The 57,434-nt window shown below is 53.7% G+C and carries 55 protein-coding genes, 3 tRNA genes and 1 other RNA gene (2 of these 59 only partly in view); 34 read left to right on the top strand and 25 right to left on the bottom strand.

Features of this window, described 5'->3' with window-relative positions; translation table 11 throughout:
- The 7 genes in view from rsxB to JK231_RS01755 are tightly spaced (at most 4 nt apart) and all read left to right on the top strand, a layout consistent with a single transcriptional unit that may run on beyond the window.
- Window positions 1–160 carry the 3' portion of an electron transport complex subunit RsxB gene (gene rsxB, locus JK231_RS01785; protein WP_034827415.1) on the top strand. Its footprint begins 419 nt before the window's first position, so only the last 160 of its 579 coding nucleotides appear in the window; its start codon lies off the left edge, out of view; it ends in the stop codon at window positions 158–160.
- Window positions 153–2,864 carry an electron transport complex subunit RsxC gene (gene rsxC, locus JK231_RS01780; protein ID WP_211727854.1) on the top strand — a complete coding sequence of 904 codons (2,712 nt, stop codon included), beginning with the start codon at window positions 153–155 and terminating at the stop codon, window positions 2,862–2,864. Before rsxB ends, rsxC begins: the two co-directional genes overlap by 8 nt.
- On the top strand, window positions 2,865–3,923 hold the full coding sequence (gene rsxD, locus JK231_RS01775) for an electron transport complex subunit RsxD (protein WP_097119806.1): 1,059 nt from the start codon (window positions 2,865–2,867) through the stop codon (window positions 3,921–3,923).
- Window positions 3,924–3,925: 2 nt separating this feature from the next.
- Window positions 3,926–4,558, top strand: a complete 633-nt coding sequence (gene rsxG / locus JK231_RS01770) for an electron transport complex subunit RsxG (protein ID WP_166931562.1) — start codon at window positions 3,926–3,928, stop codon at window positions 4,556–4,558.
- A complete protein-coding gene (locus JK231_RS01765) occupies window positions 4,555–5,256 on the top strand; it encodes an electron transport complex subunit E (RefSeq protein WP_097119808.1) in 702 nt (233 codons plus the stop codon). The genes rsxG and JK231_RS01765 overlap by 4 nt, the downstream gene beginning before the upstream one ends.
- Window positions 5,253–5,888, top strand: coding sequence for an endonuclease III (gene nth, locus JK231_RS01760; protein ID WP_211727853.1), 636 nt, complete (start codon window positions 5,253–5,255; stop codon window positions 5,886–5,888). Before JK231_RS01765 ends, nth begins: the two co-directional genes overlap by 4 nt.
- Before the next feature lie 4 nt (window positions 5,889–5,892).
- Window positions 5,893–6,852 (top strand): zinc-dependent alcohol dehydrogenase family protein, encoded by a 960-nt coding sequence (locus JK231_RS01755; protein WP_211727852.1) that lies wholly within the window; start codon window positions 5,893–5,895, stop codon window positions 6,850–6,852.
- A gap of 32 nt (window positions 6,853–6,884) precedes the next feature.
- Here the strand turns inward: JK231_RS01755 and JK231_RS01750 are convergent, their stop codons facing one another.
- Window positions 6,885–7,574: a CTP synthase gene (locus tag JK231_RS01750; protein WP_097119289.1), complete on the bottom strand. Its 690-nt coding sequence runs from the start codon at window positions 7,572–7,574 to the stop codon at window positions 6,885–6,887.
- A 652-nt stretch (window positions 7,575–8,226) separates the two neighbouring features.
- Between JK231_RS01750 and dtpA the strand changes: the two genes are divergently transcribed.
- The 3 genes from dtpA (at window position 8,227) to gstA (ending at window position 11,480) form a co-directional block, all read left to right on the top strand.
- The gene (gene dtpA, locus JK231_RS01745) at window positions 8,227–9,735 is read left to right on the top strand and encodes a dipeptide/tripeptide permease DtpA (RefSeq protein WP_211727851.1); all 1,509 of its coding nucleotides are present in this window, start codon (window positions 8,227–8,229) and stop codon (window positions 9,733–9,735) included.
- A gap of 156 nt (window positions 9,736–9,891) precedes the next feature.
- Window positions 9,892–10,800: a LysR family transcriptional regulator gene (locus tag JK231_RS01740; protein WP_097119287.1), complete on the top strand. Its 909-nt coding sequence runs from the start codon at window positions 9,892–9,894 to the stop codon at window positions 10,798–10,800.
- 74 nt (window positions 10,801–10,874) lie between these two features.
- Window positions 10,875–11,480: a glutathione transferase GstA gene (gene gstA, locus JK231_RS01735; protein WP_202403713.1), complete on the top strand. Its 606-nt coding sequence runs from the start codon at window positions 10,875–10,877 to the stop codon at window positions 11,478–11,480.
- Window positions 11,481–11,561: 81 nt separating this feature from the next.
- Here the strand turns inward: gstA and pdxY are convergent, their stop codons facing one another.
- The 5 genes from pdxY to anmK form a co-directional block, all read right to left on the bottom strand.
- A complete protein-coding gene (pdxY, locus tag JK231_RS01730; RefSeq protein ID WP_211727976.1) occupies window positions 11,562–12,425 on the bottom strand; it encodes a pyridoxal kinase PdxY in 864 nt (287 codons plus the stop codon).
- A gap of 51 nt (window positions 12,426–12,476) precedes the next feature.
- Window positions 12,477–13,751, bottom strand: a complete 1,275-nt coding sequence (gene tyrS, locus JK231_RS01725) for a tyrosine--tRNA ligase (RefSeq protein WP_034821575.1) — start codon at window positions 13,749–13,751, stop codon at window positions 12,477–12,479.
- Window positions 13,752–13,890: 139 nt separating this feature from the next.
- The gene (gene pdxH, locus JK231_RS01720) at window positions 13,891–14,547 is read right to left on the bottom strand and encodes a pyridoxamine 5'-phosphate oxidase (protein WP_045834198.1); all 657 of its coding nucleotides are present in this window, start codon (window positions 14,545–14,547) and stop codon (window positions 13,891–13,893) included.
- Between the two features lie 14 nt (window positions 14,548–14,561).
- Complete coding sequence (locus JK231_RS01715) at window positions 14,562–14,891, bottom strand: MliC family protein (protein WP_160869826.1); 330 nt, start codon at window positions 14,889–14,891, stop codon at window positions 14,562–14,564.
- Between the two features lie 10 nt (window positions 14,892–14,901).
- A complete protein-coding gene (anmK, locus tag JK231_RS01710; protein WP_211727850.1) occupies window positions 14,902–16,023 on the bottom strand; it encodes an anhydro-N-acetylmuramic acid kinase in 1,122 nt (373 codons plus the stop codon).
- A 285-nt stretch (window positions 16,024–16,308) separates the two neighbouring features.
- Between anmK and slyB the strand changes: the two genes are divergently transcribed.
- The gene (slyB, locus tag JK231_RS01705) at window positions 16,309–16,776 is read left to right on the top strand and encodes an outer membrane lipoprotein SlyB (protein WP_034821586.1); all 468 of its coding nucleotides are present in this window, start codon (window positions 16,309–16,311) and stop codon (window positions 16,774–16,776) included.
- 40 nt (window positions 16,777–16,816) lie between these two features.
- On the opposite strand, the gene slyA is transcribed toward slyB, so the two are convergent.
- On the bottom strand, window positions 16,817–17,254 hold the full coding sequence (gene slyA, locus JK231_RS01700; protein ID WP_034821588.1) for a transcriptional regulator SlyA: 438 nt from the start codon (window positions 17,252–17,254) through the stop codon (window positions 16,817–16,819).
- 152 nt (window positions 17,255–17,406) lie between these two features.
- Between slyA and JK231_RS01695 the strand changes: the two genes are divergently transcribed.
- Genes JK231_RS01695 through JK231_RS01685 form a run of 3 tightly spaced genes read left to right on the top strand, consistent with a single transcriptional unit; the run spans window position 17,407 to window position 20,515 of the window.
- Window positions 17,407–17,643 (top strand): DUF1656 domain-containing protein, encoded by a 237-nt coding sequence (locus JK231_RS01695; protein WP_038647264.1) that lies wholly within the window; start codon window positions 17,407–17,409, stop codon window positions 17,641–17,643.
- A gap of 6 nt (window positions 17,644–17,649) precedes the next feature.
- Window positions 17,650–18,507, top strand: coding sequence for an HlyD family secretion protein (locus tag JK231_RS01690; RefSeq protein ID WP_058959762.1), 858 nt, complete (start codon window positions 17,650–17,652; stop codon window positions 18,505–18,507).
- 7 nt (window positions 18,508–18,514) lie between these two features.
- Window positions 18,515–20,515, top strand: a complete 2,001-nt coding sequence (locus JK231_RS01685) for an FUSC family protein (protein WP_211727849.1) — start codon at window positions 18,515–18,517, stop codon at window positions 20,513–20,515.
- Here the strand turns inward: JK231_RS01685 and JK231_RS01680 are convergent, their stop codons facing one another.
- The 4 genes from JK231_RS01680 to JK231_RS01665 form a co-directional block, all read right to left on the bottom strand.
- On the bottom strand, window positions 20,516–20,983 hold the full coding sequence (locus JK231_RS01680; RefSeq protein ID WP_034821596.1) for a hypothetical protein: 468 nt from the start codon (window positions 20,981–20,983) through the stop codon (window positions 20,516–20,518).
- A 134-nt stretch (window positions 20,984–21,117) separates the two neighbouring features.
- Window positions 21,118–21,636, bottom strand: coding sequence for a superoxide dismutase family protein (gene sodC, locus JK231_RS01675; protein WP_058959760.1), 519 nt, complete (start codon window positions 21,634–21,636; stop codon window positions 21,118–21,120).
- 81 nt (window positions 21,637–21,717) lie between these two features.
- Window positions 21,718–22,614: an aldo/keto reductase family oxidoreductase gene (locus tag JK231_RS01670; protein WP_200578605.1), complete on the bottom strand. Its 897-nt coding sequence runs from the start codon at window positions 22,612–22,614 to the stop codon at window positions 21,718–21,720.
- Between the two features lie 72 nt (window positions 22,615–22,686).
- On the bottom strand, window positions 22,687–22,926 hold the full coding sequence (locus JK231_RS01665; RefSeq protein ID WP_034821614.1) for a DUF1289 domain-containing protein: 240 nt from the start codon (window positions 22,924–22,926) through the stop codon (window positions 22,687–22,689).
- Window positions 22,927–23,153: 227 nt separating this feature from the next.
- Between JK231_RS01665 and eptA the strand changes: the two genes are divergently transcribed.
- From eptA to rnt, 5 genes are all read left to right on the top strand, one after another.
- A complete protein-coding gene (gene eptA / locus JK231_RS01660; protein WP_211727848.1) occupies window positions 23,154–24,791 on the top strand; it encodes a phosphoethanolamine transferase EptA in 1,638 nt (545 codons plus the stop codon).
- A gap of 39 nt (window positions 24,792–24,830) precedes the next feature.
- A complete protein-coding gene (locus JK231_RS01655; protein WP_211727847.1) occupies window positions 24,831–25,427 on the top strand; it encodes a TetR/AcrR family transcriptional regulator in 597 nt (198 codons plus the stop codon).
- 50 nt (window positions 25,428–25,477) lie between these two features.
- The gene (locus JK231_RS01650) at window positions 25,478–26,575 is read left to right on the top strand and encodes an alkene reductase (protein WP_200578601.1); all 1,098 of its coding nucleotides are present in this window, start codon (window positions 25,478–25,480) and stop codon (window positions 26,573–26,575) included.
- A gap of 109 nt (window positions 26,576–26,684) precedes the next feature.
- Entirely contained in the window at window positions 26,685–27,092 is a 408-nt protein-coding gene (gene gloA / locus JK231_RS01645) for a lactoylglutathione lyase (protein ID WP_034821634.1), read from the top strand.
- A 108-nt stretch (window positions 27,093–27,200) separates the two neighbouring features.
- The gene (gene rnt / locus JK231_RS01640) at window positions 27,201–27,869 is read left to right on the top strand and encodes a ribonuclease T (RefSeq protein ID WP_045813980.1); all 669 of its coding nucleotides are present in this window, start codon (window positions 27,201–27,203) and stop codon (window positions 27,867–27,869) included.
- Between the two features lie 74 nt (window positions 27,870–27,943).
- Here the strand turns inward: rnt and JK231_RS01635 are convergent, their stop codons facing one another.
- Window positions 27,944–28,279 carry a Grx4 family monothiol glutaredoxin gene (locus tag JK231_RS01635; protein ID WP_211727975.1) on the bottom strand — a complete coding sequence of 112 codons (336 nt, stop codon included), beginning with the start codon at window positions 28,277–28,279 and terminating at the stop codon, window positions 27,944–27,946.
- Window positions 28,280–28,643: 364 nt separating this feature from the next.
- Between JK231_RS01635 and JK231_RS01630 the strand changes: the two genes are divergently transcribed.
- Complete coding sequence (locus tag JK231_RS01630; protein WP_045834204.1) at window positions 28,644–29,429, top strand: C40 family peptidase; 786 nt, start codon at window positions 28,644–28,646, stop codon at window positions 29,427–29,429.
- An 85-nt stretch (window positions 29,430–29,514) separates the two neighbouring features.
- Here the strand turns inward: JK231_RS01630 and JK231_RS01625 are convergent, their stop codons facing one another.
- A complete protein-coding gene (locus tag JK231_RS01625; protein ID WP_097119278.1) occupies window positions 29,515–29,604 on the bottom strand; it encodes a YnhF family membrane protein in 90 nt (29 codons plus the stop codon).
- 274 nt (window positions 29,605–29,878) lie between these two features.
- On the opposite strand from JK231_RS01625, the gene purR reads away from it, so the two are divergent.
- Entirely contained in the window at window positions 29,879–30,904 is a 1,026-nt protein-coding gene (gene purR, locus JK231_RS01620) for an HTH-type transcriptional repressor PurR (RefSeq protein ID WP_211727846.1), read from the top strand.
- Here purR and punR read toward each other — a convergent pair.
- The gene (punR, locus tag JK231_RS01615) at window positions 30,901–31,812 is read right to left on the bottom strand and encodes a DNA-binding transcriptional activator PunR (protein WP_211727845.1); all 912 of its coding nucleotides are present in this window, start codon (window positions 31,810–31,812) and stop codon (window positions 30,901–30,903) included. The two genes, purR and punR, sit on opposite strands and share 4 nt — an antisense overlap.
- Before the next feature lie 108 nt (window positions 31,813–31,920).
- Here punR and punC point away from each other — a divergent pair, with 108 nt between their 5' ends.
- Together punC and cfa are read left to right on the top strand one after the other, a co-directional pair.
- Window positions 31,921–33,123, top strand: a complete 1,203-nt coding sequence (gene punC, locus JK231_RS01610) for a purine nucleoside transporter PunC (protein ID WP_097119275.1) — start codon at window positions 31,921–31,923, stop codon at window positions 33,121–33,123.
- Window positions 33,124–33,431: 308 nt separating this feature from the next.
- Window positions 33,432–34,580, top strand: a complete 1,149-nt coding sequence (gene cfa, locus JK231_RS01605; protein WP_211727844.1) for a cyclopropane fatty acyl phospholipid synthase — start codon at window positions 33,432–33,434, stop codon at window positions 34,578–34,580.
- Between the two features lie 48 nt (window positions 34,581–34,628).
- Here cfa and JK231_RS01600 read toward each other — a convergent pair whose 3' ends face one another.
- A complete protein-coding gene (locus JK231_RS01600; protein ID WP_034821656.1) occupies window positions 34,629–35,279 on the bottom strand; it encodes a riboflavin synthase in 651 nt (216 codons plus the stop codon).
- A gap of 198 nt (window positions 35,280–35,477) precedes the next feature.
- Between JK231_RS01600 and JK231_RS01595 the strand changes: the two genes are divergently transcribed.
- The 6 genes from JK231_RS01595 (at window position 35,478) to JK231_RS01570 (ending at window position 39,552) form a co-directional block, all read left to right on the top strand.
- Complete coding sequence (locus JK231_RS01595; protein ID WP_211727843.1) at window positions 35,478–36,851, top strand: MATE family efflux transporter; 1,374 nt, start codon at window positions 35,478–35,480, stop codon at window positions 36,849–36,851.
- Between the two features lie 154 nt (window positions 36,852–37,005).
- Window positions 37,006–37,082 (top strand) — tRNA-Val (locus JK231_RS01590).
- A gap of 3 nt (window positions 37,083–37,085) precedes the next feature.
- A tRNA-Val gene (locus tag JK231_RS01585) sits at window positions 37,086–37,162 on the top strand.
- 12 nt (window positions 37,163–37,174) lie between these two features.
- Window positions 37,175–37,251 (top strand) — tRNA-Val (locus JK231_RS01580).
- Window positions 37,252–37,597: 346 nt separating this feature from the next.
- The gene (gene pykF, locus JK231_RS01575) at window positions 37,598–39,010 is read left to right on the top strand and encodes a pyruvate kinase PykF (protein ID WP_034821670.1); all 1,413 of its coding nucleotides are present in this window, start codon (window positions 37,598–37,600) and stop codon (window positions 39,008–39,010) included.
- Window positions 39,011–39,315: 305 nt separating this feature from the next.
- Window positions 39,316–39,552 carry a major outer membrane lipoprotein gene (locus JK231_RS01570; protein ID WP_007374746.1) on the top strand — a complete coding sequence of 79 codons (237 nt, stop codon included), beginning with the start codon at window positions 39,316–39,318 and terminating at the stop codon, window positions 39,550–39,552.
- Window positions 39,553–39,621: 69 nt separating this feature from the next.
- On the opposite strand, the gene JK231_RS01565 is transcribed toward JK231_RS01570, so the two are convergent.
- From JK231_RS01565 to sufA, 7 genes are all read right to left on the bottom strand, one after another.
- The gene (locus JK231_RS01565; protein ID WP_097119273.1) at window positions 39,622–40,653 is read right to left on the bottom strand and encodes a L,D-transpeptidase family protein; all 1,032 of its coding nucleotides are present in this window, start codon (window positions 40,651–40,653) and stop codon (window positions 39,622–39,624) included.
- A 61-nt stretch (window positions 40,654–40,714) separates the two neighbouring features.
- Window positions 40,715–41,131, bottom strand: a complete 417-nt coding sequence (gene sufE / locus JK231_RS01560; protein ID WP_038647304.1) for a cysteine desulfuration protein SufE — start codon at window positions 41,129–41,131, stop codon at window positions 40,715–40,717.
- A 20-nt stretch (window positions 41,132–41,151) separates the two neighbouring features.
- Window positions 41,152–42,375, bottom strand: a complete 1,224-nt coding sequence (sufS, locus tag JK231_RS01555; RefSeq protein WP_058959749.1) for a cysteine desulfurase SufS — start codon at window positions 42,373–42,375, stop codon at window positions 41,152–41,154.
- A complete protein-coding gene (gene sufD, locus JK231_RS01550; RefSeq protein WP_038647308.1) occupies window positions 42,372–43,649 on the bottom strand; it encodes a Fe-S cluster assembly protein SufD in 1,278 nt (425 codons plus the stop codon). Before sufD ends, sufS begins: the two co-directional genes overlap by 4 nt.
- Window positions 43,624–44,370 (bottom strand): Fe-S cluster assembly ATPase SufC, encoded by a 747-nt coding sequence (gene sufC, locus JK231_RS01545; protein WP_034821684.1) that lies wholly within the window; start codon window positions 44,368–44,370, stop codon window positions 43,624–43,626. Before sufC ends, sufD begins: the two co-directional genes overlap by 26 nt.
- A gap of 39 nt (window positions 44,371–44,409) precedes the next feature.
- Window positions 44,410–45,903, bottom strand: coding sequence for a Fe-S cluster assembly protein SufB (sufB, locus tag JK231_RS01540; RefSeq protein ID WP_211727842.1), 1,494 nt, complete (start codon window positions 45,901–45,903; stop codon window positions 44,410–44,412).
- A 5-nt stretch (window positions 45,904–45,908) separates the two neighbouring features.
- Window positions 45,909–46,283, bottom strand: a complete 375-nt coding sequence (sufA, locus tag JK231_RS01535) for a Fe-S cluster assembly scaffold SufA (RefSeq protein WP_038647312.1) — start codon at window positions 46,281–46,283, stop codon at window positions 45,909–45,911.
- A 390-nt stretch (window positions 46,284–46,673) separates the two neighbouring features.
- Between sufA and JK231_RS01530 the strand changes: the two genes are divergently transcribed.
- Window positions 46,674–47,078, top strand: a complete 405-nt coding sequence (locus tag JK231_RS01530; protein ID WP_045813973.1) for a hypothetical protein — start codon at window positions 46,674–46,676, stop codon at window positions 47,076–47,078.
- 30 nt (window positions 47,079–47,108) lie between these two features.
- Here the strand turns inward: JK231_RS01530 and JK231_RS01525 are convergent, their stop codons facing one another.
- The gene (locus JK231_RS01525) at window positions 47,109–50,162 is read right to left on the bottom strand and encodes an FAD-binding and (Fe-S)-binding domain-containing protein (RefSeq protein WP_211727841.1); all 3,054 of its coding nucleotides are present in this window, start codon (window positions 50,160–50,162) and stop codon (window positions 47,109–47,111) included.
- Window positions 50,163–50,368: 206 nt separating this feature from the next.
- Here JK231_RS01525 and ydiK point away from each other — a divergent pair, with 206 nt between their 5' ends.
- Together ydiK and rprA are read left to right on the top strand one after the other, a co-directional pair.
- A complete protein-coding gene (gene ydiK / locus JK231_RS01520; protein ID WP_211727840.1) occupies window positions 50,369–51,481 on the top strand; it encodes an AI-2E family transporter YdiK in 1,113 nt (370 codons plus the stop codon).
- 316 nt (window positions 51,482–51,797) lie between these two features.
- Window positions 51,798–51,905: antisense sRNA RprA (gene rprA, locus JK231_RS01515), an RNA gene on the top strand.
- A 98-nt stretch (window positions 51,906–52,003) separates the two neighbouring features.
- On the opposite strand, the gene ppsA is transcribed toward rprA, so the two are convergent.
- Complete coding sequence (gene ppsA, locus JK231_RS01510) at window positions 52,004–54,391, bottom strand: phosphoenolpyruvate synthase (RefSeq protein WP_058959747.1); 2,388 nt, start codon at window positions 54,389–54,391, stop codon at window positions 52,004–52,006.
- A 449-nt stretch (window positions 54,392–54,840) separates the two neighbouring features.
- On the opposite strand from ppsA, the gene JK231_RS01505 reads away from it, so the two are divergent.
- Together JK231_RS01505 and JK231_RS01500 are read left to right on the top strand one after the other, a co-directional pair.
- On the top strand, window positions 54,841–55,668 hold the full coding sequence (locus JK231_RS01505; RefSeq protein ID WP_058959746.1) for a pyruvate, water dikinase regulatory protein: 828 nt from the start codon (window positions 54,841–54,843) through the stop codon (window positions 55,666–55,668).
- Window positions 55,669–55,816: 148 nt separating this feature from the next.
- Window positions 55,817–56,863, top strand: coding sequence for a 3-deoxy-7-phosphoheptulonate synthase (locus JK231_RS01500; RefSeq protein WP_211727839.1), 1,047 nt, complete (start codon window positions 55,817–55,819; stop codon window positions 56,861–56,863).
- Between the two features lie 5 nt (window positions 56,864–56,868).
- On the opposite strand, the gene JK231_RS01495 is transcribed toward JK231_RS01500, so the two are convergent.
- Window positions 56,869–57,434 carry the 3' portion of a protein adenylyltransferase SelO gene (locus JK231_RS01495; RefSeq protein WP_097119268.1) on the bottom strand. 874 nt of this gene lie beyond the right edge of the window, so only the last 566 of its 1,440 coding nucleotides appear in the window; its start codon lies off the right edge, out of view; its stop codon occupies window positions 56,869–56,871.

The raw sequence follows: 57,434 nt of genomic DNA, 5'->3' as shown, positions 1-57,434 counted from the left end.
TACCGTGCTGAGCGATGTCTGTACCGGCTGTGATTTGTGTGTTGCTCCCTGCCCGACCGACTGTATTGAAATGCGTCCGGTTGCCACGACCACGGCCAACTGGAAATGGGATCTCGAAACCATTCCTGTACGGGTGATCCCGGTAGAAACTCATGCTTAATTTGTTAAAACTATTCCGCAAAGAGAAGCTGTGGGATTTTCAGGGCGGCATTCATCCGCCGGAAATGAAAACACAGTCTAACGGCACGCCGTTAAGCCAGTTACCGCTGCCTGAACAATTCATCATTCCGTTAAAACAGCATATCGGCCATGAAGGCGAGATTTGCGTCTCACCGGGCGATCACGTCTTGCGTGGTCAGCCGCTGACGTTTGGCAGCGGTCGCATGCTGCCGGTGCACGCACCGACCTCCGGCACCATCGAAGCGATTGCGCCACATATGACCGCGCACCCTTCGGGTCTTTCCGAACTGTGCATTTTCCTGCGCGCCGATGGTGAAGATCGCTGGACCACGCTCGATCCGCAACCTGACTTCCGTTCGCTTACTCGTGAAGATGTCGTCAAACGCATCCATGAGGCAGGCGTCGCCGGTTTGGGGGGGGCAGGCTTCCCGACCGCCACCAAGCTACGTGGCGGATTGCGCGGCGTCAAAACCCTGATTATCAATGCCGCAGAGTGCGAACCTTACATCACCGCCGATGATCGTCTGATGCAGGACTGCGCGGCTGAAGTGCTGGAAGGTTGTCGTATCCTCGCCTGGGTATTGCAGGCTGAGCGTGTGCTGATTGGCATCGAAGATAACAAACCCGAAGCGATTGCAGCGCTGAAGCAGGCTTTGGGTGGTGACCGCGAGTTGCAACTGCGTGTCATCCCCACCAAATACCCTTCTGGCGGTGCTAAACAACTGACCCAGATTCTTACTGGCGTTGAAGTGCCGCACGGCGGTCGTTCGACCGATATTGGCGTGCTGATGCAAAACGTCGGTACGGCCTGGGCGGTAAAACGCGCCATTATCGATGGCGAGCCGATTACCGAACGCGTCGTTACCCTGACCGGCGAAGCCATTGCGCAGCCGCGTAACGTTTGGGGACGCCTGGGTACGCCAGTTAGCCATCTGTTACATCATGTGGGTTTCGCACCGGGTTCGCGTCAGATGGTGATCATGGGCGGCCCGCTAATGGGTTTTACGCTGCCGTCACTGAATGTGCCGCTGGTTAAAATCTCCAACTGCATTCTGGCACCTTCTGCCAGTGAAATGGGCAATAACGAAGAAGAACAGTCTTGTATTCGTTGCAGTGCCTGTGCGGATGCCTGCCCGGCGAAACTGCTGCCTCAGCAGCTGTTCTGGTACAGCCAGGGCGGCGATCATGAGAAGGCGCGCGCTCACAATATCGATGACTGCATTGAGTGCGGTGCCTGTGCGTACGTCTGCCCAAGTAATATTCCGCTGGTGCAATATTATCGCCAGGAGAAGGCGGAGCTGCGCGCTATCGATCTCGAAGCGAAGCGCACCGCCGAAGCTAAAGCGCGCTTTGAAGCGCGTCAGGCGCGTTTAGAGCGGGAAAAACTGGCGCGTGAAGCGCGTCATGAAGAAGCTAAACAGCGTGTGGCACGTAGCGATCAGGGTGAACGTGACGCGGCGATTGCTCGCGTGAAGGCGCGTGCCGCCAAAACACCGGAACAGGAAACTGCCGAACGTGAGGCTCGCCATGCCCAGGCGTTAGCTCAGCAGGCGGAAAAACAGTCTGAAACGCAGGCGCTGAGTCGCCAGTCTGGCGATCCGCGTAAAGCCGCGGTGGAAGCGGCCATTGCACGTGCTAAGGCGAAGAAGTCTGGTGTGGCGGTTGGCGAACAACCGTCTGAAGCTGCTGGTGTTGCACCCGCCGCTGAGGCTGATCCACGTAAAGCTGCGGTTGAAGCCGCCATTGCGCGCGCCAAAGCGAAGAAAGACGCTGCGGCGGCTAGCGAACAAAATCCTGAAACTGCTGATGCAGCCCCGGTCGCTGAAGTTGATCCGCGTAAAGCGGCGGTTGAAGCCGCCATTGCGCGCGCTAAAGCTAAGAAAGCCGCTGCGGCGGCTGGTGAACAAGCGCCTGAACCTGCTGATGTCACTCCTGCCGCTGAGGTCGATCCTCGCAAAGCCGCGGTTGAAGCCGCTATTGCCCGTGCTAAAGCCAAGAAAGCCGCTGCGGCTGGCGAACAAGCGCCTGCATCTGCTGATGCAGCCCCGGCTGCAGAAGTTGATCCGCGTAAAGCGGCGGTTGAAGCCGCCATTGCGCGCGCTAAAGCGAAGAAAGCTGCGGCGGCTTCTGGTGAACAAGTGTCTGAGCTTGCTGACGCAGCACCTGCCGCTGAAGTTGATCCGCGTAAAGCAGCGGTTGAGGCCGCCATTACTCGAGCTAAGGCGAAGAAAGCGGCTGCGGCTGCGGCGGCTTCTGGTGAACAAGTGTCTGAGCTTGCTGACGCAGCACCTGCCGCTGAAGTTGATCCGCGTAAAGCAGCGGTTGAGGCCGCCATTACTCGAGCTAAGGCGAAGAAAGCGGCTGCGGCTGCGGCGGCTGAGCAGATTTCTGAACCTGCTGACGAACCACACGCACCTGAGCCTTCTGATGCAGCACCTGCCGCTGAAGTCGATCCGCGCAAAGCTGCGGTGGAAGCGGCCATTGCGCGCGCTAAAGCGAAGAAAGCTGCGGCGGCTGCCGAGCAAGCTTCTGCGTCTGTTGAAGCCGCACCTGAATCATCTTCTGAAGTGGAGGCTGCTGCCTCTCCTGACTCCGCCGACCCACGTAAAGCGGCCATTGCCGCCGCGGTCGCCCGTGCCAAAGCGCGTAAAGCGCAGCAGCAGCCTTCGACGACTGAGGATTAAATGGCTTTTCGTATCGCAAGTTCCCCTTATACCCACAACCGCCGCAGCACCGGCAACATCATGCTGCTGGTGGTACTGGCTGCGCTGCCGGGTATGGCCGCGCAGTGGTATTTCTTTGGCGTGGGTTTTCTGATTCAGGTATTGCTCGCCACCGCCACTGCGTGGATCACCGAAGGCGCCATTTTGCGTCTGCGCAAAACACCAGTGGTTCCGACTCTCTCGGATAACTCCGCCCTGCTCACCGCGCTGCTGCTCGGCATCAGTCTGCCGCCGCTGGCGCCCTGGTGGCTGGTGGTCATTGGTACCATGTTTGCCATTGTTATCGCGAAACAACTGTATGGCGGCCTGGGTCAAAACCCCTTCAACCCAGCGATGGTCGGTTATGTGGTCTTACTGATCTCCTTCCCGGTGCAGATGACCAGCTGGTTGCCGCCGGATACATTGCAGGCAATCAAACCCGGCCTGCTGGATTCCCTCAGCATGATCTTCACCAATCACACGCTGGCCGGTGAAACCATGCAGCAGTTGCAGCTCGGGGTGGATGGCATCAGCCAGGCCACGCCGCTGGATACCTTTAAAACCGGCTTGCGGGCCGGGCACAGTGCTGAGCAGTTACTGTCTGAGCCGATTTATACCGGCGTGCTGGCGGGATTAGGCTGGCAGTGGATCAACCTCGGTTACCTGCTGGGCGGTATGCTGCTGCTGGCAAAAAATGCCATTCGCTGGCACATACCCGTCAGTTTCCTCGTGTCGCTGGCCTTCTGCGCCACCCTTGGCTGGTTGTTTTCACCGGAATCGCTGAACTCGCCGCTGATTCATTTGTTCTCCGGCGCGACCATGCTCGGCGCATTCTTTATCGCCACCGATCCGGTCACCGCCTCGACCACTAACCGTGGTCGCCTGGTTTATGGAGCACTGATTGGTTTGCTGGTGTGGCTGATTCGCAGCTTTGGCGGATATCCGGACGGTGTGGCCTTCGCGGTTCTGTTGGCGAACATTTGCGTGCCGCTGATTGATTACTACACCCAGCCGCGCGTTTACGGCCATCGCAAGGATTAATGATGTTCGATGCTATTCGTAAAAATGCCGTGACGCTGGCGGCGTTTGCAGTGATCACCACCGGCGTCACTGCGGTGGTGAACTATGTCACCAAGCCGACGGTGGAACATCAGACGGCACTTCAGCAAAAAAACCTGCTCGATCAGGTGGTGCCCACCGAGATGTATGACAACCACATTCAGCAAGAGTGTTTCCTGGTGACGGATGCAGCGGCATTAGGCAATAACCAGCCGCATCATCTCTATCTGGCGCGTAAAGGTGATAAACCCGTCGCGGCGGCTCTTGAGACTACCGCGCCAGACGGCTATTCTGGTGCGATTCAGATGCTGGTCGGTGCCGATTTTCACGGCAAAGTATTAGGTGTCCGGGTAGTGGAACACCATGAAACGCCTGGACTGGGCGACAAGATTGAACTGCGCATTTCCGACTGGATCAACAGCTTTAACGGCAAAGTGGTGCACGGTGCCGACGACAAGAACTTTGCGGTGAAAAAAGACGGTGGTGAATTTGATCAATTTACCGGCGCGACCATTACCCCGCGCGCAGTGGTGAATGCCACTAAACGTACCGCATTACTGATTGAAACGTTGCCAGCGAAGCTCTCTTCGCTGCCCGAATGTGGAGATGCACCATGAGTGAAGCAAAATCCCTGCTGGTTGGCGGCCTGTGGAAGAACAACTCCGCCTTGGTGCAACTGCTGGGCTTGTGCCCGCTGCTGGCCGTGACCTCAACCGCCACTAACGCCCTCGGCCTTGGCCTGGCCACCACGCTGGTGTTAACCATCACCAACAGCGCTATCTCCGCCTCGCGTCGTTGGGTGCCGGCGGAAATCCGTATCCCTATTTACGTCATGATCATCGCTTCGGTAGTGAGCTGCGTGCAGATGCTGATCAATGCTTACGCTTACGGGCTGTATCAGTCACTGGGTATCTTCATTCCCCTGATCGTGACCAACTGTATTGTGGTGGGTCGTGCGGAAGCGGTGGCTTCTAAGAGCAGTATTCCGCTGTCGGCGCTGGATGGTTTTGCCATTGGCATGGGCGCGACCTGCGCGATGGTGACGCTAGGTTCGATTCGTGAATTGATCGGTAGCGGCACCCTGTTTAACGGTGCTGACCAACTGCTGGGCCCCTGGGCCAAAGCGCTGCGCATTGAAGTGTTCCATTTCGATTCACCGATGTTGCTGGCGATGCTGCCGCCTGGAGCTTTTATTGGCTTAGGCATGCTGCTGGCCGGTAAATATCTGATCGATCAGAAAATGAAGCAACGAGCCGCCCTGCGCGCTGCTGAACCTGAAGCCGCGCCACAAGGTGAAACCGGGAAGGCCGTGTGAACAAGGAAAAGCGACTGCAAATTCTCACGCGCCTGCGTGATGACAATCCGCATCCCACCACGGAGCTGTACTTCAGTTCGCCGTTTGAACTGCTGATTGCGGTGCTGCTGTCCGCGCAGGCCACGGATGTCAGCGTGAATAAAGCCACGGCGAAGATGTATCCGGTGGCAAACACCCCCGCCGCCATTTTGGCTTTGGGTATTGATGGCGTGAAAGAGTTCATCAAGACCATCGGCCTGTTTAACAGCAAGGCAGAGAATGTGATTAAAACCTGCCGCATTCTCATCGAGCAGCACGGTGGTGAAGTTCCGGAGGACCGTGCGGCATTAGAAGCCCTGCCCGGCGTCGGACGCAAGACCGCCAATGTGGTGCTGAATACCGCCTTTGGCTGGCCGACCATTGCCGTTGATACGCATATCTTCCGCGTCAGCAATCGCACCCGCTTCGCGCCCGGCAAGAACGTCGAAGAAGTCGAAGATAAACTGATTAAAGTGGTGCCATCTGCCTTTAAAGTCGATTGCCACCATTGGTTAATCTTGCACGGCCGCTATACCTGCGTGGCACGTAAACCGCGCTGTGGCTCCTGCCTGATCGAAGATTTGTGTGAGTTTGACGCCAAAACCGAAGTCTGAGTCCATGCCGATAACGGATCGCAATCTCGCGCTCTGGTATCGGCAGTTTGGCGATCCTGTTGATGTACTGACGCTGGAATCCTCCTCTTTAGCCCCTTGTTCCGCTGGCCTGCTGCGCGTGCAAATGCACTATGCGCCAGTGAACGCGTCTGATCTGATCCCGATTACCGGTGCTTATCGTCACCGTGTCGCGCCGCCACAGGTCGCTGGTTACGAAGGCGTGGGCACCGTGATCTCCGCGCCCTCTGCTTACTCACATTTAGTGGGGCAACGCGTGTTACCACTGCGTGGCGTGGGCTGCTGGCAACATTATGTGGATATCGATCCACAGCTCGCTATTCCGGTACCAGAGGATATTAAGAGTACGCTGGCTGCGCGCGCCTATATCAATCCGCTAGCCGCTTTGCTGATGCTGCAGCAATGGCCGGTCAGCGGTAAAAATGTCCTGATCACTACCGGTGGTTCCGCCTGCGCACTGTTGCTGGCCCAGTGGGCTAAGCTGCGCGGTGCACGACGCGTGGTGATGGTGTATCGCTCGTCAGCACATGCAGAAAAGTTGCACGCCCTCGGCCTGAGTGCGTTGCAGGAGACTGCGCGGGACGCGATTGAAGCAGTGAGTGCGCAAACCGATATCGTGTTTGATGCGGTCGGCGGCGATGTGGGGCAGTTGATCTGGCGAACGCTACCTGAGCACGCGCACTTTGTGGCTTACGGGGTATTAAGCGGCGCGCCGGTAAAAGTGAATGCCGCCCGTCCAGCACTGCACTGGTTTCATGTGCGGCACACCTTGGGCGATATTGGCGCGGCACCGTGGCAACAGCTTTTCTCAAAGATCTGGCCGTTGCTGCGCGACAGCGAGTGTGGTGAGGTGGAAATTTTCCCATTGAAAGAGTGGCGCGCGGCAATCGAAAGTTATCACCAGTCGGGTCGTGCGCGTAAACCCCTGCTGTGTCTGGACGAGTAAAGAGAGGCGAAGCAGCCTCTCTGTTCAATCAATTATTTAGCCGCAGCCTGCAGCCAGGCGACCACCAGCGGGGATAGCCGATTTTGCAGCGCCGCCCGTTCTGACTGGAACAGCGTCGCGACAAAGAACGGATGATCGGTCAGTTCAACACCGCGTACGTCACGATCCAAATCCCATGAAGTAATCTTCAGATTATTGGTTGCCAGCGCGTCACTGAATTCCGGGTTCACGCCGAAATTACAGTGATACCCTTCATCACTTTCCAGCGCGCCGTAAGCTTGTGCAATCTTTGAACCCGCTTCGAAAGTCACCGTGCCACGCTGTTCCACCAGCGAACAGGTCAGCGGCGCAATCACCCAGCGCCCACTTTCATCGGTTTCCGCATGCCCGGCATCTTCCCAACCCAGCACATTGCGGGCGTACTCTACCACCGCATACTGGAAACCGCCACACGAACCGAGGAACGGTTTGTGGTTTTCACGCGCCCAGCGGATCGTTGCAAACACAGCTTCGTCGTTGAGATACGGGCTGCCTGGCACGACCCAAATGGCATCGTAATCGTTCCAGTTGTGTTGATGGATGTCGGGAGTGGCGATCCAGTCGGCGGTAACGTCGAGCGAGAGGGATTTTGCGGCAAACTGTACAGCAGGAGGAATGGCTTGATGTGCAACAGCATTGGCACGGAAATCGCCAACAAGGGCGACACGAACTGACTGCGTCATGGCTACGTCCTTTTAGGGAAAAAACGAGGTTACAGCAAACATCACGACCTGTCTAAGCGCATTTCAGCGCGATATCACTCACTTTCGCTTGCGCGCATTTTGGTTATAGCCTGCTGTTTATACGGCTAAACATTCCTCTTTGTGGTGATTAACTCGACGGATGTTGACCACGCAATCGTTTACTTCTTTTACGGTTTTAATTAATTCGTAATTTTGTGCGCAGGATCAACAAATTAGCCATTTGGAAACTTTAGTCAGCCTATTACGCTCAACTATCAAGCAATTGTGCTTGGTAAATGTACATTCACGGTCTTTATATTGGTATAAATTATCATCTATAGCGTTATGTTCTGTAAAATACACCTTAAGCGGTTTATATCAGGAAAATGATCCTAAGGATCTCCAGTTAGCACGATTATTCTGATATAATGCCAAACAGCAATATTTAACACTGATTTACAACTTCTTATAACGGCATTAACCCTACCTGTTACAAGTATTTCAGCGTGCAAAAAATGCTTGCCCTGTTGGCCTGATTCAGCCAAATTAGGCGCCGTTTTTCCTTTCTAATAACAATGTTGCGCGGGATTACTCAGCCCGACGCAGACTTAATTCCTGTCGTAAAACAGGCTATGTATAAACTGAGGTACACGTGTCAACTGCAAACAAACACACTGACGAGGCAGTAAGCCTCAACGCGTTCAAGCAACCGAAAGCGTTTTATCTGATCTTCTCCATCGAACTGTGGGAGCGTTTCGGCTACTACGGTCTGCAAGCCATCATGGCCGTTTACCTGGTGAAACAGCTGGGCATGTCCGAAGCGGACTCCATTACCCTGTTCACCTCGTTCAGCGCCCTGGTTTACGGCATGGTCGCGATTGGCGGCTGGCTGGGCGATAAAGTATTGGGTACCAAACGCGTGATTGTGCTCGGCGTGATCGTGCTGGCGCTCGGCTATGCGCTGATCGCCTTCTCAGGCCATGACACTGCGATGGTGTACGTCGGCATGGCAACTATCGCCGTGGGTAGTGGCTTATTTAAAGCCAACCCCTCTTCTCTGCTGTCTACCTGCTACGAGAAAGATGATCCGCGCATCGACGGTGCGTTCACCATGTTCTATATGTCGATCAACATCGGTTCTCTGTTCTCGATGATGCTGACACCGTGGTTGGCTGCACATTACGGCTGGGGCGCAGCGTTCTCGCTCTCCGTGGTGGGTCTGGTGATTACCTTACTGAACTTCCTGTTCTGCCAGCGCCTGGTGAAAAACTACGGTTCTAAACCGGACTTTGCGCCACTGAATGTCAGCAAATTGCTGATGACGCTGGTAGGTGTGGTGGCGCTGGTTGCCATTGCCGCCTGGTTGTTGCATCACCAAAGCATTGCGCGTATGACACTGGGCGTGATTGCCATCGGCATCGTGCTGGTGTTCGCGAAAGAAGCCTTTGCCCTGCAGGGTGCAGCACGCCGTAAAATGATCGTCGCCTTCCTGCTGATGCTCGAGGCGATTGTGTTCTTCGTGCTCTACATGCAGATGCCAACCTCACTGAACTTCTTTGCTATTCGTAACGTTGAGCATGCCATTCTGGGCATTACCTTCGAACCTGAACAGTTCCAGGCACTGAACCCGTTCTGGATCATGCTGGCCAGCCCGATTCTGGCAGCGGTTTACAACAAGCTGGGCGACAAACTGCCTATGCCACACAAGTTCGCGATTGGTATGGTGCTGTGCTCTGCTGCGTTCCTGGTGCTGCCATTTGGTGCCAGGTTCGCTAACGATGCCGGTATTGTGTCTGTGAACTGGTTGATCATCAGCTATGCACTGCAGAGTGTGGGCGAACTGATGATTTCCGGTCTTGGCCTGGCGATGGTGGCGCAGTTAGTCCCACAGCGTCTGATGGGCTTCATCATGGGTTCCTGGTTCCTGACCACGGCGGGTGCTGCAATGATTGCCGGTAAAGTGGCGAATCTGATGGCCGTACCGAATGATGTGACCGATCCGCATGCTTCACTGGAAGTTTACAGCCATGTGTTCCAGCAGATTGGTATTGCAACCGGTGTGATCGCTATCCTGATGTTGATCACCGCGCCACTGCTGAACCGTATGACGCAGAGTGATGCTTCACAGCCTGAACTGAAAAGCGCTAACGCCAATCAGTAATGCAGGTGATGTGAATAAGCCGGGCAAACGCCCGGCATTTTTATTTCCTGTTACTCATTTCTTTCCACCGCTTTAACGTTTCCTGCTGCCAAAGCTTCGCTTTTTATCCACTTCCCCGCATGATGACGGCTTCCTGTTAAACGTGCTGGAATCATCATGGATAAATTTGAAGAACTTCAGGTATTTGTTGCGGTGATTCAGCAAGGCAGCCTGGCCAGTGCTGCACGTTTTTTACAGCGCTCCCCTCCCGTTATTACCCGCACATTGAATGCCCTCGAGTCCCGGTTGGGCACGACCCTGATTGAACGCACCACTCGTCAACTGGCGCCCACAGAAGCGGGCTGGCAGCTGTTCGAACGGGCTCAGCAAATATTAGGTGATTATCAGCACGCGCTCGATAGCGCGCATCACAGTGGCCTGCAGGGGCTGCTGCGCATCACCGCACCCGTGCCTTTCGGCCGCCGCCATATCATGCCGCTGGTGAATGCATTCTTACAGCAACATCCCGAGATGCAAATCGAAGTGGTGCTGAGTGACAGCTATCAGGATTTAATTGAGAACGGGTTGGATATCGCGCTGCGCATTGGCGAATTACAGGATTCTTCAATGGTGGCACGCAAAGTAGGCAGCGTGCGTTCGACGTTGGTGGCGAGCCCGGAATATCTTCGGCTTGCAGGTGCTCCCGCCCATCCGGCAGAGCTGCAGCAACATACGGTGATCACCAGTTTGCGTCACACACGTGAATGGCGCTTTGCCCAGGATTTACGCGTGCGCATTTTGCCTCGTCTGCGCGTAAACGATATTGAAAGCCAGCTGGAAACGCTGCGTGGCGGTCAGGGGATTGGACGTTTGCTGTCGTACCAGGTGCTGGATGATATTCGTGATGGCAAACTGATCCGTTTATTACCCGAGTGGGAGCCTGTCCCCTTGCCGGTACAACTGGTCACACAGCGGGTTAAAAACATGACGCCTAAGGTGCGGCAGTTCTGGGACTATGCGCTGGAACAATTGCCTGCGCTACCTTGTTTTACGCAGGAAAAGTTTAAAGCGGACCGTAATTCCTGATCGCGGTCACTGGTAAAAAATATTCGCAGATTTATGCTAATTCGATCACAACCACACTTCCAGGAGAAGCCATGATGAAACTCTATTGCAAGCCCGGTGCCTGTTCGTTGTCACCGCATATTGTTGCGCGTGAATGCGGGCTGGACTTTACCCAGGTCAATGTCGATCTGCAGAAAAAGGTCACCGAGCAGGGAGAAGATTACTGGCAGATTAACCCCAAAGGACAGGTTCCTGCGCTGCAGTTTGATGACGGCAGCTTGTTAACCGAAGGCGTTGCCATTGTGCAGTATCTGGCGGATCTGAAGCCGGATCGCAATTTACTGGCACCGACCGGCAGCCTGACGCGCTACCACACCCTTGAATGGTTGAGCTTTGTCAGCAGTGAACTGCATAAAACCTTCTCGCCGCTGTTCCGTCCGGACACGCCGGAAGAGTACAAAGCGATTGTGCGGGCGCAGCTAGAGAAAAAATATCAGGCGGTGAATGAAGCGCTGCAGGATAAGCAGTGGCTGATGGGACTGCGTTTCACCGTGGCCGATGTCTACCTGTTTGTGGTCACGCGTTGGGCAAAAGCCATCAAGCTAGATTTGAGCGGGTTAACGGCGCTTGAAGCCTGGTTTGATCGCGTGGCGGAGCGCCCTGCGGTGCAGGCAGCATTGAAAGCGGAAGGTTTGGTTTAAGCCGATTCAGGCGCACCCTGTGCGCCTGTTTTGCATCGTGTCTGCAGGCCACCGGGTGGTCGCCTGCAGATTTCGCAGCCGTTACAGCTTCTCAGCAGCAAAGTGCTGAGTCGGTTGCGCAATCGCGTCCTGCGCTGCCACCAGTTGCAACTCGTACTCGCCCATCTCGTGAGTTTTCAGCATCACTTCATACACTGCAGCGGTAACGTGTTCCAGTGCGTCCTGTAACGATTTACCGTGCAGCAGATCGACCAGCAGCAAACCACTGGTGAGATCGCCCACGCCCACCGGCTGACGAACCCCGAAATCCACCAGCGGACGGCTGATATGCCAGCACTCGTCAGCGGTGACCAGCAGCATCTCAAAGCGATCGCTGCGACGTCCGGCACGCGCCAGATGTTTCACCAGCACCACTTTCGGTCCCTGCGCCACTAACGCGCGTGCCGCCACTACCGCCTGCTCAATATTCGCCACTTCGTGGCCGCTGAGCATTTCCAGCTCCAGCAGGTTCGGCGCGATGATATCGCTGGCTGGCATCGCCATCTTGCAATGGAACTCCGCGACGCCAGGCGCCACAATGCAGCCCTTTTCAGGGTGGCCCATCACCGGATCGCAGAAGAACCAGGCTTTGGGGTTAGCGGCTTTCACCTGACGCACGATCTCCAGAATCTGCTCGCCCTGCTCAGCAGACCCTAAATAGCCGCTCAGCACCGCATCACAGGTCTTCAGACGGTCAATCGCCGCAATGCCTTTGACGATGTCGGTCAAATGGGTCGCTGGCATCACGGTGCCGGTCCAGTGACCGTATTGCGTGTGATTAGAGAACTGTACGGTGTTTAACGGCCAAACGTTTGCGCCCATACGGCGCATGGGGAATTCGGCGGCGCTGTTACCGGCGTGGCCGTAAACCACATGAGACTGGATTGCGAGGATATTTTTCATTATTGCCCTGTACTGCCTTGCCATAAAAAAGGGCCGGAAACCGGCCCTCGAACCTTACTGCCAGTTAATCAGGCAGTAGTGTTTTTTACCGCGACGCAACAGCGTGAAGCGACCAAACAGTTTGTCGCTGTCGCTGAAACGATACTCGGCGTCAGATTGTTTTTCACCGTTGAGAGAAACGGCGTTGGAACCGATCATGGTGCGAGCCTGACCGCGCGAAGGTACCAGTTCAGCCGCCACCAGCGCCTGCTGCAGATCGTCTTCCGCTTTCAGGTTAATCACTGGCATACCGTCCTGCGCTAACTGCTCGAAGTCCGCTTCGGTCATCTCGGTCAGGCTGCCTGAGAACAGGCTGTCGGTAATACGTTTTGCCGCCGTCAGACCCGCTTCGCCGTGCACCAGACGTGTTACCTGCTCTGCCAGCACGTATTGGGCGCGTGGCGCTTTACCGCTGTTCTTGTCTTCTTCTTCCAGCGCATTGATCTCTTCAATGCTCATAAAGGTGAAGAACTTCAGGAAGCGATACACGTCTGAGTCAGCAGTGTTAATCCAGAACTGGTAGAACTTGTATGGGCTGGTTTTCTTCGCATCGAGCCACACTGCGCCACCTTCGGTTTTACCGAATTTGGTGCCATCGGATTTGGTGATCAGCGGAACGGTCAAGCCCCACGCCTGCTGCTGATGCAGACGGCGCGTCAAATCGATACCTGACGTGATGTTGCCCCACTGGTCAGAACCGCCAATCTGCAGCACCACATCGTGACGCTTGTTCAGTTCCGCAAAGTCGTAACCCTGCAGCAGGTTGTAGGAGAACTCGGTGTAAGAAATCCCCTGATCTTCACGGTTCAGACGCTGTTTCACCGCTTCGCGGTTGATCATCTGGTTCACCGAGAAGTGCTTACCGATGTCACGCAGGAAAGTCAGCACGTTCATGCCGCCAAACCAGTCGTAGTTGTTCGCTGCGATAGCACTATTATCGCCGCAGTCGAAGCTGAGGAATGGCGCCACCTGGTTGCGGATCTTTTCAACCCATTCGCCCACGGTATCCGCGGTGTTAAGTTTACGTTCTGCTGCTTTAAAGCTGGGATCGCCAATCAGACCGGTGGCACCACCCACCAGCGCGACCGGCTTGTGTCCGGCGTCCTGAAAACGTTTCAGGCAGAGCAGCGGCACCAGATGGCCCAAATGCAAGCTATCAGCGGTCGGATCGAAGCCGCAATAGAGTGCAATTGGCCCTTGCGCCAGTCGCTCTGCTAACGCTTCCTCGTCCGTTACCTGGGCGACTAAGCCCCTTTCTTGCAATTGTTGTATCAGGTTACTGCTGGTCATCACTGACTCCAAATTGATCAGACTGCACCTAGGCTGGTACACAGCTTTCCGCTGAGATGCGGATACGAAAAAAATGAGGGCTATAGCATAAAGCGCTGACGCCAACTGCGCCAGCGTTGAAAGGGGGTAAAACGCAGTTTTACGGCGCTAAACGGTCAATCGTCCAGCCGTTGCCTTCACGTTGGTAGAGGAAGCGGTCATGCAGGCGATGTTCGCCGCCCTGCCAGAACTCCACGGTATGGAATTTGACGCGATATCCGCCCCAGAAACTGGGTAAAGGCACTTCGCCTTGCTGGAATTTTTGCTTAAGTTCAAGGAACTTGCCTTCCAGCACACCACGCGCCGAAATACGGCTTGATTGCTTCGACACCCAGGCACCGATCTGGCTATCCCGTGGGCGGCTGCTAAAGTATTTCAGCACTTCCAGTGGCGACAGTTTTTCCACTTCCCCTAATACCATCACCTGGCGTTCAAGAAAGTGCCATGGGAAATGCAGCGAGATGCGCGGATTGTCCGCCAACTGCAGCGCTTTGCGGCTGCCCAGATTGGTGTAAAACACCATGCCTTGTTCATCGTAATGCTTCAGCAACACAATACGCTGATAAGGCTGGCCGCTGCTGTCAACGGTGGCGACGGTCATTGCTGTAGGATCGGGCAATTGGGCATCGCACGCCTGCTTGAGCCAGTGTTCAAACAACGCCAGCGGATTGTCTGGCAGATCGTTACGTCTAAGCCCGCCGCGAGTGTACTCACGGCGCAAATGGGCAATGTTTTGCAAGCTGTCACTGTCGCTCATGCTGATTCTCTTCGTTACTGGGCGGACGTATCCGCATTTTGCAATTCACAGTCATTAATCACGATTTTGTCATTACGCTCAACAAAAGCGCCATTGCCTTTCGACCAGAAGACATAAGTGCCGTCGCTGTAGCGCGCGCCGGAAGCTGATACGGTTTGGGTTAAGGTGAGCGGTTTACCATCCAGAATAAAGCTCACCTGCTGCTTCGGATTGTCCAGTGTCACCGTTAACGGTAACGTGCCGCACTGATAGCGCAATGTCTGTGGTGTCGGCTGCTCTTTGTGCATCATGCCGCAGCCACTCATCGCGACGACACAGCTCAACAGAATAACGATTTTTTTCATCTTTCACTCCTTAATGTGTCAATCTGGCATTCGCCGGATAAATGGCGCCCAATACACTCATTTCCCGTGCACCGGTGACGGCAGGCAAATTGCCTGGCAAACCGGACAAGGTGCGAAACGCCAGCCAGGCGAAGGCCAACGCTTCCATATCATCACCACTGATCCCGGCGTCATCCGTCGTCCCCACTTCTGTACCCGGCAAATGGGCCGCCAGCCGCGCCATCAGCAATGGGTTGCGACTGCCGCCACCACACACCAGCAGGCGATCGCAGCCATCATTGAGCTGAACTTGTTGAGCAATGGTCAATGCGGTGAGTTCGCTGAGTGTGGCCTGCACATCCTGCGGTGCCAGCGCCGGGAAACGCTGTAGTTGCCGCTCAACCCAGCCGAGATTGAAGTATTCACGACCGGTACTTTTCGGTGGTGGCAGCGCGAACCAGGGGTCGTTGAGCATTTCCTCCAGCAGTGCAGGCACCACCTGACCACTGCGCGCCCAGCTAGCATCCTTATCATAGGGCACGCCCTTATGACGCCAAATCCAGGCATCAATCAACATATTGCCAGGCCCGGTATCAAAGCCACGCACAGGCTGACCGGGGATCAATAATGACAGATTGGCAATACCGCCAATGTTGAGCACCATGCGCCGTTCAACGCTGTCCATCAGCAGCGCCTGATGGAACGCGGGAACCAGTGGCGCGCCTTGTCCGCCTAAGGCCATGTCGCGACGACGAAAATCGGCCACCACGGTAATTCCCGTGGCGGCGGCGATTTGATTGCTGTCCCCAATCTGTAGCGTATTCGGGGTGTCGCTCTGCGGCTCATGCCACACGGTCTGACCATGACAACCTATTGCCATGATGTCGCTGGCTTCCAGCGATTGCTGCTGCATTAGCGTTAACACCGCTTCGGCAAATAGCTTGCCCAGCCGTGTATCCAGTTGGCCGAGTTGCGACAGCGTCAGCGATTGCCCCTGACAGATTGCCAGCACCTGTTGCCGAATCTCCTGCGGCATCGGGTGACAATAGCTGGCCTGCTGCGCGACAATATGATTATCAATCACCGCCAGTACCACATCGACACCGTCGAGGCTGGTGCCGGACATCACACCAATATAGCGTCCTGATTTCATAGCGGTTCCTTACTCACGCGCGAGTCTTCAATTCGATTCTGTTTAGCCTGGCAAATATCAGCGGCTAATTCTATGATAAAATTCCGCTTCTCAACCGCACCGCACACGGCATTTCAGCGATAAAATATTTTCAGCACGAAATTGAATTTTTGTTGAGGGGCAATGGTCTATCCTTCGCCTCAGCCGCGTATTATTTGGACATAGAGTCAATTGCCAGCTTTCTGTCTTATACTCTTGCTGTAGAGGACGAGAACATGGCGTTTTTTTGCATTAAGGAGCTTTCTGATGATTAAGCGTTTTGTAGCCGTGGCACTGACCGGCCTGACGCTGGCAGGTTGTGTCAGCAATGACACCCTTTCCGGTGATGTGTATAGCGCCAATGAAGCCAAACAAGTACAAAGTGTCTCATACGGTACTCTGGTGTCGGTTCGCCCGGTTAAAATCCAGGGTGGCGATGAAAATAACGTGATTGGCGCGATTGGTGGTGCGGTGCTGGGTGGTTTCCTCGGTAACACCATTGGTGGTGGCACCGGTCGCAGCCTGGCCACAGCAGGCGGTGCGGTACTTGGCGGCGTAGCAGGCCAGGGCGTGCAGGGTGCGGTCAACAAGTCTGACGGTGTTGAACTGGAGATCCGTAAAGACGATGGCAACACCATCATGGTGGTGCAGAAGCAAGCCGCAACCCGCTACTCTGTGGGTCAGCGCGTCGTGATGGCGTCAAACGGTAGCCAGGTCACCGTTTCACCACGCTAAGCGAACAGATAAAAAAAACCGACGCCAGCGCGTCGGTTTTTTATTTCTCGCGGTTTTGGAACTCGAGAATGTTTTTTTCCAGTCGAGCAATCAGCGTGACCATTTGATTAATCTCTTCGAGGCTGATGCCCGAAAGGATGTCATCGCGGGTCGCATCAATCACATTTTCAACCTGCTCGATAATCGGCTCGGCCTGCTTCGTCAACTTAATGCGTTTGGCACGACGGTCGTTAGCACAGGTGGCACGCGTGATGAGTCCCTTCTCTTCCAACTGATCCAGCGTACGCACCAGCGAAGGTTGTTCAATACCAATGGCTTTGGCCAGCTGGATCTGCGACTGCTCTGGCGGAAGTTGATGAATATTGTGTAACGTCACCCAATGCGTTTGTGTCAACTCAAGCGGCTTCAAACGCTGGTCAATCAAGGCACGCCAGATGCGTACCAGCCGAGACAGGTCTGTACCGAGGGGCGTATCCATTTCATCTCCTTATAATTAGCTTGCTAGCTATCAAGCCAGATTTTACACTATTCTGCGAGTTTACAGGACAAATTACAAATCTCAGGCCAGACGGCACGCTCTCTTCTACGCTAGTTTGAGAGAGAACCTGGGACAATGAAGGATGAAGACACGTGTCCATTACCGCACTTTCCGCCACCGCTCCGCTTACCGACCTGGTATTTGGTGCCTCGCTGTTCTTTCCGCCGCTGTTTAAAGCTGTGCTGCTGGGTTTCTTTTTCTGGTTACTGATTCACCCGTTGCTGCGCGGCTGGATGTACTCCGGCGACATCTGGCATCCCACCTTAATGGATCTTTCCCTGTTTGTTCTGTGCGTCACTGGCGCACTGTGGATACTGAGCCTCGGATAAATCACCATGAAATTCAACCCTTTTAAATACTTTTCAACACTGGTGGTGTTTGCCCTGGCCCTGATTGCCGGCTGGTGGATGTGGAACTACTACATGCAGTCACCGTGGACACGTGATGGCAAAGTGCGCGCTGAGCTGGTGGATATCACACCGGAAGTATCGGGCCGCATCATTGATCTCAAGGTTCATGACAACCAGTTTGTGCATAAAGGGGACATCCTTTTAAAGATCGATCCCGTGCCCTGGCAAATTGCGCTGGATAATGCGGATGCTCAACTGGCGAAGGCGCAATCCGATTTGGCCAAAGCCCAACACGAAGCCAATCGTCGTGCCAGCCTGCCACGTAATGTGATCTCAGCAGAAGATATGGATGCCGCACGACTGACAGCAAACGCCGCCGCAGCAACGGCTAAAGCGGCACAGGCGAGTCTGGATCAGGCGCGCTGGAATCTGCAACAAACCACGCTTACCGCGCCCACCGACGGTTGGATCAGCAACCTGACGCTGCGTCCCGGCAACTACGCCACCGCCGGAACACCGTTGTTCGCCCTGGTGGATAGCCACTCCTATTATGTGATGGGCTATTTCGAAGAGACCAAACTGCGTCACATTCAGCCCGGCGCCGACGCGCAAATCGTACTCTACAGTAATGGCACTCGCTTGCAGGGAAAAGTGGAGAGCATCGGGCGCGCTATTTACGATCAGAGCGTTTCAACCGATGGCGGTTTAGTGCCAGACATCAAACCCAACGTGCCTTGGGTGCGCTTGGCACAGCGTGTGCCGGTACGCATTCGTTTGGATGCGATTCCGGATGATGTTCCGCTGGTGGCGGGCACCACCTGTACGATTTCCATCGCACATTGAGGCCGTCATGAATCTGCAGTGGCTGGCCTGGCAAAATCTGCCGTGGATTAAAGCAACCGGCGGCGAATGGCGCTATGCCTTGCGTAATGCGATTGCGATGTGTCTGGCGCTCACCATCGCCTATGCGCTGCAACTGGATGAACCCTATTGGGCGATGACCTCCGCCGCCGTGGTGAGTTTTCCCACCGTGGGCGGTGCGATCAGTAAAAGTCTGGGGCGTATTGTCGGCAGCCTGCTCGGTGCCACCGCCGCGCTGCTGATTGCCGGGCATACGCTCAACGAACCCTGGCTATTTGCCTTTTTTATGGCCGGCTGGCTGGCGTTTTGTACCTGGATCGCCAACCACTATCAAAACAATGTCGCCTACGCATTCTCTCTGGCCGGGTACACCGCAGCGATCATTGCCTTTAGCAGCGTCAATATTACCGATGTGACCCAATTGTGGGTTATCACTCAGGCGCGCGTTTGCGAGGTGATTTCAGGCATTTTATGTGCCGGACTGATGATGATGGTTTTGCCCAGCACGTCGGACGGCAACACCTTGATGAATTCGCTGCGGCAAATGCACGCCCGTCTGCTCGACCATGCGGTTTTACTGCTGCAACAAAGCAGTACTGATAACGTGCGCACCGCGCATGAGAATGTCATCAGCCAGATTCTCACCATGAACTTACTGCGCATTCAGGCCTTCTGGAGCCATTACCGCTATCGCCGTCAGAACAACGTGCTTAACTATGTTTTGCACCAGCAGTTGCGCCTGACCAGCGTTCTCTCCAGCCTGCGCCGCATGCTGCTGAACTGGCCGGATGCACCACCGGAACTCTACACCGCCATTCAACAATTGTTACACGAACTCGCATTGCCGCAGTGTGATAAGTATCGTCTGGCGCGCATACTGCGCAGTGTGACACCGGACGCCACCGGCGATTATCGTCAGCGCGCGTTTGTTCAACGTTTACGTTATTTCTGCTGGGTTTACCTCAACGTTAATCGCTGGATACGTTTGATTGAGCGCGCAGACGCCGATACGCGCTTTCAACCGCCAAAAGTGCCCTCTCTGGCACGTGAAAGTGACAGCGCTGAAGCCGGCTGGAGTGCGTTGCGCACCTTTAGCGTGATCATGCTGGGCTGTGCTTTCTGGATTGGCACACAATGGGATGCAGGTGCAGCAGCCCTGACGCTGACCGCGATTGCCTGCGTGCTCTACTCTTCCGCTCCCTCCCCCAGTGGCAGCGTGTCACTGTTGCTGAAAACCCTGCTATGGCTGTCGGTGTTTAGTTTTCTGCTGCAATACGGTTTGATGGTACAAATCAGCGCCCTGTGGCAATTTCTGCTGGTGCTGTTTCCGCTGCTGATCACCTTGCAACTGTTTAAGCTGCAGCAGAAAAAACGCGCGGGGATGTGGGGACAATTTATTGTGTTTATGGGTTCATTTATTGCCGTCACCAACCCGCCAGACTGGGATTACCAAAGCTTTCTCAACGATAATCTGGCCAAAGTGTGTGGCGTGCTGCTGGCATGGATGGCTTTTCAGGTACTGCGCCCCAGCTCCGATGCGCGCCGTAGCCGCAGGCATATTCGCGCGTTACGCCATGCATTTCTTGACCAGCTGCGACGCCATCCACGTCTCAGCGAGAGCCACTTTGAATCGCAGATTTACCATCACATCAGCCAACTGAGTAGTAGCCGCGATGAACAAGCGCGTGTCTGGTTGCTGCGCTGGGGCGTGGTGCTGCTCAACTGTTCCCATATTGTCTGGCAATTACGCGAATGGCGGCCAGCCTCAGCCACTTTGGCGCAAATGCGCGATAGCAGTTTGCAGGATCTGCAACGGATTATGAGCCTGCGCGGCGTGCGTCATACTTCGTTGCAGGCCACGCTGGATGAGCTGGAAGGGATGATTGCGCAACTGCAGCAGCAGCCTGATAGCGAAGCCAATACGCTGGCGGGCATTTTATGGCGCCTGCGCTGTTCGTTAGCACAGTTAAGTCAGGCGGTGCCGGATTAATTACTGGCAATATTGTGTGGTCTGGCGGTTAAAATCGTCCTGCAACTGCTGCAAGGTTTTATGTCCTTCAAAACGGGTTTTGTCTTGCTCGGTCATCGGTTCAATCACCAGGTATCGCTCCTCATACGAATAGATAAAGCGACGATCGAGAAACGTGCCGGTGAAACTTTTCCCCCGGATTGAGCCGCAAACCGTGGTTAACGTGCGGTGAAAAAACTCGGTGTGCAGGAAATTGGTTTCGGTGGCGCTGCGCAGCACATTCTGACAGCCCTGTGCCTGTAACTGTTCGAGCGTGTGCGGGGTAAGCCACTCCCGTCCGCGAGCGATATCTTCACAACTTGCACGCAGCGGGTTGGTATCAATGGTGCGCTGTAACTGGCGGCTGGTGTCTAACCTCAACTGCGTTTCGTTAGGTTGATCACATCCCGCGAGTAATACACATAACAGCAAAATCCCACGCGTTTTCATTCCTGCCCCTGAGAGGTTTTATTCCTGAATCAACATCATAGGACGGATAGCGTGCGGAGTGTAGCGGGAAAGTGGGTCAGAATTTTTCCGGCAGTGAAAAGATGCAGACGGCAGATTGCCTGCCGCCTGAGAGTTTAAATCACACCGCAGGCAAATCGCGCACCGCCTCCCCCTAACGGCTGCGGATGATCTGCATGATTATCGCCACCCACATGAACCATTAACGCCTTCCCTTTCACTTCGCTCAGCGATTTTATACGCGGCGCCACCACCGGGTAATCGGCCTTGCCATCGTCAGTGACATACAGAGCAGGCAGATCGCCCAAGTGACCCTCTGCGTAAGGCCCGAGATGTTTGCCGGTGTTTTGTGGATCCAGATGTCCACCCGCTGCGCCGGCCGCAACAGTTTTGCCATCCGATTGACCAGGCTCACAACTGCCTTTTGCATGCACGTGGAAGCCGTGAACACCCGGTTTCAGGCCGGTTAGCGCGGGGGCGAACTGCAAACCATATGGCGTTTCACTGATGGTGACTTTGCCAATGGCGGCGCCGATACCCTGTGCGGTGACCTCATGCAATGTCACCTCTTCAGAGGCGGCCTGAGCGCCAGCAGCACAGACCAGCGCCAGTGTGGCGATGAGAATTTTTTTCATAACGTCTCCTTACGGTTGAAATGCCCTGTAAGCCTGGACCGGAATAGGCCAGGCTGCCGTAATTTGACGTAGTTTTACGCTTCAGGGCACATCAAAACCGAGTGCCGCTTTGCGAATGCGGAACCACTGCTGACGATCGAGCGTCAGTTGGCAAGCGCCTGCCGCTTCGCTGACGCGCGTGGCTTTACCGGATCCGATGATTGGCAGTGGGCGGCTTGGCAATTTCATCACCCACGCATACACCACCTGTTCAATGCTGCTCGCGCCGATTTCCTGTTTTACCTGCTCAAGCTCATCACGCAGCGGCTGATAATGCGCATCGTTAAACAGACGTCCACCGCCTAAACAGGACCATGCCATCGGCCGGATGCGCACCTGCTGACACTGATCAAGCGTGCCATCGAGCAGCGTTGACTGTTCCAGCGGTGAGATTTCCAGTTGGTTGGTCACCAGGCTAAACGGCAGGCGAGATTGCAGCAGCGTGAACTGGGAAGCGGTAAAGTTTGACACGCCGAAGTGACGCACTTTGCCGCTCTGATGCAGTGCCATAAAGGCTTCGGCCATTTCATCTGCATCCATTAAAGGATCCGGGCGATGAATCAGCAGCAGATCGAGATAATCGGTGTTGAAGTAGCGCAGGGAATTTTCCGCACTGTGCAGGATGTGGCTGGCCTCGGTAATGTAATGGCCAATTTTATGTTCCGGTTTGGCGCGTGTTGCAATGCCGCATTTGGTGACAATCTGCAGTTTTTCACGCAGCCCCGGTGCCAGACGCAGCGCCTCGCCAAAAGCGGCTTCACAACCGTAGTTACCATAAATATCGGCGTGATCGACCGTGGTGATGCCCAATGACAGATGATGCTCGATAAAAGCCACTAACTGCTGCGGCGTCATGCCCCACTCCAGCAGGCGCCAGTAGCCAACGATCAGCGGTGAGAATTGAGGTCCCTGCGGGGCGATAGTTTGCGGTTGTAACATCGGTAAACTCCCTTGAACGCGAAAGCGGAAAGCGAAGCTGGGAGTATAACGGAAAGGCAAATCATCGTTTTCTTAAAACAGTGAGGGTTGTTCCGGATCATGATTCTCATCGACTTTTTGTTGTCGATGCAGGCGCAGCCAGCGTTGGCGACATAACCGCAACACATCACGTTTTTGCGCATCGGTAAACTTCATCCAGTTAAAGCGTTCCTCACGGCTACGCAGACAGCCGCGACAATAGCCGCGCGCATCACTCTGACAGATGCCGCGACACGGGCTGGGAACAGGAAAGAACTCTAATTGCTCGGCCACATCCACTCCGTTTTAACAATAAGCTTTATATTGATAACAGCTTAGTAACATTGTGCAAAGCGTATACGTAGTTCGCCCAGATTTCATCCAGCCATCACCACGGAAATGGATATTTACCATTGTTCTCAGCGCAAGAACCTTTGGTTGGGTACTGTTTAATAAGCGTTAAGGTTTTCCTCATATTGAATTCATACGATTGTCACATTCCATCCTGCTACTGAGTTTTCATGAAATTCCCGAACAAGTTACAGTGCCATGCCAGCAGTTTTAATCTGATTGCCGCCCTGTTTTTTACCCTCGTGCTCAACGCCCTGTTTCTACTGCGGGCGTGGGAAATTATCCCTTACGATCGCCTTCACGATTACCTGTTTGCTGCCAGCATTCCGGTGGTGCTGGCCTCAGCGTTCTATCTGATTTTCTCGTTGCTGGCATGGCCCTATGTTCGCAAGCCGCTGCTTATTCTGTTGGTGCTGGCCAGCGCCGCCGCTAACTACTTTATGCACAGCTTCGGTACGGTGATCGACACCAACATGATCGAAAACGTGTTTGAGTCGGATCCTCAGGAAGCTGGAGCACTGATCAGCAGTGGTTATGTGGTGTGGATGATTTTGATGGGGTTGGTGCCCGTCGCCGCCATCTGCATGGTGCGCATTAAAACGGGCCAACGCTGGTGGTGGAGCCTGCTGCAACGCCTGGCCGGGGCGCTGGGTGCGATTTTGCTGATTCTGCTGATGGCGGTGCTGTTCTACAAAGATTACGCTTCGCTGATTCGCAACAATAAAGGGCTGGTGAAGATGATCACCCCGGCCAATATTGTCAGCGGCACCGGTCATTACGTTGATCAGCGTTATCTGCAAGGCAGCCAGGCGCTGGTCAAAATTGGCCTGGATGCCAAAAAAGGCCCGCTGATCACCGCGGAACCGAAGAAAACGCTGGTGGTATTAGTGGTCGGCGAAACCGGACGTGCTGAGAACTTCTCTCTTGGCGGCTATGCGCGTGAAACCAATCCTGAACTGAAAAAACAGCAGGTTATCTACTATCCCGACGCCAGTTCCTGTGGCACGGAGACCGCCATTTCAGTGCCCTGCATGTTCTCCAACATGCCGCGAGAGCATTACGACGCCAACCTGGCGCATCATCAGGAAGGCGTGTTAGATATTCTCGCCCACGCCGGGGTCAGTGTGTTATGGCGCGAAAACGATGGCGGCTGTAAAGGCGCCTGCGATCGCGTGCCGCACACCGATATGACGCAGTGGAATTTATCGCAATATTGCCACGATGGTTTCTGTCTCGATGATGTTCTGCTGCATCGTTTTGATAACTATGTGGACAGTCTGCACAATGACGGGATTATCGTGTTACATCAAATGGGCAGCCACGGTCCGGCCTATTATCAGCGTTATCCGGCGGAATTCCGTCGCTTCACGCCAACCTGCGATAGCAACCAGATTCAGGATTGCGATCATCAGGCGTTGGTGAATACCTATGATAACTCTCTGTTGTACACCGACGATATGGTGAGCCGCACCATTGATAAACTTAAAGCTTTGAGCGATCGCTTCAACGTAGCGCTGGTCTATCTCTCAGACCACGGTGAATCACTGGGTGAACACGGTATGTATCTGCACGGTGCGCCTTATATGTTTGCGCCCTCACAGCAGACACATATCCCACTGTTGATGTGGATGTCACCAGGCTATGCGTCGGCGTTCCACATTAACGAGACCTGTTTACGCCAGCAGGCCGCGAGTGAGAAAGTGTCGCAAGACAATCTTTTCCATACGGTTTTGGGCATGTTCAACATCCAAACGCAAGAGTACCAACCGCAACTGGACATGATCAGATCGTGCCAAAATGCCGGATAAGGTTTGCATTAGACCGACTGGTCTAATACTGTGTGGCCCATGAACAAGACTGTGCAACGCAACGAAACCCGTGAACATCTGCTCGCTACTGGCGAGCAGGTTTGTCTGCAACGCGGTTTTACCGGCATGGGCCTGAGCGAAATGCTGGCGCTGGCGGAAGTGCCCAAAGGATCGTTTTACCACTACTTCCGCTCCAAAGAAGCTTTTGGCGTGGCGTTGCTGGAACGCTATTTCGTTAACTACCTGCAGCAGGTCGATCAACAGTTAAATCAGCCGGGCTTGTCAGCACGGGAACGTTTGCTGGCCCACTTCCGCTATGGCGCCACGCTATTTATTGAGCAAGGCCATATCGTGGGCTGTTTGGGTGTGAAGTTATCGGCGGAAGTCTGCGATTTATCAGAACCGATGCGTGATGCCTTGCAGCATGGTGCCAGCGCTATGATCGCGACTTATGCCCGCTGTTTGAGCGAAGTCGCCGCTGAACAGCCGCTGCCGTATGGACAAACGCCCGAGCAACTGGCACAGCGCTGTTACCTGTTGTGGTTAGGCGCCAGTTTGCAAAGCAAAATTTCGCGAGAGTCAGGCCCGATTACCCTGGCACTTGAAACCATTGAACAGTGGCTGAATTGCCGCTGATTTTTAAAAACCGCAGTTTCTAGACGACCGGTCTACTTATAGGAGTCATCATGGCGAGTAAACAGCTGTTTTCCCCACTCAAAGTGGGCGCGATTACCGTACCTAACCGTGTATTTATGGCACCGCTGACGCGTCTGCGCAGCATTGAGCCGGGCGACATCCCAACCCCGCTGATGGCGGAATATTATCAGCAGCGCGCCAGCGCCGGTCTGATCATTACTGAAGCAACGCAGATCTCTTTCCAGGCGAAAGGTTATGCTGGTGCACCGGGTTTGCATACTCAGCAGCAAATTGCCGCGTGGAAAGTGATCAACGAAAGCATTCATGCGGCGAAAGGTCACAGCGCGGTGCAACTGTGGCACACCGGCCGTATCTCGCATAACAGCGTTCAGCCGGAAGGCAAAGCGCCTGTTGCACCTTCTGCTCTGGCTGCGGGCACACGTACCTCACTGCGTGCTGAAGATGGCACCGTTTACCGTGAAGATACCTCGGTGCCGCGTGAACTGAGCGTGGCGGAAATTCAGCAGATCGTAAAAGATTTCGGTCAGGCGGCGGCGAACGCGCGTGAAGCCGATTTCGACCTGCTGGAGCTGCATTCTGCCCACGGCTACCTGATGCACCAGTTCCTGGCACCGGGTTCCAACCAGCGTACCGATGAATACGGTGGTTCGATTGAGAAACGCGGTCGATTCGCGCTGGAAGTGGTGGATGCGGCGATTGCTAACTGGTCTGCCGATCGTATCGGCATTCGCATCTCGCCAATCGGAGCCTTCCAGAATCTGGAAAATGGTGCCGATGAAGAAGCTGCCGCGTTGTGGTACATCTCCGAGCTGGGCCAGCGTGGTCTCGCGTATCTGCACCTGTCTGAACCAGACTGGGCCGGTGGCCAGCCTTACAGCGATGCTTTCCGTGCAAAAGTTCGTGCGCTGTTCCCAGGCGTAATCATCGGTGCGGGTGCTTACAGCGTTGAGAAAGCTGACGACCTGATTGCACGTGGCTTGATTGATGCCGTGGCCTTTGGTCGCGACTTTATTGCTAACCCGGATCTGGTTGAGCGTCTGCAGCAAGACGCACCGCTGAATCCACAGCGTCCGGAAAGCTTCTACGGCGGCGGCGCTGAAGGCTATACGGATTATCCAAGCCTGTAAGAATCAAGCTGCCGCACCGGATGTGCGGCAGTGCTGTTTCTTCAGGGCATTAACTGGCTATACTTGCTAGTCTTTGTCATTCCCTGATGACTTTTCAAAAGAGGATGTTATGCGTTTACTTCACACCATGTTACGCGTTGGCGATCTGCAACGTTCTATCGATTTTTATACCCGTGTGCTGGGCATGCGCGTACTGCGTCAGAGCGAAAACACCGAATACAAATACACCCTGGCTTTCGTGGGTTACACCGAAGAGAGTGAAGGCGCGGTGATCGAACTGACCTACAACTGGGGCGTGGACAAGTACGACCTCGGTAATGCTTATGGTCATATCGCGCTGGGCGTCGATAACGTCGCTGAGACCTGCGAGCGCATCCGCAGTGTCGGTGGCAACGTGACGCGTGAAGCCGGTCCGGTAAAAGGCGGCACCACCATTATTGCCTTTGTTGAAGATCCCGATGGCTACAAAATCGAGCTGATCGAAAACAAACACGCTGGTCACGGCCTCGGTCACTGATGCCGTTAGTCAGTCTGCTAATTTGCAGGCTGACTTCCCTCTCCTGCTGCACCCTCCTGTAATTTTTGCCATAATGCGCGCTGCCCCATTTCTTGCTATGAGATCCTGATGTCTGAATCGAACGCCTTAAACGCTCTTCATCAACGCTTCCGTGGTTTTTATCCTGTGGTTATTGACGTCGAAACCGCCGGCTTTAACGCGCAAACCGATGCACTGCTGGAAATTGCGGCCACCACGCTCAAGATGGATGAGGACGGTTGGTTACACCGTGATGAAACCCTGCACTTTCACGTTGAGCCGTTCGAAGGCGCGATCCTGAATCCTGCGGCGCTGGCGTTTACCGGTATCGATCCCTCCAACCCTTTACGCGGCGCGGTGAGCGAATACGAAGCGCTGCATGCTATCTTCAAGATGGTGCGCAAAGGCACCAAAGATCATGGCTGTAATCGCGCCATTATCGTGGCGCACAATGCGACTTTCGATTTGAACTTTGTGATGGCCGCCGCCGAACGCGCCAGCCTGAAGCGTAATCCCTTCCATCCGTTTGCGACCTTTGATACCGCGGCACTGAGCGGTTTGGTGTTGGGACAGACGGTATTGGCAAAAGCCTGCAAAGCGGCGGGGATGGAGTTTGATAGCACGCAGGCGCACTCCGCGCTGTACGACACCGAGCAAACGGCCACGCTGTTCTGTGAGTTGGTGAACCGCTGGAAACGTTTGGGGGGCTGGCCACTGGCTTTCAGTGAAGAACAGACTGAAGACGATGCCTCTGCCTGATGGGTTGATTGGCTGATTGGCTGATTTCCGGAGGAGTACGCAAAGAAAAGGCCGACATGTGTCGGCCTTCGCAATTATTCCGCTTCTTTATACTTATCAGCGGTTTCTTTCACCAGCGGCTGCAATTCGCCACGCTGGAACATCTCAACGATAATGTCGCAACCGCCGACCAGCTCGCCATCCACCCACAATTGCGGGAAAGTCGGCCAGTTAGCGTATTTTGGCAATTCTGCACGGATATCCGGGTTTTGCAGAATATCCACATACGCGAAGCGCTCACCACAGGCAGAAAGCGCCTGCACAGCCTGTGCAGAGAAACCGCAGCTTGGCAGTTTCGGGGAACCTTTCATGTATAACAGAATCGGGTTTTCTGCGATCTGGCGCTGAATTTTTTCAACAGTACTCATTATTGCCTTCCTTAATCCTTCACTTCGTGTTTGTTTATTGTAGCGACTTCAGCCCCGCACTGAAAACGGGATTTTGCGTTACCGACCGGCTGATCGCCATGTTTGTTAAGTGCTGAGTGTACAAATAACATTTTCCTATCATTAATAAGCATGAACAAATTAATAATTAGCAATAATTTCGCTGCGTTAAACAGCTGAAATCGCTCAATTTAGCGACATTATCTGCCTGGTAACAGATTAATAGAAAAAGGCCTTACCTTTTGGAAAAAAAGTGGATTAGAATTGCTTCGGCGCTGATCGTTGATCAGATTTCTCTTACTCTGCCGCAGCCTGCTTTTTGCCAGACTGCTTAACCTGTAACCGGACTATGCGTTTACTGATTACGCTTTTCATACTGGCTTTTGCCCAACTGTTCTTTAACGTGGCTTCTGCTTCTCAGCATGCCCCGATTAATGCCAGTTTGCATAATGCTGAGAAAAAAAGTGCGCGTGAAGATGAGCGCCGCAAGCGACGCCCGGTTAAAACAACGGCTAAAAAGTCTCGCCTGACCACCGTGCAGAAGCTCAAGCTGAAAAAGCAGAGTAAAACTGAAACCGCCTTAAACAAATCCAGCCGCAAAAAATCCCTGCTGAAGTCGCCATTGAAAAAGTATGGCCATCAACGCCTCGCGAAAAAGTCCCCAGATGTGGACGATGAAGTTCAGGGGCTGACCGGCATCAAGATGAGCAAATCCCACCGCCTGCGCTACCAAAAGGCACGCGAAACCGCGATGACGAAGTTGATGGGGCAACTGGGCAAGCCTTACCAGTGGGGTGGCACCTCACCCCATACCGGTTTCGATTGCAGTGGTTTGGTCTGGTATGCCTATAAAGATCTCGTCAAATATAAATTCCCACGCACGGCGAATGAGATGTATCACCTGCACGATGCCGCGCCCATTAAGCGTGAGATGCTGGAGAAAGGGGATTTGGTATTCTTCCGCATCAATAATCGCGGGACTGCCGATCATGTGGGTGTTTACCTCGGCAACGGTAAATTCATTCAGTCACCCCGCACCGGTAAAGACATTCAGATTAGCGCATTGGGCGAAGACTACTGGCAGAAACACTATGTCGGTGCGCGCCGTATGATGACTCCAAAAACTATTCGCTAATTGTTGCGCAACATCCTGTGGCTCTCGCCACAAAAAAAGCCGGACGCTTAATCAGTGCCGGCTTTTTTTATTGATGCGCTTTGAATTAATGAAGAATGGCGGTGAAGCTAAACGCAATAATCATCAACAGTGCGCCAACCGTGGTCATTAGCGCCAGCTTTAAATCTGTACTCATCACTACTCCTTAGTCACACATTTATTAGGGTTAAAACAATTTTCGCACAGCGGTGGGCAAAAATCTCGTCTTATCCGCGCTGGCTTGCTAGAATCGCCGCCTTTCGTTGCGCAACTGATTTTGCGCATGCTGTATTTACAGCCTGCTGAAGTGATTTTCCCTGCCTGAAACGGCAGAATTGCCCCCCCTTTTAAGGCATAAAACCCTTCGCAGACGCAAACGTTTAACAATATACTTATCAGTAAGTTGCGATAAGCCGGGGAGTAACTTTTTCATGGCAACAATTAAAGATGTAGCGAAACGCGCGGGTGTATCTACCACCACCGTTTCGCATGTCATCAACAAAACGCGTTTTGTTGCAGAGGAAACGCGTAACGCCGTATGGGAAGCGATTAAAGAGCTGCACTATTCGCCGAGCGCCGTTGCGCGTAGTTTGAAGGTGAATAACACCAAAACGCTGGGACTGTTAGCCACTTCCAGCGAAGCGCCCTACTTTGCCGAAATTATCGAAGCGGTTGAGAACCACTGTTTCGAACGCGGCTATACCTTGATTCTGGGCAACGCACATAACGATTTGCAAAAGCAGCGCGCTTACCTGTCGATGATGGCGCAAAAGCGTGTGGATGGTCTGTTAGTCATGTGCTCCGAGTATCCTGACGATTTGCTGCAGATGCTGGAAGACAACCGCAACATTCCGATGGTCGTGATGGACTGGGGCGCATCTCGCGGCGACTTCACCGATACCGTACAGGATAACGCCTTCCAGGGGGGTTACCTGGCTGGACGCTACCTTATCGAGCGCGGTCACCGAGATATCGGTGCGATTCCGGGTCAAATGGAGCGCAACACCGGCGGCGGGCGCCATGCGGGCTTCCTGCAGGCGATGAGCGAAGGCGGTGTGACCGTGCGGTCTGAATGGGTTGTTCAGGGCGACTTCGAGCCAGAATCGGGTTATCAGGCGATGCAGCAGATCCTTAATCAGAAACAGCGTCCGACCGCCGTGTTCTGCGGGGGCGATATCATGGCGATGGGCGCGATCTGTGCCGCCGATGAGATGGGACTGCGCGTGCCGCAGGACATCTCCGTGATTGGCTATGATAACGTGCGCAACGCGCGCTACTTCACCCCTGCGCTCACCACAGTTCACCAGCCGAAAGCGGAGTTGGGCAAAAAAGCGCTGGAAATGCTGCTGGATCGCATCACCAGCAAACGCGAAGAGCCGCAAACCATTGAGGTCCAGCCTACACTGATTGAGCGGCGCTCCGTGGCGGACGGCCCGTTCCGTGATTACCGCCGTTAAAGCTGATTTTCGCTGAGCCACTCGTGGTTCAGCGTTTCAGCATCGCCAAGATAGACGAGTAACCACTCCAGCGCGGGTGACGCACGCTGTTCTGACCAACTGACGCAGCAGGGACTTTCCGGAAACGGCTGCGGCAGTGATAGCTCGACCAACGCACCCTTATCCAATAATGGCCGCGCCAGGTGGCCTGGCACCATGCCCACGCACAATCCCGCCTGCAAACAATCCATCCCTGTTTCCCACTCTGGCACCACCAGACGTCGCTGATTATCCAGCGTCCAGGTCATGCGTCTCGGTAATGCGCGGGACGTATCTTCCAGCACCAGCGATGGCCAGGCACGCAACACTTCTTCATTGAGGTCGGTACTCGCGGCCAGAGGATGGTCGGGACTGACCACACAACGCCAGTTGAGGGCACCCATATCCTGAAAGGCAAAACGTCCACCCACCGGGATCGCCTGGGTGGCGCCAATCGCCACATCGACCCGCCCGTCCGCTAAGGCATCCCATACACCGTTAAATACCTCGTAGCTGATGATCAATTCCATATCCGGGAAATGACGGTAAAAATCCTTTACCAGTTGTCGGGTACGCTGGGGTTTTACAATGCAATCCACGGCAATACTTAGCTGTCCGCGCCAGCCATTCGCCAGTTGCTGGCATTGCCTGCGGGTTGCCAGCATTTTTTTGATAACAAATCGCCCTTCACGCACAAAATGCTCGCCTGCAGGGGTTAACACCACCTCACGGTGCTGACGCTCAAATAACGGCACGGCCAGCCAGGTTTCCAGCTGACGCACCGTATAGCTGACGGCAGAGGGCACGCGATGTAATTCCTGCGCCGCTGCGCTGAAACTGCCATTGCGCGCGACGGCGTCCACTACTTCCAGCGCATACTCAGACCACATACTTTTGCCTTCAAAAATTTTAACAGCACTGCGCAAATATTAGCGTTTCACAAAGAATGACGCACTCTTTTACACTCCCCGACGTTCAATCTGCCAATGAGAATTACTATGTTGTCGTCAAAAGGATTTATGCCCTATCTTGCCGTGCTCAGCATGCTCGGCTTCCTCGCTACGGATATGTATCTGCCTGCTTTTGGCGATATGCAGCGTGACTTCGCCACCGCGCCGGGCACCATCAGCGCCAGCCTCAGTCTATTTCTCGGTGGTTTTGCCTGCGCCCAGGTATTCTGGGGACCGTTGTCAGATCGCTTTGGACGTAAACCCATTTTATTGGCAGGTTTGACGATTTTTGCCCTGGGTTGCCTGGGGATGTTATGGGTGACGGACGTCAATATGATGCTGGCACTGCGCTTTGTGCAGGCGGTTGGCGTGTGCGCCGCCGCGGTCAGCTGGCAGGCACTGGTGGTCGATCGCTACCCCAAAGCCCAGGCCAATAAAGTTTTTGCTACCATAATGCCACTGGTTGCCCTTTCTCCTGCGCTGGCACCTTTGTTAGGTGCATGGCTGATGGGCCATTTCCACTGGCGCAGTATCTTTGTCGTGCTGACGATCATTGCCGTGCTGCTGGTCATCGGCACGCTGCAGCTTGCTGCGCCTAAAAAAGCCAAAGCAGATAATGCTCCGCAACCCGGCTGGCTGAATCTGCTCTCCACACGTGTCTACAGCGGCAACGTGCTGATCTACTCTGCCTGTTCTGCCAGTTTCTTTGCCTGGCTAACCGGTTCGCCGTTTATCCTGGCGTCTGCGGGTTTAACTCCCGCCGATATTGGTCTGAGCTATATTCCGCAAACCATCGCGTTTTTGATTGGTGGCTTTGGTTGCCGCGCGATGCTGAGCCGATATCAAGGATCGCAACTGCTGCCGTGGCTGTTGGTGCTTTACAGCCTGAGCATATTAAGTCTGTTTGTCGTCGCGATGCTGCCTGCGCCTTCGTTGATTGCTCTGCTGCTGCCTTTCTGTGGCATGGCACTGGCCAATGGCGCCATTTACCCGATTGTGGTTTCCAGCGCATTAGCGCCTTTTCCGCACGCCACGGGCAAAGCCGCAGGTTTGCAAAATCTGCTGCAACTGGGTTTGTGCTTTATCGCCAGCCTGTTGGTCTCTGCCGGATTACAACAGGCGCTATATAACACCACACTGGTGATGGTCGCCACTGTCGTGCTGGCCTGGGCTGGCTTCATCTGGCAACGCAGCTTAAACGCACAAAGTGATATTGCTCACACCTCCCGTCCCTGCGAAGATAATCACTGATGCAACGATTATCGTTAGCAAACTAACGATAACCCGTTGAATATTGACCCACGTGAGCATATACTCAGTGGGTCAGCATTTCTGCAACAAATCAATAACATAATTGCATTAATTTTAAGCGACCCTGTCGCTGGGATGGCGTCTGCACGATCTCCTCTCCTGATTGGTGCCAGACATTTCTATTCAGATTCATGCCTCTGTAAAACGTCGGATATCTGGCGCACGGATTTTCCGTGAGTTCTCTCACAGGCCTTAGGAAATTGACTATTATTTCCACAGGTTCAAATCGGAAGGGTGATGGAGAAGCTATGAGTTCATCGTGTATAGAAGAAGTGAGCCTTGAAGAAAACCACTGGTTTCGCATCGTCAACGAATTACTGGAACGCGCTGATGTTGCAGTCAATGGCACACGCCCCTGGGATATTCAGGTCAAGCATCCGGATTTTTTTAAACGTGTTTTGCAGGAAGGATCGCTAGGTCTGGGTGAAAGTTATATGGATGGCTGGTGGGATTGCGAACAATTGGATGTCTTTTTCCATCGCGTTCTGCAACAACATCTGGATAAACAACTCCCACGTCATTTTAAAGATACCTTGCGTATTGCGGCCGCGCGTTTAACCAATTTACAGTCTAAGAAACGCGCCTGGATTGTCGGGAAAGAACATTACGATCTCGGTAACGATCTTTTTTCACTGATGCTCGATCCCTTTATGCAGTACTCCTGCGGTTACTGGAAAGACGCTGAAACACTGGAACAGGCTCAGTATGCCAAGCTGGATATGATCTGCCGCAAATTGCAGCTTGAACCCGGCATGACGTTGCTGGATATCGGCTGCGGCTGGGGCGGACTGGCTGAATTTGCCGCGCGCAATTATGGCGTCAAAGTGCAAGGCGTCACCATCTCGGCTGAGCAGCAGAAGTTAGCTCAGCAGCGCTGTGAAGGGCTGGACGTGACCATTTTGCTGCAGGATTACCGTGATTTGAATTTGCAGTTCGATCGCATTGTATCCGTCGGCATGTTCGAACACGTGGGGCCGAAAAACTATGCCACTTATTTTGACGTTGCCGATCGCAATCTCAAACCAGACGGCATATTTTTACTGCACACCATTGGTGCCATCACCACCGATATGAATGTGGATCCCTGGATTGATAAATATATCTTCCCCAACGGGTGTTTACCGTCTGTGCGTCAAATTGCTGATGCCAGCGAGAAGCATTTTATTATGGAAGACTGGCATAATTTTGGTGCGGATTATGACACCACCCTGATGGCATGGCATGAACGATTCCAGAAGACCTGGCCGCAACTGGAAGAAAAATACGGCGATCGCTTTAAACGGATGTTTAGTTATTATCTCAATGCTTGCGCCGGCGCTTTCCGCGCGCGTGACATCCAATTGTGGCAGGTGGTATTCAGTCGCGGTAAAGAAGGTGGTTTACGCGTTGCACGGTAATCAAAGATGAGAATTTAAAAAGGCGCCGCGGCGCCTTTTTTTATTGGATTACTCAGCGTCTGCGGCTTGCGCCAGCGCGATAGCCGCGGCTTCACGTTGGGCCAAAACGCGTTCCACCGTCTCGACAATCGCCTGAGTATGGGGATCGATCTCAATGTTCACTTTGTGCCCCAGTTTTTTCGCACCCAGCGTGGTGCGCTCCAGCGTTTCCGGAATCAGGTGCACACAGAATTTGCTTTTGGTGACGTCACCCACGGTCAGGCTGATGCCATCGATACCGACGAAACCTTTATGCAGGATATATTTGATCTGAGAAGCATCCTGTAATTTAAACCACACTTCACGGTTATTTTCAGACTGGATGATTTTGCAGATTTCTGCTGTGGTCATAATATGGCCAGACATTAAATGTCCGCCAATTTCGTCACTGAACTTCGCCGCGCGCTCAATATTCACCACATCGCCCACCGCTAATTCACCCAGGTTGGTAATGCGCAGGGTTTCTTTGATAAGGTCGAAGCTCACGCGATCGCCCTCAATCGCCGTCACCGTCAGGCAGCAGCCGTTGTGCGCCACCGAGGCGCCCAACGCTAATCCCGGTAAAAGTTCTTCCGGCAGACGTACGATATGGGTACGAAACAACTCTTTTTCTTCTACGGCGATAATTTCGGCCGTGCCCTGCACAATTCCAGTAAACATACTCTCAGCCTCTGCGAAGTTTGCGCCAGTTTATCACAGCTTGAGCAGCGCGGTTTAATTTGCCGGAGTTCAAACTTTACACAATTAACTTAACAAAATGCGATCAAAGTTTGGTGGAACGCAGCGCTACCGCTACACTAGCCGCGCATTCTTTGGGGATATCTCCCCTCTTCTCTTCTTAATTTAAGCAGGTGTTACGTGCAGAAGTATTTAACAGAAGCGCGTCAATTGCTGGCCCTCGCGATCCCGGTCATCCTTGCTCAGGTGGCTCAGACGGCGATGGGTTTTGTGGATACCATTATGGCCGGTGCGGTGAGCGCCACGGATATGGCCGCCGTTGCTGTCGGCACCTCTATCTGGCTTCCCGCCATTCTGTTTGGTCATGGTCTTCTGCTGGCGTTGACGCCCACCGTTGCGCAATTCAACGGTTCAGGACGCCGCGAACGCATCGCGGAACAAGTGCGTCAGGGTTACTGGCTGGCACTGGCAGTCGCATTGCTGATCATGGTGGTGTTGTGGAATGCCGGCTATTTGATTCATGCCATGCACGATATCGATCCGCAACTGGCGGCTAAAGCCGAAGGCTATCTCCATGCATTACTGTGGGGTGCACCCGGCTACCTGTTCTTCCAGGTGGCGCGTAATCAGTGCGATGGTTTATCAAAAACCAAGCCAGCCATGCTGCTGGGCTTTTTAGGTTTGCTGGTTAACATTCCCCTGAACTACGTCTTTATTTACGGTCATTTCGGTATGCCCGCACTCGGGGGCGTAGGCTGTGGTGTCGCCACCGCTTCGGTTTACTGGGTGATGTTTATGGTGATGCGTTTCTGGCTGAAACGCATGGCAAGCATGCGCGATATTCGCATGAACAGCCGCTGGTCACCGCCCTCACGCGTCATCTTGTTTCGGCTGTTTACCCTCGGGTTACCGGTGGCGCTGGCACTGTTCTTTGAGGTCACTTTGTTTGCGGTGGTGGCACTGCTGGTCTCTCCGCTGGGGATCGTCAAAGTCGCGGGTCATCAGATTGCGCTGAACTTCAGTTCGCTGATGTTCGTTCTGCCACTGTCACTCGGTGTCGCGACTACCATCCGCGTGGGCTATCGTCTTGGGCAGGGGTCAACTGAACAGGCGCGCGTGGCGGCATGGACGGGACAAGGTGTCGGTATCAGCATGGCCGCTATCACAGCGATCTTCACCATCACCTTCCGTGAACATATCGCCGCACTGTATACCGCCAATCCAGAAGTGATTACGCTGGCCGCCCAGCTGATGCTGCTCGCTGCCATCTATCAGTTCTCAGATTCCATTCAGGTCATTGGTAGCGGGATTCTGCGCGGCTACAAAGATACGCGTTCCATCTTCTTTATCACCCTGATTGCCTATTGGGTACTGGGTTTACCGGTGGGTTATATTCTGGCGCTGACCGACTGGGTGGTACCGCAACTCGGTCCGGCGGGATTCTGGTGCGGATTTATTGTCGGCCTGACGTCTGCTGCCGTGATGATGATTTGGCGTATTCTTCGGTTGCAACGTTTGCCGGCGCAGATAATTTTGGCGCGCGCGGCCCGCTAAGTCGCTGAACAGGCCGTTATTTGCCCCCGCAATGCCTAAAAAAACAGCGGGTCGCACAGATGCTGGTCAGTCGTCATGGAAAATCATTTTTTCCCTTGCCAGCATCGCGGCCTGCCGTTAATATTCGTCCCCGCTGTCGCCCTGATAGCATGTTGCGCTCTTAGCTCAGTTGGTTAGAGCACCACCTTGACATGGTGGGGGTCGATGGTTCGAGTCCATTAGAGCGCACCAAGTGCGTCCGTAGCTCAGTTGGTTAGAGCACCACCTTGACATGGTGGGGGTCGGTGGTTCGAGTCCACTCGGACGCACCAAATTTCTAAAATGCGCTCTTAGCTCAGTTGGTTAGAGCACCACCTTGACATGGTGGGGGTCGATGGTTCGAGTCCATTAGAGCGCACCACTTTTTGTTTTCTCTCTCTCTTTGCGCAACACCCCTTTCCTTGATCTGCATCGTTTTCTCTCTCAGCTTTTATATTGGTTTTCGCATACTTAGCGTCTATACTATGCCGCGTTGTCCACCTGAAAGGTTTCAGCGCTAACGTGCCTATGCCAACAACTCAAATGATTTGCGCAACACTGTTCTGCCAGTTCCCTCGCGTACTGCATAACTTCTCTGCACGCTTAGCCTCTGTCACCTATTCTTACTCCTGTACGATCCAAACCAACACCATACACATTTTCACTTCGCTGCCAAACGCCGCGAATCCCGACCTCTATCATCCATCACAACTTACAGAAAACCTGACATGAAAAAGACCAAGATTGTTTGTACTATCGGTCCGAAAACCGAATCTGAAGAGATGCTGACTCAACTGCTGGAAGCGGGCATGAACGTCATGCGCCTGAACTTCTCACACGGGGATTATGCCGAACATGGTCAGCGCATCACTAACATGCGTGCCGTCATGGAAAAAACCGGTCGTCAGGCCGCGATTCTGCTGGACACCAAAGGTCCTGAAATTCGTACCATGAAACTGGAAGGCGGCAACGATGTTTCATTAAAAGCCGGCCAGACTTTCACTTTCACCACCGATCAGTCAGTGATTGGTAACAGCGAACGTGTTGCTGTGACCTATGCAGGCTTCACCGAAGACCTGAAAATCGGCAACACTGTGTTGGTCGATGATGGCCTGATTGGCATGCAGGTTACTGAAGTCACAGAAAACACGGTCGTTTGTAACGTGCTGAACAACGGCGACCTGGGCGAAAACAAAGGCGTTAACCTGCCTGGCGTTTCCATCCAGCTGCCAGCGCTGGCTGAAAAAGACAAACGTGACCTGATCTTCGGTTGCGAGCAAGGCGTTGATTTCGTCGCGGCTTCCTTTATCCGTAAACGTTCAGATGTGCTGGAAATCCGTGAGCATCTGAAAGCCCACGGTGGCGAGCATATCCAGATCATCTCTAAAATCGAAAACCAGGAAGGCCTGAACAACTTCGACGAGATTCTGGAAGCGTCTGACGGCATCATGGTTGCACGTGGTGACCTGGGCGTTGAGATCCCGGTTGAAGAAGTGATCTTCGCGCAGAAGATGATGATCAAGAAATGTAATAAAGCACGCAAAGTGGTCATCACCGCGACGCAGATGCTGGATTCGATGATCAAGAACCCACGCCCTACCCGCGCGGAAGCAGGCGACGTGGCGAACGCCATCCTTGATGGTACTGATGCGGTTATGCTGTCGGGTGAAAGTGCTAAGGGTCGTTACCCGCTGGAATCTGTGACCATCATGGCCACTATCTGCGAGCGTACCGACCGCGTGATGAAATCTCGCATTGGCGAGCTGCAGGATTCACGCAAACTGCGCATCACCGAAGCGGTGTGCCGTGGCGCAGTGGAAACAGCAGAAAAGCTGGAAGCCCCAGTAATTGTGGTGGCGACCGAAGGCGGTAAGTCTGCCAAAGCGATTCGTAAATACTTCCCGGATGCCACCATTCTGGCGCTGACCACCAATGCGACTACCGCACGCCAGCTGATTCTGAGCAAAGGCGTTGAGACGCGTCTGGTGACTGAAATTGCCTCAACGGATGATTTCTACCGTATTGGCAAGGAAATGGCGCTGGAAAGTGGCTATGCACAGAAAGGCGACGTTGTGGTGATGGTATCAGGTGCACTGGTTCCAAGTGGCACGACCAACACCGCTTCAGTCCACGTACTCTGATTTTTGCCTGAAGTTTTATTTAAAAGCGCCTTTACGGGGCGCTTTTTTTATTCTTGCGCTAATACAAAATCCAGATTTTTCCAATCGATAATAACTATTCAATATCCCGCACAATTAAGGTTAGTCCGATTAAATCTCTCTGTTTTAGCTAAATATTTTCATCATCTTCTGCGAAACGCTGCTTCTTTGAGCGAACGATCAAATTTAAGCATGTTCTCATCAAAAAATTATTCTCAACTCAAAAAGCTTTGTGTAATACTTGTAACGCTACATGGAGATTAACTCAATTCTAGAGGGTATTAATAATGAATCGTACTAAACTGGTACTGGGCGCGGTAATTCTGGGTTCAACTCTGCTGGCTGGTTGCTCAAGCAACGCTAAAATCGACCAGCTGTCTTCAGACGTTCAGACTCTGAACGCTAAAGTTGACCAGCTGAGCAACGACGTGAACGCAATCCGTTCTGACGTTCAGGCTGCTAAAGATGACGCAGCTCGCGCTAACCAGCGTCTGGACAACCAGGCTCACTCTTACCGTAAGTAAGAGTTCTGGTTTGAAAAATGGTGCCCATGTGGCACCATTTTTTTTGTCCTGATTTTGCCCCTCCCTGAATCAGGGTTTTGCGCCGCTCTCACCCATCGCCTGACTGATGGTCGCTTGTCCTGCGCCATCCTGCTGCGTTTGAAGCACCGCGGGTAATGCTGTTTCCTGCGTGATGGGCTCACCGCTGCTCACCAGCACTGGCATTCCTGAACGACGCACCATCGCCTCTTTGATCAGTGCGGTATCACTCTTCTGACTATTGATAAACGCCTTAGATTTCGCAGTCAACGCAATTGGCATGGTTTGCGGATCGTCCTTCTCATTGCGCGACAACGGCTGATGCACCTCAACGTAACGCTTGCCATCCGGTTCCACCGCATACTTGATCGGCTCGTTAACGATCTGCACCCTCGTTCCCTTTGGCACGCTGTTGAACAGCGCTTCGATATCATCCGGACGCAAACGAATACAGCCTGAGCTCACGCGCATCCCAATACCGAAATCGGCGTTGGTGCCATGGATCAGATACTGGCCGGTACCACGCGCCAGACGCATCGCAAACAGGCCCATCGGGTTATCTGGCCCGGCCGGAACGACACCCGGTAAGGTGATGCCCTCTTTCGCGTAGCGTTTGCGGATATTGACGGTAGGCGTCCAGGTGGGATTGGGGATTTTCTGGCTGATGCTGGTGACCATGCTCGGTGTTGCAGCGCCCAACTGGCCAATACCGATTGGATACACCACCACGCGATTCTCCCCTTTCGGATAGTAATACAGACGCAGTTCAGCAAGGTTGATGACGATACCTTCACGGGGTGCATCAGGCAGCAGCATTTGTAATGGAACCGTCAGTTGCGTCCCCGCTTTGGGCAGCCAGGGATCGACGCCAGGATTGGCCTCCAGCATGCCGAGCATCCCAATCTTATAATGCGCTGCGATGCTCTCTAAGGGCCGTTTGTCGTCAGGGACAGTGGTTAGGGTATTCTCGCCAATTAAACGGCTGTTATCGGCTGGCAGGGGATATTCCGTTGCAAATGCAGGTGCAGAAAGTCCGAAGCAGGACAACAGCAATGCACCGGCTAAACGTAACGCTGGTTTCATGCAATTTTCTCTTTGTCGGATGGAACAGACCCCGGTCATGCCGGGGTCTGGAGAGTGTAACTTAGCTGAGGCTTTGAGCGTTATGACGGATCGCGCGAATCATCGCTTCCAATCCTTGAGAACGTGTAGGAGTGAGGTGTTGAGTCAACTCTAATTCTGCGAACCAATGACCGACATCCAGCGCGAGAATCTCCTGCGCTTGCAAGCCCTGATAGAGGCTAAATACTACCGCAATCAAACCTTTAACAATGGCGGCATCACTGTCGCCTTCAAAGGCGATGGTGCCATCAGCTTGTGGGGTCATGCGGATCCACACCTGACTCTGACAACCCGAAATCACATACTCTGGCTGCTGTAAGCTTTCAGAGGATTCTGGTAATTTCGCACCGAGTTCAATGATGTAGAGATACTTCTCTTCCCAGTTTGCGCAACGGTTAAAGTTGCGCACCAGCTTCTCTTTTTCTGGCAAATTCGCCATGGATAACTCCTGAAATCTGCTCAACCGCCCAGCAGACGATGAATACGCGTCAAACCTGCTGCCAGGCGATCGGCTTCTTCTTCACTGTTATACAGCGCAAATGAGGCACGACACATTGCGGGCACCGCATAGTGGCGCATCAGAGGCATAGCGCAATGATGTCCGGTGCGGATCGCAATGCCGTATTGATCGAGGAAACTCCCGACGTCAAAGGCATGATGCTTACCAAGGTTGAATGCCACCACGCCACTGCGTTGTGCCGGACCGTAGATAATCAGGTCGGGTACCGACGCGAGCTTATCTAATGCGTAACGCATCAGAGAGGTCTCACGTTCGTTGATGACATCCAATCCCAGCTCACTGATCCAGTTCAGCGCCGCGCCTAAGCCGATGATGCCACCGGTATTCGGTGTGCCGGCTTCAAAACGCCACGGGGCAGTGTTCCAGGTGGTGCCGGTTGGCAGCATCACCTGATCGATCATTGAACCGCCGCCTTCCCAGGGAGGCATGATCTCCTGTAGCGCTTTACGCGCATACAACACGCCGATACCGGTCGGGCCATAAATTTTATGGCCAGAGAAGACGTAGAAATCGCAATCGATATCCTGCACATCCACTTTGTGATGCATCACCGCCTGCGCACCGTCCACCAGCGTGACAACACCCGCGGCTTTCGCCTGCGCCACGATGGCTTTCACCGGATTGACTGTACCGAGGACGTTAGAAACGTGCGTCACTGCCAGCAGGCGCGTGCGGCTATCAATCAGCCCGCTCAGCTGCTCAACAGCCAGTTCGCCCTGCTCGTTAAGTGGCAGAACGCGAATTTCAGCCCCGGTGCGCTGCGCCACCATCTGCCACGGCACGATATTAGCGTGGTGCTCCATCTCCGTGATGATGATGTTATCGCCCGATTGCAGCTGACTGCCGCCCCAGCTGTTGGCTACCAGATTGATGCCTTCAGTGGTGCCTTTAACGAAGATAATCTCTTCTGGCGATGCCGCATTGAGAAAACGCGAGGCTTGGGTGCGCACGTTTTCCATATCGGTGGTGGCTTGCGCACTGAGCGAGTGAATGCCACGGTGCACGGCTGCATAGCCGTGCTGGTAAAAATAACTTTCCGCATTGATGACCGCGAGCGGGCGCTGAGCGCTGGCCGCGCTATCAAGGTAGGCCAGCGGATGTCCGTTGACCTCACGTTTCAGAATCGGAAATTCCGCTCTGATTCGTTCGAGATCGAAAGTCATAACTCAACTCCAGGGAAACGCGCACTAATGCGTTCCAGCACCAGCTGGCGCAGCGGTTCTTCTTCCAGCAGTTCGGTCAATTCAGCCGCGAACGCATGGATAATCATCTGCTGTGCGGCATCTTCAGGGATACCACGCGAGCGCAGATAGAACATCTGCTCATCGTCGATACGGCCGATGGTCGCACCATGGCTACACTTCACGTCATCCGCATAGATTTCCAGCTGCGGCTTGGTATCCACTTCCGCCAGGCGACCGAGCAACAGGTTGTTGTTGGTCATCTGTCCGTCGGTTTTCAGTGCATGCTTCGCCACTTTAATGTGACCGTTGAAAATAGAACGGCCTTTATCGCGCGAGATGGTTTTGTGCAGCTGACGACTCAGGCAGTAGCCTTTGTTGTGTTCAAGATAGCTGCGGGTATCCGCCACTTCTGCGTTGATCGGCAGCACCAGACTGTTCAGTGACAGCTGGGTGTTTTCACCGTTGAGCTGCACGCTGGTGTTGTGACGAGACAAGCCAGCACCCAGCAGGAAGCTGGTGCTGCTGACCTGTGCATCACGACCAATGACGATGTCATTGTGTGCAAAGTGATAGCTACTGCTCTCTTCGAACGCCAGCTTGATGTGTTTCAGCTGGGCATTGTCGGCGACAGCAAAGGTAAAGCGTGCACCGGTAAAGTGGGCCGCACCGTTCAGCGTCACGTAATGCTCAATCACTTCAGCTTCGGCGCTCTGCTCCAGCTCAAGATGATGGCGGTGATGAACGGTGTTCAGCGCATCGGCTTTGCCGCTGGTGATGTGCAGTAAATACAGCGGACGTGCCGCCGATTTGCCGCGCGCCAGACGAATGGAAGTCACTTCTTCCGCCAGGCTTTCGGTGAGATGCAGGAACACTTCTGGCTGCACCGCAGCCGGCAAGGGGCGGCGTTCAGCCGCACGGCTGTGCTGCACGTCAAACAGATCGGTGTCGCGCGCGCTCAGCTCAGGCTGGAAGCGGCCATCAACAAACACCAGACGCACCGCATCCACCGGTAGCGCCAGCTCAGCAACCTGTTCCGCCGTCACGGTCTGCGCTTCTGGCAACACGAACTGGTTGGCGAACAGGCCATCCAGCGCGGTGTATTTCCAGTTTTCATGCTTACGGGTCGGCAAGCCGACACGCATTAATTGCTGCCAGTGCTGCTGTGCCTGCAGAGAACGCACCTCACCGCGCGATTCAAACAGGTGATGCCACTGTTGCAGGGCGTTATCACTCTTCGTCGGTAAGCCAGCCATAGCCTTGCTCCTCCAGCTGTTTAACCAGCGAGAAATCGCCAGACTTAACGATTTTGCCCTGATACAGCACGTGCACGTGATCTGGCTTGATGTAATCCAGGATACGCTGGTAGTGGGTCACGATAATGAATGAACGCTTACCGTCACGCAGGCTGTTAACGCCTTCAGCGACGATTTTCAGCGCATCGATATCCAGACCGGAGTCGGTTTCATCCAGGATGCACAGTTCTGGCTCAAGAGCAGCCATCTGCAGAATGTCGTTACGCTTCTTCTCACCACCGGAGAAGCCGACGTTCACTGAACGGGTCAGCAGATCTTCAGGCATCTTCAGCAGTTTAATTTTGTCTTCGATGAAGTCCTGGAAATCAAAACGATCCAGCTCTTCCTGCTCACGGTATTTGCGCACCGCATTCACAGAGGTCTGCAGGAAGAATTGGTTGCTGACGCCCGGGATTTCAACCGGATACTGGAACGCCATGAAGATGCCTTCGCCCGCGCGCTCTTCTGGCTCCAGCTCAAGCAGGTCTTTGCCATGGAAGCTGACAGAACCACCGGTCACTTCGTAATCTTCACGACCTGCCAGCGTTGCAGACAGGGTACTTTTACCTGAGCCGTTAGGGCCCATGATGGCGTGGACTTCGCCTGGTTTCACTTCAAGGTTCAGACCGCGCAAAATCTCTTTGTCTTCAACGCTAACCTGTAAATCTTTAATGCTTAACATACTCTTTCCTTCACATTGCTTCCGGCAACGCGTGTGGCATCAGCCCACACTGTGCTCAAGGCTGATAGCCAACAGTTTTTGCGCTTCCACGGCGAATTCCAGTGGCAGCTCGGAGAAAACGTCTTTGCAGAAGCCGTTGACGATCATTGAGATCGCATCTTCTTCGCTAATGCCGCGCTGCAGGCAGTAGAACATCTGGTCTTCACCAATACGCGAGGTCGTGGCTTCATGTTCCAGCTGTGCCGTGTTGTTGCGCGTTTCCACATATGGGAAGGTGTGCGCACCGCATTCGGCACCAATCAGCATCGAGTCACACTGGGTGAAGTTACGCGCGTTGGTCGCGGTTGGCATGATTTTCACAAGACCACGATAGGTGTTCTCACTCTTACCGGCAGAGATCCCTTTCGAGATGATGGTCGACTTGGTGTTCTTACCAATGTGGATCATCTTGGTGCCGGTATCCGCCTGCTGACGGCCGCTGGTCAGCGCCACGGAGTAGAACTCACCCACGGAATAGTCACCGCGCAAAATGCAGCTTGGGTATTTCCAGGTGATGGCTGAACCGGTCTCAGACTGCGTCCAGGACATCTTGCTGTAGTCGCCTTCACACAGCGCACGCTTGGTCACGAAGTTGAGGATACCGCCCTCGCCTTCACCGCCCGGGAACCAGTTCTGTACGGTGGAATATTTCACTTCGGCATTTTTGTGGATGATCACCTCAACCACTGCGGCGTGCAGCTGATAGGTGTCACGCACCGGCGCTGAGCAGCCTTCGATATAGCTGACATAGCTGTCTTCATCGGCGATCAGAATGGTACGTTCGAACTGACCGGTTTTCGCCGCGTTGATACGGAAATAAGTCGACAGCTCCATCGGGCAACGCACGCCTTTAGGGATGTAGACAAAAGTCCCGTCTGAGGCCACAGCAGAGTTCAATGCCGCGAAGAAGTTATCGTTGTGGGGAACCACAGTACCGAGATACTTCTGCACCAGCTCTGGATGATCGTGAATCGCTTCGCCGAATGAGCAGAAGATAATGCCTTGCTCAGCCAGTTTGTCACGGTAGGTGGTGGAAACGGATACGGAGTCAAAAATCGCATCAACCGCGACTTCACGTCCTTCACGTACCGGAACACCCAACTGATTGAAAGCGTCTTCCACTTCTTTGGTCAGGTAATCGCTTGACGCGACGCTGCCAGAGGTTTGCTTCGCACCCGGTTCAGACGCGCAGCTATCATCACAGTTGCCGCAAGACGGCGCGGAATAGTAGCTGTAGTCCTGATAATCGAGTGAGGCGTAGTTAGCTTTCAACCAGTGTGGCTCTTCCATCTCTAACCAGGCACGGAAAGCCTTGAGGCGGAATTCCAGCATCCACTCAGGTTCGTTACGTTTGGCCGAAATAGCACGCACCACATCTTCATTGATGCCGTGTGCCAATTCGTCGGTTTGCAACTGGGTAAAGAAGCCTTCTTTATAATTCAGGCTACCTTCCCACGTTTGTACATCGTCAGATGCTTCGCTGTGTCGTGACATTTTACTTACTCGACGCCAAAGCTCTCACCGCACCCGCAGGCGTGCTGAGCTTTAGGGTTGTTGAATTTAAAAATCTGGTTCAGGCCTTCACGGACATAATCCAGTTCGGTACCGTCAACAAACGGCATAGCCTGAAGAGGCACAAATAATTTTGCGCCGAATTGCTCAAACGTCAGGTCGTCATCGGCTGGCTCTTTTGTCAGATCCATAACGTACCCAAAACCGGCACAGCCGGACTGCTTCACACCCAATCTAAGGCCCTTAACTTCAGGATCCGCCTCAACCAGGTTAAGAATCTGTTTCGCTGCCGATTCGGTCAGCGTAAGCCCTTTCCAGACGAAATCGTCGGGTGAAAAGGAAGCTGCATTTACTGATGACATAGTGCTACCTCGTAAGTCTGGGCCTTTTCAGGCTATCCCCCTATGGTAGTGATATCAGATACCACTTCAACCTCTTGTTTTGCAGGGATAATCATCTCGTGCTATTTTTTACTGTTGCTTTATTAAGCATAGTCTCTTCAATCGAGCTTGTGAGCGGCATTCCCGTGCGCGCCACACCCGCGTAACCCGTTAAAATGACGTAAAATTTAGAAATTCAACTTTACGACATCGTCATGATTGATAGGTTACGCCTTTCTTCAATGTAAAGGGATTGTTATTGCCGATTTTAGTAACAGGCAAAGGAAATCAATAAAATTTCATTGCGGGAATTGCATTCCTGACGCGGTTGAATATGATAATGATTATCATTAACCCATTTAAGGTAGCGACATGACGCTTACCGTCTCAGCCTGGTTACAACACAAAATCGATGAATATAAGTTTTCAGTGCGTGATATCACCGTCGACTTCTACATGGCTCAGGCTAAGCTCAACCGCACCGATTGTACTATTGACCAACTGCGTCGCTTTAACGACACCTGTCTCGACATGGCAGAAATCTGCGAGCTTAACGGCGACGACCAAAGCTATCTGCATGCCATGGGCAAGCTCCATCACCGCTTAGTGCAGGAGATGGGCAATGCCGATCGCGACCGTTTATTCCGTATTCAGGCCTATCAACTGGCGCGCCTGTCGTTGACTCGCTTGTGTCATCAACTGGCGCTCAGCGGCGAGTGGGATAAAGCCACCAGCCTGCAGAGTGATTTCGTCCGTCACGCAGGCTGGATATTCTAATCCAGCTTTGTGACGACTCCTACAATTTGTTTACATCATTTCCAGTAATGCCTGCAGCGGATGGCGCATGCCATTGCCCTCGGCGCGTTTAACCTGGCTGCGACAGGAGAAACCTGTCGCCAGACAACGCTGACGTGGCAGTTTCTGTAACTGCGGATGCCATGAGAGTTCGTAGATGCCGAGCGAATTTTCGAGGTTCTTGCTCTCATGTCCGTACGTCCCCGCCATACCGCAACACCCGACGTTGACGTTCTCCAGCTTCGCACCGAAACGCGCAAAGATGTCCTGCCACTGATTCGGCGATGAGGGCAGCGCAGTGACTTCCGTGCAGTGGGCAAACAGATACCAGGCCTCGCCGCTGGCAGTCTGCACCGCGCGCGCATCAAGGGCTTGCTGCAACCATTCGTGGACCAGTTGCACCTTGAACTCACCGCGCTGCTCACCCAGCACTTCTTGATATTCATCGCGATAACACAGTACCGTTGCGGGATCGACCCCAACCATCGGCATTCCCAATTGGGCGACACGATTAAGAAACTCGGCGGTTTTGCCGGCAGTGCGCGCAAAGCGCTGCAGGAAGCCTTTCACATGTTGTGCTTTGCCATTAGGTGAGAAGGGTAATAACACCGGGCGGTAACCCAGCTTCTCAATCAATTTGACGAAATCGGTCACCAGCTGCGCTTCGTAATAGCTGGTGAACGGATCCTGCACCACCAGTACACAGTTTTCACGCTGCGCCATATCCATCGCTTCCAGCTGTTCCAGCGTCAGGCTCATCGCCGGATGGCCGCCGAGCTGCTGTTTCAGGCTTGGAGAGGAGAGCAATGGCAGATCGACCATACCAATGTGGGTTTTACTCAGATCGCGCACCCACGGCTGCTTGAGGAAGAAGTTGAACACCTTTGGCGCTTTGGCCATCAAAGGCGCATAACTCTCTACCGTTGCCACCAGATGATCGCTCATCGGACGCAAATAGCGCGTGTGATAAAGCTGCAGGAAGCGCGAGCGGAAGCCCGGTACATCAATCTTAATCGGGCACTGCGTCGAACAGGCTTTGCAGGCTAAACAGCCTGACATCGCCTCTTTCACTTCATGAGAAAAGTCATACTCGCCCTGCTTCGCGTGCCAGGAGTTACGCGTGCGTTGGATCAGTGTGCGCAGGCTGGCACCCTGTTTAGGCAGCGCCTGTTCCAGCTGCGAGGGATCAACGCCCTGCTCTGACAGCAAACGCAACCATTCACGCGTTAGCGTCGCGCGTCCTTTCGGCGAATGGATACGGTTGCGGGTAATCTTCATCGACGGGCACATCGGGCTGCGCGCATCAAAGTTGAAGCATAAGCCGTTGCCGTTGCACTCCATGGCACCGCGCCAGTCAGTTCGCACCGTGACCGGAATCTGACGATCGTAAGTGCCGCGTTTCACCGCATCCACCTGCATCATCGGCTCGTTGCTGCCCAGCGGGGTGCAAATCTTGCCGGGGTTCAGGCGATTATCAGGATCGAAGGCGGCTTTAATTGCGCGCAGTTCGTTGAACAGCGTCTCGCCAAAAAATTCCGGGCTGTACTGCGCGCGGAATCCTTTACCGTGTTCACCCCACAGTAATCCGCCGTAGCGTGCGGTCAGCGCCACCACTTCGTCGGAGATTTGCTTCATCAGCATCTCTTGCTGCGGATCGCACATGTCGAGCGCAGGACGGACGTGCAGAACACCGGCGTCCACATGGCCAAACATGCCGTAACTCAGGCCATGGCTATCGAGCAAGGCGCGGAAATCGACGATATAATCCGCCAGTTGTTCTGGCGGAACTGCCGTGTCTTCCACAAACGGAATCGGCTTGGCGCGCCCTTTGGCGTTACCCAGCAAGCCCACCGCTTTTTTGCGCATATTATAGATGCGCTCGATACCGCCTAAATCATTACACAGTTGATAGCCGATCACACCGCCCTGCTGCTGCGCCATCAGCTCATCCAGTCGACCGCACAGGCTGTTGACCTGCTGTTCAATCAATTCGCCGTTGTCACCGGCAAATTCAACAATATTCAGGCCGAGCATTTCCTTGTCCGGCACATCGGTAATCAGCTCTTTTACCGAATGCCAGACAATATCCTCACGTGCCAGATTCAACACCTTAGAGTCCACGGTTTCCACTGACAGCGCTTTGGCTTCCACCATGAAAGGGGCATTACGCAGTGCAGAGTCAAAGGAGTCGTACTTGATGTTCACCAGACGACGCACTTTCGGGATCGGCGTGATGTCCAGACGCGCTTCCGTAATAAAGGCCAGCGTCCCTTCTGCACCGCATAACAAACGCGTCAGATCGAAGGTTTGCATGTCATCGCTGAACACATGACGCAAGTCATAACCGGTCAGGAAGCGGTTAAGCTTAGGGAATTTATCCAGAATCAGATCACGCTGACCACGACAGCGATTCAGCACCTGATGATAGATACGCCCTTCTGCTGTCGGTGTTGTTGCTAATTGCTCAGCCAGTTCGGTGGGCATCGCGCGGGTATCCAGGATATCGCCGCCGAGCAGAACCGCCCGCAATCCCTCCACGTGATCCGAGGTTTTACCATACACCAGCGAACCCTGCCCGGATGCATCGGTATTGATCATGCCGCCTAAGGTAGCGCGATTACTGGTGGAGAGCTCCGGCGAGAAGAAGAATCCATAAGGCTTCAACCAGGCATTGAGCTGATCTTTCACCACGCCCGCTTCCACACGCACCCAGCCCTGTTCAGGATTGATTTCAAGGATGCGATTCATGTAGCGCGACATGTCGACCACAATGCCCTGATTGAGTGACTGACCGTTGGTACCCGTTCCGCCGCCGCGTGGGGTAAACACCAGGCTGTTAAACCGCGTTTCGCCCGCCAGACGAGCGATTAACGTCACGTCCGCCGTCGAACGCGGAAACAGCGCGGCATCGGGTAACAGCTGATAAATGCTGTTATCGGTAGCAAGCGAGAGACGATCGGCATAACTGGTGGCGACATCGCCGGTAAAGCCTTGTTCTTTTAATGACTGCAGGAATGTCAGCACCAGTTGAACGAGGCCTGGCGCCTGGGAAATCTGTGGGATCATTATTGCGTGACCGAGATGTTGTAAACGTTTGCGTGGTTTTTTTTTTCAACCACTGGTTTTATCATATTTTTTTAATGGCTGCTGTTTTTTCAGGAAAGACCTCCGCGACACCTGCTTTTTTCTGTTTAATTTTCAGGAAATAGCTCATCATTGATCAGGGCCCACGCGGTCCACCACGAAGGATTAATTGAGGTCAAAACGTTGTGATGAAAAGCCTGCAACGCGGTATGGATCTACCGCAACTGCTGTTCTCGTTGATGTTCATTCTCATCATGATCATCGCCTGCCTGTGGGTGGTACAACCCTTTATTCTGGGCTTTGCCTGGGCCAGCATGGTGGTGATTGCGACCTGGCCATTGATGATCCGTTTGCAGCATTTGCTGTGGGGACGACGATCGCTGGCGGTGATCGCCATGACCATTCTCTTACTGCTGCTGTTTATTATTCCCATTGCCCTGCTGGTGAGTAGCCTGATCGACAACAGCGCGCCGGTGATTGCCTGGGCCACGCAACGCCATCTGGTTTTCCCGGACTTTGTCTGGCTGCGTGAGATTCCTTATATCGGCAACAAAACCTACTCCAGCTACCATAAAATGGTCGATGGCGGCGGGACGGCGATTTTAAATCAGCTGCAACCTTACATTGGCCGCACCACCGGCTTCTTTGTGGCGCAGGCCGGCCACTTCGGCCGCTTTATGATCCACCTCGCCGTCATGCTGCTATTTAGCGTGTTGCTCTATTGGCGCGGTGAGCAGGTCGGCCACGGCATTCGCCACTTTGCTTATCGCATGGGCGGACGTCGCGGCGATGCGGCGGTGCTGCTGGCTGGACAAGCGATTCGTGCCGTGGCGCTGGGTGTGGTGGTGACGGCGCTGGTGCAGGGTGTGCTGGGCGGCATTGGCCTGGCGATTTCCGGCATCCCTTATGCCACCTTGCTCACCGTGCTAATGATTCTGACGTGCCTGGTGCAGTTGGGGCCGTTGGTGGTACTGGTACCGGCTATCATCTGGCTCTACTGGAGTGGCGATACCACCTGGGGCACGATATTACTGGTGTGGAGTTGTGTAGTCGGTACGCTCGATAGCGTGTTGCGTCCGATGCTGATTCGCATGGGTGCGGATCTGCCGATGATTCTGATCCTTTCCGGAGTTATCGGGGGATTGATCGCCTTTGGCATGATCGGACTGTTTATTGGCCCGGTGGTGCTAGCGGTATCGTATCGTTTGGTTTCCGTGTGGATGCATGAAGCGCCTGCCCCGGATGATGACCCGCAAACGGCCATCGAAGCTCTTGCCGAACATGAGGAAGAGCAACCTTAAAGCTGACCTTATCCGCGAGCGGTGCAGATAAATGCACCGCCTTCTTCTCCCACTTCTGATTTGCCTTACCTACTGCGCTGAAAGCAACTTAATCGCTGTCACATAATTGCCTGCACCACCCTTTATTTTTCATAAGCAATTTTTAAGAAAAAACGCAGATTTAAGCGCTTTAGGTGGATTTCGCTAACGGAATGATTATTTTTCAAACTGAATCATCAGGCGCAACCGTTAAAAAAGCTAAGAAAAGATTATCAGCTTTAAACTAATAAGAGGATTCTTAAAGACGCCAGCAAGCCTGATGAATAACATGAATCCTATGTTTGAGATCAAACCACTGATTTTTAAACAACCTTTTTCCCCTGAGTAAAGTGAAGAATTGCTGTGTGTAGTCTTTGCCCATCCCCTGTGATGGGCTTTTTTTTTGTATTTTTATGGATAAAAAAAAGGCCAGCAGCGCTGGCCTTAATGATTTCATTAGGGACGCTTCAGATTTACCCCGAACGCGCCCTAATTGATGTCTGATTACTGCTTAGCCGCATCCAATTCCGCCAGATTTAACCAGGTTTGCACCACGGTATCTGGGTTCAATGACAGGCTATCAATACCCTGCTCCATCAACCACGCAGCGAAGTCTTCATGATCTGAAGGACCCTGGCCACAAATTCCAACATATTTGCCTTGTTTCTTGGCGGCCTGAATCGACATCGACAGCAGCGCCTTCACCGCTTCGTTGCGCTCATCAAACAGTGCAGACACCACGCCAGAATCGCGGTCCAGACCCAACGCCAGCTGTGTCATGTCGTTCGAACCGATAGAGAAGCCGTCGAAATACTGCAGGAACTGTTCAGCCAGCAAGGCGTTTGATGGGATTTCACACATCATGATCACCTTCAAGCCGTTCTCACCGCGCTTCAGACCTTGCTTGCCCAGTTCTTCCACCACGGCCGCCGCCTGGTCAACGGTACGCACAAACGGAATCATAATCTCGACGTTAGTCAGACCCATTTCATTACGCACACGTTTCACCGCTTCGCACTCCAGCGCGAAGCAGTCGCGGAAGCTGTCCGCCACGTAGCGGCCCGCACCACGGAAGCCCAGCATCGGGTTCTCTTCTTCTGGCTCGTAACGCTCGCCGCCCACCAGATTGGCGTATTCGTTCGATTTAAAATCAGAGAGACGCACAATCACGCGCTTCGGCGCAAAGGCCGCGCCCAGGGTGGCGATGCCTTCGGTCAGACGCGCAATGTAAAACTCAACCGGATCATCGAAGCCCTTCATCATTTGACGAATCTGCTGCTGCAATTCTGGCGTCTGCTGGTCAAACTCCAGCAGCGCTTTCGGGTGCACACCGATCATACGGTTGATGATGAACTCCAGGCGCGCCAGACCAACACCTTCATTTGGCAGACAGGCGAAGTCAAAGGCGCGATCCGGGTTACCGACGTTCATCATGATTTTCAGTGGCAGGTCCGGCATAGTATCCACTTGCGAACTGGTCACTTCAAAGTCCAGCAGATCCTGATACACATAACCGGTGTCACCTTCAGCACAGGAAACGGTCACCTTATGCCCATCTTTCAGGTAATCGGTGGCATCGCCACAGCCAACGACGGCAGGAATGCCCAGCTCACGTGCGATGATCGCCGCATGGCAGGTACGGCCACCACGGTTGGTCACAATCGCGGAGGCCTTCTTCATGATCGGTTCCCAATCCGGATCAGTCATGTCAGTGACCAGCACATCACCCTTTTCGATGCGATGCATTTCGCTGATGTCATGAATCACTTTCACTTCACCCGCGCCAATGCGATGGCCGATGGCACGGCCTTCGACCAGCACCTTGCCTTTCCCTTGCAGGTTATAGCGCTCCATCACCTGACCGTTAGAGCGCACGGTTTCCGGACGCGCCTGCACAATGAACAATTTGCCGGTGTGACCATCTTTCGCCCACTCGATATCCATTGGGCGCTTGTAGTGCTGCTCAATCAACACCGCCTGGCGCGCCAGATCCTGCACTTCGTCATCGGTCAGGCTAAAGCGGTCACGCTGCTCCTGATCGACATCTTCAATGCGCACCTGCTCACCGTGCTCCTGAGAATCGGCATACACCATGCGGATCTTTTTGGAACCCATAGTGCGACGCACGATGGCCGGGCGATTGGCTGCCAGTGTGGGTTTGTGCACGTAGAATTCATCCGGGTTCACCGCACCTTGCACCACCATCTCACCAAGACCGAACGCCGAGGTGATAAAGACCACCTGGTCGAAACCGGATTCGGTATCAATGGTAAACATCACGCCAGAAGACGCGAGATCGGATCGCACCATGCGCTGAATACCCGCTGACAGGGCAACGCCACGATGGTCGTAGCCCTGGTGCACGCGGTAAGAGATCGCACGATCGTTAAATAAGGAAGCGTACACGTGCTTCACGGCCACCAGCACCGCATCGAAGCCCTGCACGTTAAGGAAGGTCTCCTGTTGCCCCGCGAACGAGGCATCGGGCATGTCCTCTGCGGTGGCGGATGAGCGCACCGCAAAGGAAGCGTCGGCATCATCAGAGGAGAGTTGCTCATAGGCAGTACGAATCGCCTCTTCCAGCTCAGGCAGGAATGGCGTGTCCACAACCCATTGACGAATTTGTTTACCGGCCTTAGCCAGCTCTTCAACATCATCAATATCCGTTTTGTCCAGCAAATCATAAATGCGCTGGTTCAGTCCGCTTTGATCGAGAAACAGATTAAAGGCGTAAGATGTCGTGGCATAGCCGTTAGGCACGGAGACGCCCAGTGACGACAAGTTAGTAATCATTTCTCCCAGGGAAGCATTCTTGCCCCCCACCCGATCAACATCATGCATGCCAAGCTGGTTGTACCAGAGCACTAGCGACTGTTGGTCTTGATTGGACATTGAGATTATCCTTCATTTAAATGATTGGAGCACATGGAACATTTTGCTATTCGCCAAAACAGCCTGGCACAATCAATAAATAAAGACTAAGTGTTGAATCGTTAAAGCAGAAAAAGAAACGCAAATTCGGACTAGTTCCCGCTGGCATCAAAGTTGCGCAACAGGCTTATTTAACGCCGACACATTGCCGTAACGATATTTTCCCCCTTTTCAGAGGGTTAGCCATTGCTTTTTGTTGCGCAACAGATTCAGACTTTATTTTTACCTTGTGATAAAAATTGCGGGGAAATAGCCGTTTTCAAAACAGCATTTCATCTAATATTGTTCATCACAAAATAAAATTCCAGCAGAAAGCACTCACGATATGGATATTTCATTTTATTTTTAATTAAAATGAAACATCGGCAATGACATTGTTACGCAAAAGTAAATAAGAGGGGATTTCGCCTATGAGCACTGAGCGCAGTGTGTTCTACATTTCAGACGGTACCGCCATTACCGCGGAGGTATTGGGGCATGCCGTGCTGTCGCAATTCCCCGTGAATATCAACAGCGTGACCCTGCCCTTTGTTGAGAATGTTCAGCGAGCTCAGGCGGTGAAGGCGCAGATTAACGCGCTGTATCAGCAAAGCGGCGTACGTCCGATTGTGTTCTTTTCCATCGTCACCCCGGATGTGCGTGAAATCATTCTGGAAAGCGAAGGCTTTTGCCAGGACATCGTGCAGGCATTGGTGGGTCCGCTGCAAAGTGAGCTTGGCGTATCTTCAATGCCAGTGGCGCACCGAACCCATGGTCTGACGGCGAGCAATCTCGGCAAATATGATGCGCGTATTGCCGCGATTGATTACACGCTTGCGCACGATGATGGTATCTCACTGCGTGGTCTGGAGGATGCACAGGTCATTTTGCTCGGCGTCTCTCGATGTGGCAAAACACCCACCAGCCTCTATCTGGCGATGCAGTTTGGTGTTCGTGCGGCAAACTATCCCTTTATCGCCGATGACATGGATAACCTGAAATTGCCGCCGGCGTTACGCGCCCATCAACATAAGCTGTTTGGATTAACCATCGATCCTGAACGTCTGGCGGCGATTCGGCAGGAGCGTGCAGAGAATACCCGTTATGCCTCGATGCGCCAGTGCCGCCTGGAAGTGGGGGAAGTGGAAGCGCTCTTCCGCACGCATCAGATTCGTTACCTTAACAGTACCAACTATTCGGTAGAGGAGATTGCCACCAAAATCCTCGACATCATGGGTCTGCGCCGCAGCATGTATTGATCTGTACGCCAGGCCGTAAAGCCTGGCTTCCGTCTTGTTTCGCTCACCTTTCTTTTTAGCGGGTTGAATTCGCGGCCTATTGGTTTATTGTGACCACCATCACTTCCCGGTATTTCACCGTTGCGAAGAACAGATTTTGAGAATCTCAATGAACAAGACTGATGAACTGCGTACCGCGCGCATCGGCAGCCTGCTAACGCCCGCTGTGCTTGCGCAAGAACACCCCATTTCACCGGAGGTGGCGGCCACCGTCACCGCTGCGCGCCAGCGTATTGCACGCATTTTGACCGGTGAAGATCCACGCCTGTTGGTGATTATCGGCCCGTGCTCGCTACACGACCCTAAAGCCGCGCTGGAATATGCCGAACGCCTCAACGTGTTACGCGAACGTTACCAGGATCGTCTGGAAATCGTGATGCGCGCTTACTTCGAAAAACCGCGCACGGTGGTCGGCTGGAAAGGATTGATCTCAGATCCGGATCTGGATGGCAGTTTCGACGTTAATCGCGGCATCGCCATTGCTCGTAAACTGTTGCTGAATATCAACGCCACTGGTATGCCGACCGCCACCGAGTTCCTTGATATGGTGATCGGCCAGTTTATTGCTGACCTGATCAGCTGGGGCGCCATTGGTGCACGCACCACTGAGAGTCAGATCCACCGTGAAATGGCATCGGCGCTGTCGTGCCCGGTCGGATTCAAAAACGGTACAGACGGCAATGTGCAAATCGCAGTGGATGCGATTCGCGCGTCACGCGTCAGTCATATGTTCCTGTCTCCGGATAAACACGGTCAAATGACGATTTACCAGACCAGCGGCAATCCGCATGGTCATGTGATTCTGCGCGGTGGCCGTCAGCCTAACTATCACGCCGAAGATGTCGCGGCCGCAGCCGCAAATTTGCGTGATTTCAATTTGCCGGAACAGCTGATCATCGACTTTAGCCATGGTAACTGTCTGAAGCAGCATCGCCGCCAGCGCGACGTCGCAGATGATGTGGCAGCACAAATTCGTGCGGGATCACGTGCGGTGGCGGGTGTGATGATTGAGAGTTTCCTGCAGGAAGGTAATCAGAAAGTGGTGAGCGGCGAGCCGTTAAACTACGGTCAGTCTATTACCGATCCCTGCCTGAGCTGGGAAGATAGCGCCGAAGTGCTGGAGAAACTGGCTGCCGCGGTCGACAGCCGTTTTTAATCACCTTAGCTGGAGCAACTCACCTCTAGCGTTTTGCCCCACTCTGGCGGCCGTTGGCGTAACTCTGCGCTGACGGCCGCATCATCAAATGGCTGTTGTAAAGCCAGATGGAGCCGCTCCAGCGCCGCCTTCTCACCCTGCTCGACTTCTTCAATCACCTGCTGTGCCAGATAATTGCGCAACACCAGCGCTGGGTTGGCCGCCTTCATGACCTGCTGGCGTTGTTCATCTGATGCCTCATCCTGCAGCAGACGCTGACGATAGCCGTCGTACCAGTGGTCAAACGCCTCGCGGTCGATAAATTCATCACGCAGCGGCGAACGCTGTTGATGCTGCTGCGTCTCACTCAGTAAGCGAAAGGTCAACGTGTAATCGCTTCGCTCTTGTGTCATCAGCGACAGCAGTTGCGTCAGAATCGCGTTGTCATTGGCATCAGCGGTCAGAAGGCCCAGTTTAGCGCGCATCTTCTCACCCCAGACCCGCATAAGTTCCGTTTCATAATGGCTGAGCGCCTGTTTTAACTGATCCGTGCTCATCAACCCTGACAATGCATGCGCCAGACGATTGAGGT

The sequence above is a fragment of the Pantoea sp. JGM49 genome (assembly GCF_018257655.1).
GTDB classification, from domain to species: domain Bacteria; phylum Pseudomonadota; class Gammaproteobacteria; order Enterobacterales; family Enterobacteriaceae; genus Pantoea; species Pantoea communis.
Note: the sequence above shows the minus strand (reverse complement) of the source record. Positions and strands in the feature narration are given on the sequence as shown.

Bases quoted from the DNA above. Each gene is read 5' to 3' on its own strand.
- rsxC (WP_211727854.1), top strand. From the start codon at position 153: ATGCTTAATTTGTTAAAACTATTCCGCAAAGAGAAGCTGTGGGATTTT.
- rsxD (WP_097119806.1), top strand. From the start codon at position 2,865: ATGGCTTTTCGTATCGCAAGTTCCCCTTATACCCACAACCGCCGCAGC.
- rsxG (WP_166931562.1), top strand. From the start codon at position 3,926: ATGTTCGATGCTATTCGTAAAAATGCCGTGACGCTGGCGGCGTTTGCA.
- JK231_RS01765 (WP_097119808.1), top strand. From the start codon at position 4,555: ATGAGTGAAGCAAAATCCCTGCTGGTTGGCGGCCTGTGGAAGAACAAC.
- JK231_RS01755 (WP_211727852.1), top strand. From the start codon at position 5,893: ATGCCGATAACGGATCGCAATCTCGCGCTCTGGTATCGGCAGTTTGGC.
- JK231_RS01750 (WP_097119289.1), bottom strand. From the start codon at position 7,574: ATGACGCAGTCAGTTCGTGTCGCCCTTGTTGGCGATTTCCGTGCCAAT.
- JK231_RS01740 (WP_097119287.1), top strand. From the start codon at position 9,892: ATGGATAAATTTGAAGAACTTCAGGTATTTGTTGCGGTGATTCAGCAA.
- gstA (WP_202403713.1), top strand. From the start codon at position 10,875: ATGAAACTCTATTGCAAGCCCGGTGCCTGTTCGTTGTCACCGCATATT.
- tyrS (WP_034821575.1), bottom strand. From the start codon at position 13,751: ATGACCAGCAGTAACCTGATACAACAATTGCAAGAAAGGGGCTTAGTC.
- pdxH (WP_045834198.1), bottom strand. From the start codon at position 14,547: ATGAGCGACAGTGACAGCTTGCAAAACATTGCCCATTTGCGCCGTGAG.
- JK231_RS01715 (WP_160869826.1), bottom strand. From the start codon at position 14,891: ATGAAAAAAATCGTTATTCTGTTGAGCTGTGTCGTCGCGATGAGTGGC.
- anmK (WP_211727850.1), bottom strand. From the start codon at position 16,023: ATGAAATCAGGACGCTATATTGGTGTGATGTCCGGCACCAGCCTCGAC.
- slyB (WP_034821586.1), top strand. From the start codon at position 16,309: ATGATTAAGCGTTTTGTAGCCGTGGCACTGACCGGCCTGACGCTGGCA.
- slyA (WP_034821588.1), bottom strand. From the start codon at position 17,254: ATGGATACGCCCCTCGGTACAGACCTGTCTCGGCTGGTACGCATCTGG.
- JK231_RS01690 (WP_058959762.1), top strand. From the start codon at position 17,650: ATGAAATTCAACCCTTTTAAATACTTTTCAACACTGGTGGTGTTTGCC.
- JK231_RS01685 (WP_211727849.1), top strand. From the start codon at position 18,515: ATGAATCTGCAGTGGCTGGCCTGGCAAAATCTGCCGTGGATTAAAGCA.
- JK231_RS01680 (WP_034821596.1), bottom strand. From the start codon at position 20,983: ATGAAAACGCGTGGGATTTTGCTGTTATGTGTATTACTCGCGGGATGT.
- sodC (WP_058959760.1), bottom strand. From the start codon at position 21,636: ATGAAAAAAATTCTCATCGCCACACTGGCGCTGGTCTGTGCTGCTGGC.
- JK231_RS01670 (WP_200578605.1), bottom strand. From the start codon at position 22,614: ATGTTACAACCGCAAACTATCGCCCCGCAGGGACCTCAATTCTCACCG.
- eptA (WP_211727848.1), top strand. From the start codon at position 23,154: ATGAAATTCCCGAACAAGTTACAGTGCCATGCCAGCAGTTTTAATCTG.
- JK231_RS01655 (WP_211727847.1), top strand. From the start codon at position 24,831: ATGAACAAGACTGTGCAACGCAACGAAACCCGTGAACATCTGCTCGCT.
- JK231_RS01650 (WP_200578601.1), top strand. From the start codon at position 25,478: ATGGCGAGTAAACAGCTGTTTTCCCCACTCAAAGTGGGCGCGATTACC.
- gloA (WP_034821634.1), top strand. From the start codon at position 26,685: ATGCGTTTACTTCACACCATGTTACGCGTTGGCGATCTGCAACGTTCT.
- rnt (WP_045813980.1), top strand. From the start codon at position 27,201: ATGTCTGAATCGAACGCCTTAAACGCTCTTCATCAACGCTTCCGTGGT.
- JK231_RS01630 (WP_045834204.1), top strand. From the start codon at position 28,644: ATGCGTTTACTGATTACGCTTTTCATACTGGCTTTTGCCCAACTGTTC.
- JK231_RS01625 (WP_097119278.1), bottom strand. From the start codon at position 29,604: ATGAGTACAGATTTAAAGCTGGCGCTAATGACCACGGTTGGCGCACTG.
- purR (WP_211727846.1), top strand. From the start codon at position 29,879: ATGGCAACAATTAAAGATGTAGCGAAACGCGCGGGTGTATCTACCACC.
- punR (WP_211727845.1), bottom strand. From the start codon at position 31,812: ATGTGGTCTGAGTATGCGCTGGAAGTAGTGGACGCCGTCGCGCGCAAT.
- punC (WP_097119275.1), top strand. From the start codon at position 31,921: ATGTTGTCGTCAAAAGGATTTATGCCCTATCTTGCCGTGCTCAGCATG.
- cfa (WP_211727844.1), top strand. From the start codon at position 33,432: ATGAGTTCATCGTGTATAGAAGAAGTGAGCCTTGAAGAAAACCACTGG.
- JK231_RS01600 (WP_034821656.1), bottom strand. From the start codon at position 35,279: ATGTTTACTGGAATTGTGCAGGGCACGGCCGAAATTATCGCCGTAGAA.
- pykF (WP_034821670.1), top strand. From the start codon at position 37,598: ATGAAAAAGACCAAGATTGTTTGTACTATCGGTCCGAAAACCGAATCT.
- JK231_RS01570 (WP_007374746.1), top strand. From the start codon at position 39,316: ATGAATCGTACTAAACTGGTACTGGGCGCGGTAATTCTGGGTTCAACT.
- JK231_RS01565 (WP_097119273.1), bottom strand. From the start codon at position 40,653: ATGAAACCAGCGTTACGTTTAGCCGGTGCATTGCTGTTGTCCTGCTTC.
- sufE (WP_038647304.1), bottom strand. From the start codon at position 41,131: ATGGCGAATTTGCCAGAAAAAGAGAAGCTGGTGCGCAACTTTAACCGT.
- sufS (WP_058959749.1), bottom strand. From the start codon at position 42,375: ATGACTTTCGATCTCGAACGAATCAGAGCGGAATTTCCGATTCTGAAA.
- sufD (WP_038647308.1), bottom strand. From the start codon at position 43,649: ATGGCTGGCTTACCGACGAAGAGTGATAACGCCCTGCAACAGTGGCAT.
- sufC (WP_034821684.1), bottom strand. From the start codon at position 44,370: ATGTTAAGCATTAAAGATTTACAGGTTAGCGTTGAAGACAAAGAGATT.
- sufB (WP_211727842.1), bottom strand. From the start codon at position 45,903: ATGTCACGACACAGCGAAGCATCTGACGATGTACAAACGTGGGAAGGT.
- sufA (WP_038647312.1), bottom strand. From the start codon at position 46,283: ATGTCATCAGTAAATGCAGCTTCCTTTTCACCCGACGATTTCGTCTGG.
- JK231_RS01530 (WP_045813973.1), top strand. From the start codon at position 46,674: ATGACGCTTACCGTCTCAGCCTGGTTACAACACAAAATCGATGAATAT.
- JK231_RS01525 (WP_211727841.1), bottom strand. From the start codon at position 50,162: ATGATCCCACAGATTTCCCAGGCGCCAGGCCTCGTTCAACTGGTGCTG.
- ydiK (WP_211727840.1), top strand. From the start codon at position 50,369: ATGAAAAGCCTGCAACGCGGTATGGATCTACCGCAACTGCTGTTCTCG.
- ppsA (WP_058959747.1), bottom strand. From the start codon at position 54,391: ATGTCCAATCAAGACCAACAGTCGCTAGTGCTCTGGTACAACCAGCTT.
- JK231_RS01505 (WP_058959746.1), top strand. From the start codon at position 54,841: ATGAGCACTGAGCGCAGTGTGTTCTACATTTCAGACGGTACCGCCATT.
- JK231_RS01500 (WP_211727839.1), top strand. From the start codon at position 55,817: ATGAACAAGACTGATGAACTGCGTACCGCGCGCATCGGCAGCCTGCTA.